Genomic DNA, 47,927 nt, shown 5'->3' with positions numbered 1-47,927 from the left:
GCGGGAGAAGGTGCCCGCAGGGCGGATGAGGGGGCTGCGTGCTCAGTCCTTGGCGTTGCCGGCCAGATCTACGACCCAGAAACGTTCACCTGGATGGCGGAGCCGTTTCGTCCGGATTCCAGTCTAGGCCGGACAACCGCTTCCTTCTCCCGCGCGCGGGAGAAGGTGCCCGCAGGGCGGATGAGGGGGCTGCGTGCTCAGTCCTTGGCGTTGCCGGCCAGATCTTCGACCCAGAAACGTCCTTCCGGATAGCTGAACTCCGCGATCGAGGACGCATGCATTTCCGCCGAGAAACCCGCTGCCTCCGGGGCCAGGTAGCGGCCGTGCCGGATGCGCACCGGGTCGAGGAAATGCTGGTGCAGGTGGTCGACGAATTCGATCGCACGGTCTTCCATCTTGCCGGTGATGGCGACGAAGTCGGCCATCGCCAGGTGTTGCACCAGTTCGCACAGGCCGACGCCGCCGGCGTGCGGGAACACGCGGATATTGAACTTGGCGGCCAGCAGCAGGATGGCGAGGTTTTCGTTGACCCCGCCCACGCGCGCGGCGTCGATCTGGATCAGGTCCACCGCGCCGGCCTGCAATAGCTGCTTGAACACCACCCGGTTCTGGGTGTGCTCGCCGGTGGACACCGGTACCGGCGTGATGCCCTGGCGGATCGCGGCGTGGCCGAGCACATCGTCCGGACTGGTGGGTTCCTCGATCCAGGCGATGTCGAATTCGGCCAGCTGGCGCATCCAGTCGATCGCCGGGCCCACGTCCCAGCGCTGGTTGGCGTCCACCGCCATCGCGATGTCCGGGCCGATCGCCTCGCGCGCCAGGCGGCAGCGGCGGATGTCGTCCTGCACGTTGGCGCCGACCTTGAGCTTGATGGTGCGGAAGCCGTCGGCCACCGCTTCCTTGGCCAAGCGCACCAGCTTCTCGTCCGAGTAGCCGAGCCAGCCGGGCGAGGTGGTGTAGGCCGGATAGCCCTGTTCGATCAGCGTGGCGATGCGTTGCGCGCGCTGCGGTTGCGCCGCGCGCAGGATCGCCAGCGCTTCGTCGCGGGTGAGTGCGTCGGTGAGGTAGCGGAAGTCGATGGTGTCGACCAGCTGCTCGGGCGTGAGTTCGGCGATGTAGCGCCACAGCGGTTTTTTCGCCGCGCGCGCGGCCAGATCCCAGGCGGCGTTGATCACCGCGCCGATCGCCATGTGCATCACGCCCTTTTCCGGGCCCAGCCAGCGCAGCTGCGAGTCGTTGGTGAGCCGGCGCGCGAACGCACCCAGATCGGCGATGACCTCGTCCACCGACAGGCCGACCACGTGCTCGGCCAGTGCGGCCACCGCGGCGGTCTGCACATCGTTGCCGCGGCCGATGGTGAACACCAGGCCGTAGCCGGCCAGGTCATCCGGCGCATCGGTGCGCAGCACGACATAGGCGGCCGAGTAATCCGGATCCGGATTCATCGCATCCGACCCATCGAGCTCGCGCGAGGTGGGAAAGCGGACGTCGTGGGTGTCGAGGGCGATGATGGTGCGCATGAAAGTCCTGGGCGATGGAAGCGAAAATTAGAAACGCGCGGAGTAAGACGGAAACGGAGCAGGACGCCAGAGCCTCTCTCCCGCCGGGAGAGGGGCTTCGGGCTGCATCGTGCCGGATGTATTACGACTTGCCTTGGCCGCTATCTCTTTCCAATGCGGAAAAAGGTGCTGAGGAAAGAGGCCTCAAGCCGCATCGCGCGGATGCGCCACCACCGGCTGGCGCTGGCGACCCAGCCCTTCGATCTCCAGCTCCATCACGTCGCCCGGCTTCAGGTACACCGGCGGCTTCTGGCCCAGGCCCACGCCCGGCGGGGTGCCGGTGCTGATCACATCGCCCGGCATCAGTGTCATGTAGCGGCTGATGTGGCTGACCAGTTCGGCCACGCCGAACACCATCGTGCGGGTGCTGCCGTTCTGGTAGCGGTGGCCGTTGACCTCCAGCCACATCGACAGGTTCTGCGGGTCGGCGATTTCATCGCGGGTGACCAGCCACGGGCCGATCGGGCCGAAGGTGTCGGCGCTCTTGCCCTTGACCCATTGGCCGCCGTGTTCGAGCTGGAATTCGCGCTCGGACAGGTCGTTGATCACCGCGTAGCCGGCGACATGGTTCAGCGCCTCGTCCACCGTGACATCGCGCGCCACATCGCCGATCACCACGCCCAGTTCCACTTCCCAATCGCTCTTGACCGAGCCGCGCGGGATGATCACGGTGTCGTTCGGCCCGGTCACCGCGGTGGTGGCCTTCATGAACAGGATCGGCATCTTGGGCACGTCCATGCCCGATTCGGCGGCGTGGTCGGCGTAGTTCAAGCCCACGCAGATGAACTTGCCGATCTGCCCCACGGCGGCGCCATAGCGCAGCTCGCCTTCGAGCAGCGGCAGCGTGGCCACATCCAGCGCACGCAGTTTGTCCAGGCCGGCATTGGTGATGTGCTCGCCGGCCACATCGTCGATCACACCGCTCAGATCGCGGATGCGGCCTTGGTCATCGATCAGGCCGGGACGTTCCTGGCCGGGGGCGCCAACGCGTACGAGTTTCATGCAGTCTTCCTTTGCAGGTGAGGAATGGAGCGGCCAGCAACGCTGGCGCGCATGCATCGGGTGGGTAAGGGCGGCGGGCGCAAACCGAGGCGGACGAGCGGGACGCATCGCATCTGGCAGTGGTGCGCGGCGCCGCGATCCATCGTCGTACTCAGTTCGACCAGCCGCCATCGATGATATGGGTCTGGCCGGTGGTGAACGACGATTCGTCCGAGGCCAGGTACACCACCAGCTGCGCGATTTCGCGCGGGTCGCCCAGGCGGCCCATCGGCTGGCGGTCGGTGAAGCTCTTCCACACCGCCTGTTCGTCGCCGCCCAGCGCCTTGACGCGCTGGCCCAGCGACGGCGTTTTGATGGTGCCGGGGCAGATTGCGTTGCAGCGCACGCCCTGGGCCACGTAATCGGCGGCAATGGCCTTGCTCAGGCCGATCACTGCGGCCTTGGTGACGCCGTAGACGAAGCGGTTCGGCACGCCCTTGATGCTGGAGGCCACCGAGGACATGTTGATGATGCTGCCGCGGCCGCGCTCGAGCATGCCCGGCAGCACCGCCTTGCAGGTGTAGTACATCGCATCGACGTTGATCGAGAACGAGCGGCGCCAGGCCGGCTCGTCGCAATCGAGGATGCTGCCCTGGTGCACGAAGCCGGCACAGTTGAACAACACATCGAACGGGCCGTGCGCGGCGACCAGGTCGGCAACCGCCGATGCATCGGTGACATCCAGCAGCTGGGTGGTGATGGCATCGGATTCGGCTGCCAGCGCCTGCAAGGCTGCGGCGTCGATATCGGTGGCGATCACCTGCGCACCGGCACGCGCGCAGGCCAGCGCGCTTTCGCGGCCGATGCCGGCGCCGGCGGCGGTGATCAGGCAGCGCTTGCCATGCAGGCGGTCGTTGGGAGTTGCAGGGATCGAGACAGTCATACCGAAGAGGTTCCGTGGGTGGGGGCCGCCGGCCGTGGCAGACGATAGAACGTGCGTGCGTTGTCGCCGAACACCGCTTTGGCATGGCCGTTTGCGTGTGTGGCAACCAGGTGCTGTGCGATCTCAAGCCACTGCGCATACTCGGCGCGCTGGGTCAGCACCGGCCAGTCGCTGCCCCACAGCATGCGCTGCGGGCCGAAGCGTGCGAACAGATGCGCGACATACGGCTCCAGCGCCTCCACGCCGGCGCCGCGCGTTGCTTCGGTGAGCAGGCCGGAGAGCTTGCAGTGCACGGTGGGATGCTGCGCCAGCGCGGCCATGCCGGCCGCCCAGGCGACGAATTCGCCCGCGGCGATCTGCGGCTTGCCGCCGTGATCGACGACCACGCGCAACTGCGAATGGCGCTTCAGGCGCGCCTGCAGTGCCGGCACATGCACGCTGCGGATCAGGGCGTCGAAGGCCAGGTCGTGCGCGAGCAGGGCGTCGAAGGCGGCATCCAGCGCGGGACTGGCCAGCCACTGCGCATCGGCGATGTCCTGCACCATCGGGCGCAGGCCCTTGAGCACACCGTCGCCGGCCTGCACCAGCGCATCGATGCGCGCGGCGGCATCGGGCGCGGCGAAATCGACCCAGCCCACCACGCCGGCAATGCGTGCATCGGCGCGCGCCAGCTCGAACAGGTAGCGCGTTTCGGCCTCGGTCGCGGCGGCCTGCACCACCACCACGCCATCGATATCGGCAGCGTCCAGCGCCTGGCCGATATCGGCGGGGCCGAAGTCGCGATACAGCGGCGCCAGTTCGGGCGTCAGCCAGTGGTAATCGCCACGGGCCAGCTGCCAGAAATGCAGATGCGCGTCGATGCGGCTCATGGCGTGGGCAGGTCCGCGTCGAGCAGGCCGTCATCGCGCAGGCGCTGCCACAGCGCAGGCGGAATCGCCGCCTGCAACCGCGTGGCGGCCGAGTGCACCTCGGCCACCGTCCGCATGCCGGCCACCACCGTGGTCACCGCCGGATGCGCCAGCGGGAACTGCAACGCGGCCGCGCCGATATCCACCCCGAACGCCGCGCAGGCTGCATACAGGCGCTGCGCATGCTGCAGGGTGGCGGTGTCGACCGGGGCATAGTTGTAGGTCGCGCCGGGGCCATGTGCGTCGCTGAGCAGGCCGGAGCTGTACGGGCCGGCCGACAGGATCGCCACGTTGCGCTGCTGCGCCTGCTGGAGCAGCGCGCGGGCACCGTGCTGCTCCAGCAGCGTGTAGCGGCCGGCTAGCATCACGCAGTCGAGCGGAAAGCGTGGCAGCACCTCCAGCGCCACGTCCTGCTCGTTGACCCCCAGCCCGATCGCCCCGCAGGCACCGGCCGCCTTCAGCTCCGCCATCGCCGGCAAGGCCTCCTCCAAGGCCTGGCGCAGGACGTTGGCGTGGTTGTCGCCGTGGGTCAGCGCACCGATGTCGTGCAGCAGCAGCACGTCGATGTAGTCGGTGCCCAGGCGCTCCAGGCTGGAGGCAAACGCGCGCCGCACGCCGTCGGCGCTGTAGTCGAACTCGGCGCGCCGGCCCGCCACGGCAAAGCCGTCGCGCCCGGCGGTGGCCTGCGCGTCGTCGTGGATGCAGCGGCCGACCTTGGTCGACAGCGTGTAGGCGCTGCGCGGCACGCCGGCCAAACCACGGCCCAGGCGCGTCTCGCTCAGCCCGTAGCCGTAGTACGGCGCGGTGTCGAAGTGCCGGATGCCGGCCTGGTACGCAGCCGCCACCGCGGCCAGCGCCTGGCCGTCATCGACCTCGGTATACAGATTGCCGATCGGCGCGGCGCCAAACCCCAGTGCCGACAGCTGCACATCGGTGCCGCCCAGACGCTGCCGCGCAACGCTCACGCCGCACACTCCGCGCGCAGGGCGGTCGCGGGGCAGGTGCACACGGAATCTGGGAAGCAGGAGCTGGGCATCGCGACATCCACCAGCCGGCCGATGCCGGTCTGTTCGCATATGAATATCGCAATCATGAGTGAACAGATCACGCTGCAGTGCAGCATCGCGGGCCACAAGGCCGATACGTGCGCCGTGCAGCGCCACGGTAGGCCGTCAGCCCGCCCCGCTCGCCAGCGTCGCACGACGTAGGACCCGGTCTGTATCGAAATCCTTGCCGCATGGCCTCGTGCGACGGGCGCAAGACAGGCACCAACGCTGCGCAAGCCACGTGCGGTTCAACCACAAGGCCTTCGTCGGCATCGGCGTTACGCCCGATACCATCAAGACCTACGAATACTCCGAAGAACTGGTGTGGGCACGCGCGCCCAATACGCACCGACGCATCCGCCTGCGTCTGAGCAACGATGCGCATGTGGTGACCTTCGACTATTGCTTCGACGATGGCCGGCAGTGGATTCGCCACCCCACGCGCATGGAAATGTCAGGCTTTCACCACAACGTGTTCGGCGGCTTCCTGAGCCTGCAGCTCGGCATCTACGCTGCGCAGCAAGGCGCAGTGGTGTTGCGTGATTTCAGTTACCGCGCGCTGCGCTGAGCGCGGTCTGCAGCATCCAGCGATGCGGCTAAACGGCGGGGTCCGGGGGGACCCCGCCGTCAGACCTGGCGTGGCTAACAAGACGTAGCTGCACAGGCGTTTCGCTCGCCGCTCCTAGCCGCAGCAGTAGCAGACGTTGCCTTGCCCCAGGTCGCCGCCAAACTCCGGACACTCGGCTTTGCAGGCCCACGCACTACACGATTCGGTTTTCGGCTGTGCGTTATCCACCGCCATGACCTGGAACGCACCGAAACCGGTACTGGCCAGGAACGTGGCCGCCATCAACGCCGTCCGCAAAGTACCCCAACGCTTCTTCATGCATCACTCCTTCACCGTTGCCAAAGCCGCTGGCGCATCCGTGCGGCGCAACGCGGCGACCAGGTCCTGCACCTGCTCCGTGGTATCGAAGACGCCAAGACGGGAATGGCGCACGCGCCCCTGCCCATCGATGGCCATCAGCAGTGGCACGTTGCGCGCGCGAAACAGCATCAATGCGCGACGATCGGTCAACGTGACCACCGGAAAATCGAAGCCATGCACATGCGCATAGCGCGCAGCCTGCGCCGCATCGCACTGGCATACGCCGAGCAATTGCGGACGGCCGGGCAGATTGGCCTGCAACTGCCTTGCCGCACGCAGCACGGTGGGTGCCGAGCGCTGGCAATACGGGCAGGTGGTGGTGAAGAAGAACAGCACCTGCGCCTGTCCCTGCGGCACGCCGAGCAGATGGCGTTGGCCCTGGGTATCGGTGACCGCGATGCGCGGCACGTACATGCCGTCATACGGAGCGCTGATGCGGGTCTGCAACATCTGCTGCTGCGCGCGCAGCTGCTTGTTCTGCCATGCGAGCACCGCGATCAATGCACAGGCAACCAGCAGCCCGATCCAGAGCCAGGGAAAACGTCGCGCCATGCCAGCTCCAGTAGCGTCATCAAGCCCGAGCCTTGCCCAGGCATGAGCTGATGGTCAATGGTGATATCGACAACTGCGATGTCGCGCGGTGCGGGGTTGTGGAGGCGGTCACGCCGCTGCGCTCGGGCTTGCCAGTCTCGCAGCGGTTGGCAGGGGTCGATTGCGCAACTGTGGTGTGTCGATCAACAGCAGTGCGCCGTGTCTGCGTGGCGCGCAGCACCATCCGAAAGATCGATGAAACAGTGCCTGCAATGACTGCGCGTGTTCCTGCGATCAGTGGCTGCGAGCGTTGCCGCCGTCATCTGATCCTTGCCGCTGGCACCGACCATTGCCGACCGATGACGCGGCGCCCTGTCGCCAGGCGAACACAAGCGGTTGCGCGATCAATCAGCGCTGATCTGCAGCGCGTCTGCAACGCGCTGGCAGCAGGCAGACGCGCGTTCGGCCAGCGGGTGCTGGCCCCGCCGGTCACTCGATGCCGCGCACGAATAGCAGCTCCAGATCGCGCATCGGCACGAAGTCGGCCTGCCTGAACTGGAAGGTCAGCGGATCGATCTTCTTCAGTGCGCCGTCGAAGCACAGGCTGAGGATGTCGCTGGCGTTCTGCTTGCGGATGGTCAGCTGGAAGTCCTTGATCGGGCCGTTCCAGTTCTTGCCGGTGGTCAGCACATAACGCAGGTTGGCCCAGCCCATGCCGTGCGCACCCTCGCGCCGCTGCATGCTGGCCTTGGTGGCTGGTTCGATGCAGGTGCGCTTTGCATACGACTCCAGCAGGAACGCGCTGCCCTGCGGCACGCCGGTGGACAGGCTGGGCGCGTAGGCATGCCGGATCTGCACGCTGCCCCGTGCCGGGAAGACCTGTTGCCAGACGAAGTACTCGCTGAGCGTGAAGCGCGGTTGCTGGTCCCGGTCGATCCAGCGCGCCGGCAACGGCGTGCGCCCGGTCGGCACGTTGCCCGATTCGGCGAACGCGGCGATATCGTCGGTGCTCCAGCCGGTGGCGGCGAATGCCTTGGAGATGTCGCTGCCATCGTCCAGCAACACCACCAGCTTGCGCGTGGTGGTCACCGGTTTGCCGTCCACCCACAGGTTGAAATCGGTCAGTTCGCTGTGATCGGCCATGCCGAAATACATCGGCGGCATCGGGAAGGCGATCGGCACGCTCAATGCGCGCGCGCTGTGGTTGGTGAACACGTAGTCCACTTGCACGCGCTCCTCGCTGAGCAGCAGCGCTTCCTTGTCCATGCTGATATCGGGCTGATGCAACAGCCGGATGGTGCCGTTGTCGTCGCCGAAGCTGCTGTCGTTGGCCTGCGCACTGCCGCAGCCGAGTGCGGCCAGCGCAAGGAGCAGCCCGAGCGGGCCGCGCGGAAAAGAGAGTGGCTGCATGGATCCCCTGGCACCGGCACGCACCGACGCGCCGCAGGCGCACAGCATGCCACGCACCTGCCGATGCCGCAGCGCGGGCATGCATGGCATCAACTGCGCATGGCGTACAGTCGCACGCCCTGCGCACTCCAACCCCACGCTCCGATGCCTTCCTACGTTTCCCTGCTGGCTGTCGCCGCCTGCCTGTTGCTGTCACTGCAAGACAGCCTCGCTGCTGCGCCCGATCGCAGCCAGCCCGCTGCCGTGGTCTCAAGCTGTACCGCCGATGCGTACAGCAGCTGCCCGTCCTGGATGCCGTCGCAGCGTGAGATGCGCACGGTGCTTGCCGATTACTTCTGCGAGGCCGCCGATCGCGGGCTGGTCCGGCCGCGCGTGACGCGCGTGGTGCGTGCGGAGACCTCGCAGGTCACCTGCGCTGCGCTGGGGCCGGAAACCAATTCCAATATCGCCTGTGGAGGCGATATGCAGTTCATTGGCCCGGACGGACGCACCGATTTCCTCACCTTCAGCCCGACCATGCATCGTCAGGACGATGGGCGCTATGCGATCTATGAAGGCGAGGACGAAAACGGCAACGCGGTGTGGCACGCGCCCTCGCCGCAACGCGCGTCGAAGGTCTGCACGGGCCAGCCACTGCGCTGACGAGCGTACCGGAGCTGCCACCGGCAGCGTTTCCTGCGGCGGCGATCGGTCTGCGCTGACGGTGCGCGCAGCCGGTCGCTGCAGCGTGCTCAGTCGTCTTCGGGCGGCGGCAGTACGATGCCGTCGGCATCGATGGCGAGCTTGCCGGCCATCAGCACCGCCTGGGTGCGGTTGGTGACGCCGAGCTTGCGCAGGATCGCGGTGACATGCGCCTTGATGGTGGCCTCGGACACGCCCAGATCGTAGGCGATCTGCTTGTTGAGCCGCCCGGCGCCGAGCATCTGCAGCACGCGGAACTGTTGCGGGGTGAGATCGCGCAGGCGCTGGCCCACTTCGCGTTCTTCGCTGTCGGTCGGCGGCAGGTTCTGCGCCTCTGCCGGGATCCAGCGCTCGCCATCGAGCACCGTCGCCAGGGCGCGGCCGATGGTGTCCGAATCGGCGGACTTGGGAATGAACCCGAACGCGCCATGGTCGATCGCACGCCGCATCACCGTCGGCTCCTCGCGCGCCGACACCACCACCACCGGCAGCTGCGGATGCAGCGAGCGCATGTGCACCAACGCGCTGAATCCCTGCGCACCCGGCATGTTGAGATCCATCAACAACAGATCGGCATCCGGTTGCGCATCGGCCAGGGTGTACAGCGCATCCACCGTGTCGGCCTCGAACAACTGCACGCCCGGCATCACGCGCTGCACAGCCCCGCGCAAGGCCTCACGGAACAGGGGATGGTCGTCGGCGATCAGCAGGGTGGTCATTGAGGGGCCGGGATTGGGGATTGGGGATTCGGGATTCGCAAAAGCATGGGATGTCGGGACTGGGGAGTCGGGATTCGTGGACGCAGGGAGGCCGGAATTCGTGCACCGGAGTTCGCAACAGCCGGTCTGAGCACGCCATCCGCTTCCCGAATGCCGCTTGATGCTGGATCGAGGAGGGGAATGGCGAAGGAGTGGGAACCCGCTTCTGCGAATGCCCGCTCTCCAATCCCCAATCCGCGCCCCTCATCCACCAATCCCCAATCCCGAATGCCCAATCCCCGCCTCTCAGCGCGCCAACCGCTCATTGACCAACGAATCGACCACCGACGGGTCGGCCAAGGTCGAGGTGTCGCCGAGTTGGTCGGGGGCGTTTTCGGCGATCTTGCGCAGGATGCGGCGCATGATCTTGCCCGAGCGGGTCTTGGGCAGGCCCGGTGCCCACTGCAGATGATCGGGCGAGGCGATCGGGCCGATTTCCTTGCGCACCCAGGTCACCAGTTCCTTGTGCAGTTCCTCGCTCGGGGTTTCGCCGGCGATCAAGGTCACGTAGGCATAGATGCCCTGGCCCTTGACGTCGTGCGGGAAGCCGACCACCGCCGCTTCGGCGACCTTCGGGTGCGAGACCAGCGCGCTTTCCACTTCGGCGGTGCCGATGCGGTGGCCGGACACGTTGATCACGTCGTCCACGCGGCCGGTGATCCAGTAATAGCCATCGGCATCGCGGCGGCAACCGTCGCCGGTGAAGTAGCTGCCCGGATAGGTGCGGAAGTAGGTGTCGATGAAGCGCTGGTGGTCGCCGTACACCGAGCGCATCTGGCCCGGCCACGAATCCAGCAGCACCAGGTTGCCTTCGGTGGCGCCTTCCAGGACCTTGCCTTCGGCATCCACCAGTGCCGGCTGCACGCCGAAGAACGGCAGGGTGGCCGAGCCGGGCTTGAGATCGACCGCGCCGGCCAGCGGCGAGATCAGGATGCCGCCGGTTTCGGTCTGCCACCAGGTGTCCACGATCGGGCAGCGGCTGTCGCCGACCACCTCGTAGTACCAGCGCCAGGCTTCCGGATTGATCGGCTCGCCGACGCTGCCGAGCAGGCGCAGGCTCTTGCGCGAGGTCTTCTTGACCGGCTCCTCGCCATCGCGCATCAGCGCGCGGATCGCGGTGGGTGCGGTGTAGAAGATGCTGACCTTGTGCTTGTCGATCACTTCCCAGAAGCGCGACACGGTCGGATAGTTCGGCACGCCTTCGAACATCACCGCGGTGGCGCCGTTGGCGAGCGGACCGTAGACGATGTAGCTGTGGCCGGTGACCCAGCCCACGTCGGCGGTGCACCAGTAGATGTCGTCCTCGCGCAGGTCGAACACCACTTCGTGCGTGTAGCTGGCAAACAGCAGGTAGCCGGCGGTGGTGTGCAGCACGCCCTTGGGCTTGCCGGTGGACCCGGAGGTGTAGAGGATGAACAACGGATCTTCCGCGTTCATGCGCTCGGGTTCGCACGCGGCCGGCTGGCCGTCGACCACATCGTGGAACCAGCGATCGCGCGGTGCCTGCATCTCGACCGCACCACCGGTGTGACGCACGACGAGCACCGTTTCCACGGTGTTGGTGCCGGGCAGTTTCAGCGCTGCATCGACGTTGGCCTTGAGCGGAATCTTCTTGCCGCCGCGCAGGCCTTCGTCGGCGGTGATGATCAGCTTGCTCTGGCAATCGATCACGCGGTCGGCGATCGAATTGGCCGCAAACCCGCCGAACACCACCGAGTGCACCGCACCGATGCGCGCACAGGCGAGCATGGCCACGGCGGCATCGACGATCATCGGCAGGTAGATGGTGACCCGGTCGCCCTTCTTGACGCCCAGGTTGCGCAGCGCATTGCCGAGCTTGCAGACGCGCTCGTACAGCTCGCGATAGGTGACCGGATAGGACTGCGCATCCGGGCTGTCGGGCTCGAACAACAGCGCGGTCTTGTCGCCGCGCGTGGCCAGCTGGCGGTCCAGGCAGTTGACGCTGGCATTGAGCTCGCCATCGCCGAACCAGCGGATGTGGAAATCCTCCAGCGCGTAGCTGACGTCCTTCACCTGGGTGGGTTGCTTGAACCATTCCAGCCGCTGTGCGGCCTTGCCCCAGAATTGCTCGGGGTGTTCGATCGATTCGCGATACAGCGTTGCGTACTGCTCGCGCGTAATGCGCGCATTGGCGGCGAACGCGGGATCGACGGGATAAACCTCAGCCATGGCACCCTCACTTGCGATGAACTTGTCGGAAGAGGACGTTGCGGCTGCCCTCGGTAGACAATCAGTGTGCCGTATCCATTCTGTCCCGGCGTTCAACCGGGCCTTAGACCTTGGTCTTACCTGCCGCAGCCGGTGATCCGCAATCCGTTGCCGGCCCTGGTGCGACGATCGGTCACCTTGTGGAATGCTGCGCTGCAGCTACGACCAAAGGCGAATAGGCTGCAAAGCGCGGACTGCCTCACGCTCCGCACAGCATCGCCATCAAGCGCGAGGCCATATCGGGGAGAGGGGTCCATGACACACCGTACTGCACCGTTAGTGCGCCATCCGCTGGCGGCTGCCTTGTTGGTGGCCACCATCCTGCCGGGCGTGGCGTTCGCGCAGACCGCCAAGGAAAAGGCGCTGGAAGCGCGCATCGCCGAGCTCGAGCGTCAGGTCCAGCTGCTGGTGTCTGCGCAACAACAGCAGCAGGGCCAGATCACGCAGACGCAGACCCAGGTGACCGAGGTGCGTGCCGCACAGGCGCAGGCACCTGCCGCGCCGGCGGTGCCGGCCGGCAAGCGGCCGATCCAGCTGACCAGCATCACACCCAATGCAGCTGCGGGGACGACGTTCCGCTACGGTGGCTTCATCAAGGCCGACTTCATGACCACCCGCACCTCCGACGGCGCATTGCCCGAAGGCGCGGTGGGGCGCTACCTGTACATCCCGACCCAGACGCCGGTCGGTGGCCAGGCCTCGAGCACCGACACCGACTTCCACGCCAAGTTCTCGCGCTTCAACCTGGGCGTGGACACGGTCACCGAAAACGGCGACAAGATCACCGGCTTCATCGAGCTGGATTTCTTCGGCAACGCGCTGGCCAACCAGGTCAACAATCTGTACGGCGGCACCCTGCGCCACGCCTACGTGAGCTGGAACAACTGGCTGGCCGGCCAGACCTGGTCCAACTTCATCGATTCCACGATCCTGCCCGAGGCGGCCGACATCGTCGGGCCGACCGACGGCGCGCTGTTCAGCCGCCAGACCCAGATCCGCTACACCCGCGGCGCCTTCAGCGTGTCGGCGGAAAATCCCGAGACACTGACCACGCCCTACCAGGGCGGCAACACCATCCTGGCCTCGGACCATGGCGCGATGCCGGACCTGACCGCGCGCTACAACTGGAAGGGCACCTGGGGCACGTTCGGCCTGTCGGCGATCGCGCGCCAGTACCGCACGCGTAGCGCGCTCACCAACGACACCGACTTCGGCGGCGCGATCGCCGGCGGCGGCCGCTGGATCATCAACGCCAACAACGATCTGCGTTACCAGCTCAGCTACGGCGAGGGCCTGGGGCGCTACCTGGGCCTGGGCAACGGCTCGGATGTGGAGATCGACATCGACGGCAACATCCAGACCGTCAGCACGATCGCCGGCTGGGTGGCCTGGCGCCACGACTACAACGCCAAGCTGCGCAGCACCATCATGTATTCGCGCGTGAACTACGACCACGACATCGCCAACACCGGCGCGCTCGCGAGCAAGTCGCAGCAGAGCATCCGCGCCAACGTGTTCTATTCGCCGCTGCCCAAGGTCGATGTGGGCGCGGAGCTGATGTACGGCCGCCGCGAAGCCGAGAACGGCGACAGCGGCGACATTTCGCGCCTGCAATTCACCACCAAGTACAGCTTCTAGTTTTTGCCATTGGCGGCCCGCTCCACTGCGGTGGAGCGGGCAAGGCCACCGTCGTTTTACCAGCGCTCTACCAGGAGACAGACAATGACCGTCTCGAATGACGCACTGATCGCCAAGATCGATGCCAATCCGAAGTACCACGCACTCAAGCGCCAGCGCAACACGCTGGGCTGGACCCTCACCGTGCTGATGTTGCTGGCCTATTACGGCTACATCGGCCTGATCGCCTTCGACAAGGAATTCCTCGCCAAGCCGATGGGTGAAGGCGTGACCTCGATCGGGATTCCGATCGCGATCGGGGTGATGGTGTTCACCATCGCCATCACCGCCATCTACGTGCGCCGCGCCAACAACACCTACGACCAGCTGACCGCGCAGATCCTCGAGGACGCCCGCAAATGAGCAAGTATTCGCGTCTTCTCCTGATCCTGGCCGGGCTGCTGCCGGCCGGCATCGCGCTGGCCGCCGGCGGCGACATGGGCCAGGTCGACAAGCAGCCCACCAACTGGGTGGCGATCGGCATGTTCGCCTTCTTCGTGCTGGGCACCTTGTGGATCACCAAGTGGGCGGCGGCCAAGACCAAGTCGGCCTCCGACTTCTACACCGCCGGCGGCGGCATCACCGGCTTCCAGAACGGCCTGGCGATCGCCGGCGACTTCATGTCGGCGGCCTCGTTCCTGGGTATCACCGCCGCGGTGATGGCCAATGGCTACGACGGCCTGATCTATGCGATCGGCTTTCTGGTCGGCTGGCCGATCCTGACCTTCCTGATGGCCGAACGGCTGCGCAACCTCGGCAAGTACACCTTCGCCGACGTGGCCGGCTATCGCTTCGCGCCGACTGCCATCCGCAGCTTTGCCGCGTCGGGCACGCTGGTGGTGGTGCTGTTCTACCTGATCGCACAGATGGTCGGCGCCGGCGCGTTGATCAAGCTGCTGTTCGGGCTGGACTACTGGGTGGCGGTGACCCTGGTCGGCGTGCTGATGATGGTCTACGTGCTGTTCGGCGGCATGACCGCCACCACCTGGGTGCAGATCATCAAGGCGGTGCTGCTGCTGACCGGCGTGACCTTCATGGCCGTGGCGATCATGTGGCACTTCAACTTCAGCTTCGAGGCGCTGTTTGCCGAGGGCGTGCGGGTGAAGACGGCGATCGCGGCCAACGGCGGTGCATCGCCCGAGGACGCGGCCAAGGCGGGCCTGTCGATCATGGGGCCGGGCGGTTTCGTGAAGGATCCGATCTCGGCGATCTCCTTCGGCATGGCGCTGATGTTCGGCACCGCCGGCCTGCCGCATATCCTGATGCGCTTCTTCACCGTTCCCGATGCCAAGCAGGCGCGCAAGTCGGTGCTGTGGGCCACCACCTGGATCGGCTACTTCTACATCCTGATCTTCATCATCGGCTTCGGTGCGATCGCCCTGGTGCTGACCAACCCGCAGTTCGCCGATGTCACCACCGGCACCATCCACGGCGGCAAGGGCGCGGCCAACATGGCGGCGGTGCTGGTCGGCAACGCGGTCGGCGGCAACGTGTTCATGGGCTTCATCTCGGCGGTGGCCTTCGCCACCATCCTGGCGGTGGTCGCAGGCCTGACCCTGTCCGGTGCCTCGGCGGTGTCGCATGACCTGTATGCCACGGTGATCAAGAAGGGCAACCCGGCGCCGGGTTCGGAGCTGAAGGTCTCGCGCGCCACCACCCTGGTGCTGGGCGTGATCGCGGTGCTGCTGGGCATCGTGTTCGAGAAGCAGAACGTGGCCTTCATGGTGTCGCTGGCATTCGCCATCGCCGCCTCGGCCAACTTCCCGGTGCTGATCCTGTCGTTGTTGTGGAAGAACTGCACCACCCGCGGTGCGGTGGTCGGTGGCTTTTTGGGCCTGATCTCCTCGCTGGTGCTGACGGTGCTGTCGCCGTCGGTGTGGGTGGACACGCTGGGCAATGCAGCCGGCTCGGCGCCGTTCCCGTACACCTCGCCGGCACTGTTCTCGATGACCATTGGCTTTGTCGGCATCTGGCTGTTCTCGATCCTGGATCACAGCCCGCAGGCCGCCAACGAACGTGCCGCGTTCAAGGCGCAGCAGATCCGTGCCGAAACCGGTCTGGGTGCCAGCGGCGCGTCGGGTCACTGACGTACAGTCACTGAGCAGTCGCAGAACGCCGGCCTAGTGCCGGCGTTTTGCGTTTTGGCCAAGGCTGGCAGCGGGCAGCGCCTGTGTTGCCACGTCCCTACGATCGTCTTCTGACGCGAAGGGCGGGGGTTATCGGTCGACCGCGCGCACCGCGCCGGTGCCGGCAGCGATCCAGCATCGTGACGACCCGTGCGCACGCCCCATCAGACCTCGGTGCGCTGGCGTCCGACGCGCTGCGCGCGCATGCACGACAGCGCTGCGTCCTCGCGTGGCATCGATGCGATCGCATCGTCCGCTTCGTTTTGCACGCAATGCCTGCGCGATCGCGAACAACCGCAACACCAGCGAAGAAATTAAGTCATCTAGGGTGACTAAATTGGCGCACAAGCCGAACGCTGATCACGCACGGCTTGGCCTCACCCCCGGTATCGACCGGCTGGCGAGTGCGCTGCAAGCGAGTCCGCCGATTGCGTCGACCTGTCGGCTCTCGTCCATCCCTTGCCCTTGCTGCACCTACGAACCGGGACACAGAGACCATGCCGACCACCCTCGTTCCACATCCCCTGGCCCGTGCCTGCCGCCTGCTCGGCGCGCTGGCCGTGCTGGCGGCCATGCCGCAACTTGCTGCGGCATCCTGTGGCAATACTGCCAACAAGATGGCGGAGATCCTCAACGACAAGTTCACCGCCGATACCCTGGTGCTGGCCCACCGCGGCCTGTGGGGCAAATACTCGGGCGATCCAGCGATTCCGGAAAACTCCAGCCGCGCCGTGCTCAATGCCGACGTGCAGTGCATGGACGGCGTCGAGCTGGACGTCAAGGTGACCCAGGACGGCATGCCGGTGCTGAGCCACGACTTCAACCTTGGGCGCACCACCGACGTGTACACCGTCGTCGGGGGTGCCAAGTACAACCCGAGAACCAACCAGGGCGCCAACCCGCTGGTCAGCAGCCTGTCGTTGGCCAACATCAAGCGACTGCACCTGCTCACGCCGGACCGTGGCACCGTCACCGGGTGGGAGATGTACAGCCTGGACGAGTTGTTTGCGTACTGGAAGCGCAACAACATGCAGCTGCCGCTGATCTTCGACGTCAAGTCGGCCGATGGCGTTCGCGCGGTACACACCGCTGCCCTGAAGGCGTTTCCCGATCATCCCGAGCAGGTCGTGGCGATGAAGGTCAACGCCACCTTGTTCCCGCACCCGGCCGCCTTTGTCGGCAACTCCCGGTATGTGCATGCCATCCCGGTCTACACCACCAACATGCTGGCGAAGATCGATGTGCCGGCCAGTCGCGTCGAATGGCAGCGTTATGCCCACACGCTGGAAATCAACGTCAAGCAGGACGATGGCCTGTTGCAGGGCCAGAAGAACGCAGCGCGTGCCGAGGGCAAGCGCATTGCCATCTTTCAGGCCATTCCCGATGGCCCGGGTGCCGGCGAGTTCATCAGCAACAACGGTTCGTGCTGCTACCGATTGTCGCAACTGTATTCCTCGTACCAGGGCAAATCCGATACCGCAGACCACCGCGGCGACATCGGTTTCCTGATGTCGCAGCGGTTCGGGCTGATTACCACCGACGACCCGAAGTCGACCATGCGCACGCTGAAGATCAACGGGCGGCGCATTTCGCATTACGCCCCGTAACGCCTTGACGGCATCCGGTGCGGCCGAGGTTGCCGCACCGGATGGCTGGCAAGCGTCAATCGCCGCTGTTTCGGAGGGAGATGTCATGTCCAGGTCATTCAACGTTTCTGTGGGTCCTGCACGCGCGAGGCGCTGCGTCTTGCTGCTGCTCGCTGCCTGCATGATCACGCAGGCTGCCATTGCGTCGCCGGCAGACGCAGATGCGGGCAAAGAGGCTGCGCCAGCGGAACAGGCACGCCGCGACAATGCGGACAGCGCCGCTGCGTCCATCGAACGCGCGGTCCTGGCCGAACACGCAAGGCGCCAAGGCCTTGCCGATGATCCGCAAACCGCGGCCCTGCTGCGCGAGGCTGCCGACACCGTGCTTGCGCAGGCCGAGCGCGACCACCTGTTGCAGAGCGTGACGGTGTCGCAGGCCGCTATCGCAAGGCGTTTTGCCGAACGGCCGGGCGACTTCGACGAATTCCGGCTCAGCCATGTCTTCATCGCCGAACAGCCCGAGTCGGCGCCGCGGCGCAGTCATCCATTGAGTCAGGCGCAGGCCCTGGAGCGTGCGCAGATGCTGCGCCGTCGTATCGCGCGTGGAGGCGATTTCGCCCGACTGGCCGCCGAGGAATCCGACGATGGTGCCACTGCCGCCGACGGGGGACAGTTGTCGTCGATGTTCGGCCTGTACCTGGACACCCCTTTCGCGGCGCCGGTGCGTGCGCTGGCGGTGGGCGAAGTGTCCGGCCCCGTGCGCGGCCCCGGCGGGTATCACCTGATCCGCCTGGAGGAAAAGCACACCGCCACCCTCGACACCGTGGGCGGGATGATCGAAGCCCAGCTGCGCGAAGAACTGCGCGATCGCGCCATCGCCCAGCTGGTGCGGGACCGCTCTGCGCAGGCGGCGGGTCTGGCGTCCTCGGAGCAGGGCCAGCGCAGCGCCGAGGCGGATGCACCGCGGATCCGGCAATGAGCGGGAATGGCGCGCCGTTCCGATGGCTGCTCCTCGTGCCGCAGGCGCTGGCCTTGTCAGCCTGTGGTACCGGAGCGCGGCAGGACTTCCAGGCTGAAGCGACGCTGCAGGCCAGCGCTGCAGGAACGGGGCGCAGCAGCGCCGCTGCCGCGCCGGGCGCGCTTGCCGCGGCGTCGTATGCGCGCGCGCAGGCCTATCGCCACTGCGCCATGCTTGCCGAAGCGCCGCCGGCGCCGTTCGTTGGCGATGCGGACCCGGCGGAGCCTGGCGCGCGCGCGGCGGTGTCGCAACGCGCACGCGACCATGCTGCCCAGCTGAAGGCGTGCCAGCACGTGGGCGAAGGCGAGTACGCGCAGGTGGACCAACTGCTGCGTCAGGCTGCCGCCGGCGGCAATACCGACGCGCAGCTGGAATTGCTGCGTCGACGCGCCGGCCTGCTGCTGGAGCGCCAACCCGCCATCGCCGAAGACGGCAGGCCGCAACCGCTCTCCCGGTCCGATCGTGCCGAGGCCGAGCAGGTGCTGGCCGACCTGGAGACGATGGCGATGCAGGGCAACCGGGCGGCGATGCCGGTGCTGGATCAGTTCGTGTCCTCGCCGCTGCTGGCGAGCGCCGAGCCGCTGTACGGCGATGCCTGGCGACTGGTGGCCCAGCAGCCGTTCGGACATCCGCTGCCACCTGCCGCCCCGCTGCGCGGCGAGGAGATGTTCGAGGAGATGGATGCCGCCACCGAGCAGCAGGTGGTGATGCTTGCACGGGAGCTGCATGCCAGCTGCTGCGCGCGCTGACGCAGCCTCCGCGCCGGGCAGGCTGCCGTAGCGCCAGCGGCAGGGCGAAGACGCATGGCGTGCACGGCAGGCGGCGTCGCTGCCGGCGCGCGCACTAACGGAAGTAGCGCGCCTTCAGCGGCAGCGTGGCTGCCCCGATCGCGCAGGCGTCGGCCGGTGCCTCGGCCGGCAGCAGCACTGGCATCGGCCTGGCCTGGCCGCGGCGCGGCAGGTTGTCGATCTGCACGGCGGCGATCAGGCGCCGGGCCAGGTCGGCCGGCAGGCGGCCGCCGAACACGATCGCTTCCGGGTCGCACACCGCAGTGATCGCCGAGACGATCAACGACACCCCCGGCGCACTGCGCGCGATCCAGCGTTCGATCGCCGGCCAGCGCGGGTCGTAGGCGGCCAGCAGGCTGCGTACATCGGCAAACACCACGCCGTCGGCGGCCAGCAGTTCGCGCAGCAATTCCAGCGTGGCGCGTTCGAGCTTCTGCGCCGGCAGCATGCCGGCGAATTCACCCGCATTGCCGCGCGCACCGCGCATGACCTGGCCGTCGATGACCAGGCCACCACCGAACCCGTAGCTGAGATAGAGATAGGCAAAATCGCGGTGGCGACGGCCCACGCCCAGCATCGCTTCGCCGGCGGCGGCCACGCTGCCGTCGTTGTCCATCCACACCGGCTGCGCGCAGGCCTGCGCCAGCCAGGGCGCCAACGCGAACTCGCCAAGCGCACGCAGCGGTTCGGGCGGATTGATGCGCCCGTCCTCCCCGGTGAAAAACCCGCTCATCGCCAGCCCGATGCCCAGCCGCGGCCCCGCCGCGTGCTCCAGGCCTGCCAGCAGCGCCGCATCGCCGGCCTGCAGCTGCAGCAACACCGCATCCGCACTGCGTGCGTCCAGCGGCAGCTCGCTGACCGCCAGCACCTGGCCGGTGAAATCCACCAGCGCCAGGGTCAGCGCATCGGTGGCGATGGACACGCCCAGGGTGTGGCCGTGCGCCGGATTCAACGACACCGCCACCCCCGGCTTGCCGCGCCCGGCACGTGCCACGCCGCTGCCCATGTGGACCATGCCGCGCGCCTGCAGGCCTTCGATCAGGCGCACCGCCGTCTGCACGGTCAGCCCGGTGCCGCGGCTGAGGTCGGCGCGGGTGAGCACGCCGGCCAGGCGCAGGCGGTCGAGCATGTCGCGCTCATTGCGGCTCAGGACGGGGAAATGCGGCGAATGCGGCGGCAATGCGACAGCAGCAGTGGACGGCATGGCGAGCGGTGGCACGGGGGACGCGCCAGTCTACCCGCTTCGGCTGAAATAATTAATTCACAGTAAGTTATTAAATTGGCGGCCTCTGCCATCTGCGGTCATCCCATGTCACGTTTGCGTACCCGCCCATGTCCCCGCCTCGGCCTGCTGGCCCTGTGCGTGAACGCCAGCCTGGGCGCCCATGCCGCCGCGCCGGCCAGCGACACCACCCCGGTGCAGCTGGACGCGGTGCAGGTCTCCGGCCAGCACCTGTCGATCCGCCAGGCGATCGGCGCCAAGCGCGAGGCCGCCGTGGTGTCCGACGGCGTGGCCGCCGACGATATCGGCTCGATCCCCGACTTCGGCCTGGGCGAGGCCCTGCAGCGGGTGCCGGGCGTGTCGATGGTGGTCAACAACGGCCGCGGCGAGGCGCAGTTCATGAGCCTGCGCGGCTTCAACCCCGACTACAACAACGTGCTGATCGACGGGGTGGCGCTGCCGTCCACCGAAACCAGCCGGCGCGTGCAATCGCTGGACGTGATCCCCGCCTCGCTGGCGCAGCAGGTGGACATCTACAAGAGCTTCAACGCCGACATGGACAGCAATGCCATCGGCGGCATCGCCGCGCTGCGCACGCGCAGCGCCTTCGATCACGACGGCCGCTTTGCCACCGTGCGCGCCAACCTGGCCGACTGGGAAAACCGCCGGCAGCTGCAGGGCAGCACCCCATCGGGCCAGGTGCAGGGCAGTTTCAGCGACACCTTCGGGCCGGACCAGCGCTTCGGCGTGGTGCTGTCTGCCGATTACTTCCGGCGCGATTCGGCGTCGTTGAATACCGCCATCGACAGCTACAGCTATTACTCCAACGGTGTGCGACAGACCCTCACGCCCGGTCTGGATCCGGACGGCCTGGCGATCGCACCGGACCGCTTTCGCCCGCTCAGCTACGACAACCTGCGCCAGCGCCGCAGCGTGTTCGGCAAGCTCGAATACGACGACGGCCAGGACGTGAGGCTGGCCTTCAGCGCCGGCACCTTCGAGCACGGCAACGACGAGCAGCGGCGCTCGCAGTGGATCAACCGCGTCGGCAATGCCACGATCACCGACGCCCGCAACGGCCGCTACGCGCAGGGCAGCGCGCAGGTGGATGCCAACCATTTCGACCAGACCCGCACACTGCGCTATGCGCAACTGGGCGGCAGCTTCCGGCTCAATCCGGAAGGGCATGTAGACGCATTGCTCAACCGCGCCACCGGCAAGTACCGGCAGGACACCCGCGAGGACGTGTTCAGCGCCGCCGCTTCCCCGCGGCTGGGCTTTGCGTATGCGCTCGGCGACGACACGCGCCCGCGCATCGCCCCGGTCGACCCGGGGTACTACGGCAACGCGGCCAGCTACACCCAGCAGTATTTCTTGACCCGCGTGGAAAAGAGCAGCACCGACACGACGACGTTCAAGCTGGACTACAGCCAGAACGCCGATGCCGATGCGCGCGGCTGGGGCTTTCGTGGCGGCCTGCAGTACCGCGACCTGCAGCAGCGCTACAACCTGGATGAAGCCCGCCGCAATCCGGCCGGCCGCGTGAGCCTGGCGACGATCGGCACCGACGATGCGCGCATCTGCCCCTACGCCGAAGTGGGCTGCCTGTTGTTGATCGATCCGGCAAGGGTCGCCGCGTTCGCTGCCGCCTCGCCAGGCGCCTACGTGCCGGCCAGCACCAATGCCCGCAACAGCGCGATCAGCGATTTCGGCATCGACGAGCGCAGTGGCGCCGCCTATGTCATGGGCACCTGGCATGGCGAGCGCACGCTGGCCACGGTCGGCCTGCGCAACGAATACCTGCAGCGCGCCGTACGCAGCGCGCTGCCGCAGCCCTTGAACAGCACCAGCAACTACGTGCAGCAATCGGCCGACAGCGACCGCCGCTTCCTGCTGCCTTCGGCGAACCTGGCCTGGGACATCACCCCGGCAGTGAAACTGCGCGTGGCCGGCAGCCGCACCATCGGTCTGCCCACCTATGCCGACATCGGCCAGAACAGCAGCCCGGTGGTCGATGCCACCGGCTTGACCATCAATCGCAGCATCGCCAACCCGCTGCTAAGCCCCCGTCGCGCCGACAACCTGGACCTGTCGCTGGAATGGTACCCGGACCGCGATTCACAGCTGTCGCTGGCACTGTTCCACAAGCGCATCGGCGATGAAATCGTGCGCCTGACCAGCACCGACACCCAGCGCGACCCCGGCGGCCTGGTCGGCAGCTATCAGGTCACCACCACCCAGGCGATCAATACCGGCGATGCGCAGGTGCAGGGCATCGAATTGACCGCCATCGACACACGCTTCGATTTCCTGCCCGGCGCCTGGTCCAACCTGGGCGCGATGTTCAACGCGACCCTGCTCGACCCGCGTACCGCCGATGTGCAGATGGCCGACGGCACGCGCCGCGCGCTGCCCGGTCTGATGGAATCGCCCAGGCGCAGCGCCAATGCCTCGCTGCTGTACGACATCGGCCGGTTCAGTGCGCGCGTCAGCGCCAACTACACCGGCCAGCAGCTGCTTTCGGCCGCCACCGACAACCGCGTCAACGACCGCTATTACGACGCGATCACTAGTTACGACGCGCAGCTGGCCTGGAACTTCAGCAAGCAACTGCGCCTGACCGTGCAGGGCCGCAATCTCGCCAACGCGCGGCTGACGCGGGTGATCGGTGCCGACCGACAACTGATGCGCGAGCAGCTCGACAACGGCCGCGCCTATTACCTGGGAGTGGACTATGCGTTCTGATCGCCGCGGCGCATCGGCGCCATTGCTGGCAGTGCTGGCAGTGCTGGCAACACTGGCTGGCAGCGCCAGTGCCGACGATGCCGCAACTCCATCGGCAGCCACGCCCTTCGTGCCGATGGAGACCCTCGTCAGCGGCGACTGCTGGGGCCAATGGCCGGACGATGTGCTGGCGGCGGCGAGCCGCTGCAAACCGGCCGAACACAATCGCATCGCCTTGCAGGTACCAGACGATGCCGATGGCCCGGCACGCGTCGGCATCGATGCCAGTGCCTGCCGCGGCGCGCGCTGCGCCGGCCTGGCGCAGGTGCTGCAGGCCGCGCCCACCCAACGGCTGCTGCTGCGCACGCCACCTGCACGCATCGACGCGGTGCTGGCCGCCTTGGATCAGGCCCATGCACGCGAACGCGTCAGCATCGAACCGCTGGTGCAGCCAGTGCCGGCGCCTGGCGCGCCGATCACGCTGGCGCCGGGCATCCGCTACTGGCGGCAGGCAATGCGCGCACCGCAACCGGTGATGTTGCATATCGCCGAGATCGATCTTGCCACCCCCGGGCTGCAACTGGTCGGCACCCCTGGCGAGCGCAGCGGGGGCGGCGAGTTTCAGGCCAAGCCGACCACCGCGTTCGTGCGCGACCACGGCCTGGCGCTGGCGATCAATGCCGATTACTTCCTGCCGTTCGAGGGCGGGCAGTTGTTCGACAAGGCGTTCGTGCCGGCGGCAGGGCAGGGCGTCACTGCCGAGGGCCTGGCGATCGACGCGGGGCATCTGGATTCGGCCGCCGCCACCAGCGATGCACGCGTCAATGCGGCGTTGTGCGTGAGCGCGCGCAATGCGGTCAGCATCGTGCATGGCAGCTGCCCGCCGGGCACCCGCCTGGGGGTGGGGGCCGGCCCGCTGCTGCTGCGCGCCGGCAAGCGCCAGCGGCGCGAGGCCAGCCGCGCCGAGTATTACGACGGCCCCGAGCCGCGCAGCGCGCTGGGACTGGATCGCGCGCGCAGGACGCTGTGGATGGTGGTCGCCGACGGCCGCCAGCCGGGCTATAGCGCCGGCATCACCCTGGACGCGCTGACCACGGTGCTGCAGCAGCTTGGCGCCACGTCCGCCATCAACCTGGACGGCGGCGGCTCCAGCACACTGGCCGCGCGGGTGGACGGGCGCGTGCGCGCACTCAATCGCCCCATCCACACCGGCATCCCGGGGCGCGAACGCCCGGTCGCCAACCAGCTCGGGGTACGCATCGCGCCATGGCCCTGAGCGCACGCGGGCGGCGCGGTACCATTGGCGGTTTGAACCACGGTCCGCGCCATGAAGATTGCCTCCTGGAACGTCAACTCGCTCAACGTGCGCCTGCCGCACCTGCAACAGTGGCTGGCGGACTTCGCGCCGGACGTCGTGGGCATCCAGGAAACCAAGCTGGAAGACCACAAATTCCCGGATGCGGCCCTGGCCGCGCTGGGCTACCGCAGCGTGTTCTGCGGGCAGAAGACCTACAACGGCGTGGCGATCCTGTCGCGCTCGCCGGCACTGGAGGTGCAGATGGGCATCCCCGGCTTCGATGACGTGCAGCAGCGTGTGATCGCCGCCACCGTCGATGGCGTGCGCATCATCAATCTGTATGTGGTCAACGGCCAGGACGTGGGCACCGACAAGTACGCCTACAAACTGCGCTGGCTTGAGGCGGTGCACGACTGGATCGCGCAGGAACTGCAACGCCACCCGCAGCTGGTGGTGCTGGGCGACTTCAACATCGCCCCGGATGCGCGCGACGTCTACGCGCCGGAAGTGTGGAGCGACAACCACATCCTCACCTCCACCGCCGAGCGCGGCGCCCTCAACAAGCTGCTGGCGCTGGGCCTGCACGATGCGTTTCGCCAGCATCACGACGATGCCGGCCATTTCAGCTGGTGGGATTACCGCCAGGCCGCCTACCGCCGCAACCTGGGGCTGCGCATCGACCTGACCCTGGTGTCGGATGCGTTGCGCGCCCGCGCGGTGGAAGCGGGCATCGATCGCGAACCACGCACCTGGGAGCGCCCCAGCGACCACGCGCCGGCCTGGGTGCGGCTTGCCGAGGCCAGCGCATGAGCGAGCGGCATCTGCGGCGTAGCACGCACAAGGTTGGCGAGGTCACGCTCGGGGCGGTGCACCGGCTGAGCTGTCACTGCGGCGCGGTGCAGATCGATCTGGACCTGCCGCACGGGCTGCTCGATCCGCGCCGTTGCGATTGTTCGATGTGCCGCCGCCGCGGCGCCATCGTCGCCTCGGTCACGCTCGATGGCCTGCATGTGTTGCAGGGCGAAGACGTGCTGCGGCTGTATCAGTTCAACACGCATACCGCGGCGCATTATTTCTGCGGCGTGTGCGGGATCTATACGCATCACCGGCGGCGCTCCAACCCCAACGAATACGGCTATAACGTCGGTTGCCTGGAAGGCGTCAATCCGTATGCGCTGAACATCACCGTGCCGGTGGAAGACGGGGTTCACCATCCGGCCGATCGGGTTGCGGTCGATGGCTGAAACGGCAACGCCCGGGCAAGCCCGGGCGTTGGTTTCTGCAGCGTTGCGTGTACGTCGTTTAACGCACGCGGCCACGTGTAAACAGGTTGACGATTGCCAGCAGGATTACCGCACCCACCAGCGACCACACGAAGGTCCACAGGGTGATGGCCTGATTGATGCCGCCACCGAACAGGAAACCGGCAATCAGCGCGCCGACGATGCCGACCACGATATTGAGGATGATGCCTTGCTGCGCATCGCGACGCATGATGATGCTGGCCAGCCAACCCACGATGCCGCCGACGATCAACCAGATGATGATGCCCATGTTGCCGAACTCCTCATTCGATTGCACCGGAAGTAGTGCATGGGCGCCATTCAACGCAGACAGGCGTGAAGTGACTGTCGAGCGCGATCACACGCCGCCGCGGGCGTTGTGTTTGGTGCATGCAGCGTGACAGCGTACGCGAGCTGGCACATCGGACCGGTGCAACTGTGGCTGCGTCCGCACCGGCATGGCGAGCGCGGCGAGCCACAGGCGCGCGAGTTGCTGGGCCAGGCGCTGGCGTTGGAACCTGCCCGGGTACCGCTGCTGCGTGACGCGCGCGGGCGCCCGTCGCTGCAACCGGCCTTGCCCGATTGGGACGCCGGCTGGAGCCATAGTGGCGATTATCTGTTGGTCGGCCTGGGCAACCGCGTGCGGCTGGGCGTGGACCTGGAACGCATCCGCGCGCGCCCGCGGCTGCTGGAGATCGCGCAGCGATTCTTCCATGCCGATGAAATCGCACTGCTGGCCGGGCTGGAGCCGGACGCGCAACAGGCGCTGTTTTTCCGCCTGTGGTGCGCCAAGGAAGCGCTGCTCAAGGCGTACGGGCATGGTCTGTCGTTCGGCCTGCATCGGCTCGCCTACGCGGTGGCACCCGACGGCGCATTGCAGTTGCAATGGTGCGACCCGGCGCTGGGCCAGGCCGCACACTGGCGGTTGCACGAGTGGTGGGCGGCGCCGGACTGCCGCGCCGCACTGGCGTTCCATCCATTGCCGGCCGACTAGGCGCGGCGATCAACGCACTGCATCTCTGCACCGCAGCGCCAGCGCGTTGTCTTGATCGGGCTGCAGCACGTGCAGACCGTGGATCTGTGCCGTGGCGGCCCGACCACTGTCTCAGGCAGGTTCCGGCCACGCCGCGGCATGCGGCAGGATCGGCTGACGGAACTGCGCCACCCCGTCCAGATCGCGCAAGGTCACCGTCAGCACGCCGGTGCGTGCATCGATCTCCACTTCGCCAAAGAATTGAAATCCTGCCAGCGGCGACAGGTTCGGCGCCGGCGGGGCTTTCTGGAAGATCACTGTCGGCCCGAACGTGGCATCGAGGGCATTGGGGCCGAAGCTGCCGGCATTGAGCGGGCCGGCCACGAATTCCCAGAACGGCTCGAACTGCTGGAACGCCGCGCGGTCCGGGTGGTAGTAATGCGCCGCGCAATAATGCACATCGGCGGTCAGCCACAGCGTGTTGCGAATGCGCGCTGTGCTGATGAAACGCAGCAGCGTGGCGATCTCCTGTTCGCGCCCACGCGGCACGCCCGGATCGCCGTTGGCGACCGCCTCCCAGCGCGCGCGGCCCGCTGCGTCCTGCCCATCGGGGACCTGCAGGCCGATCGGCATGTCGGCGGCGATCACCTTCCATTGCGCGCGTGAACCGGCCAGTTCGCGCTGCAGCCAGGTCAGTTGCTGCGTGCCGAGAAATGCCGCGTCCGCGCCCGGCTGCGGTTGCAGGTTGTCGCTGTTGGCGCCGCGATAGCTGCGCATGTCCAGCACGAACACATCCAGTAGCGGGCCGTAACTGATCTTGCGGTAGATGCGACCGTCGCCATCGGCACGCACGCCGCGCATCGGTGCGTATTCCAGGAATGCCTGGCGCGCACGATCGGCCAGCATCCGGATATCGCGCACCTGATAGCGCGCGTCCAGCTGCTTGCCGGGCGACCAGTTGTTGGTGGTTTCGTGATCGTCCCATTGCCAGAGTTGTGCGACCTCGGCATTGAAGCGGCGCACATGCTCATCGAGCAGGTTGTAGCGGTAATTGCCGCGGAATTCGTCCAGCGTTTCGGCCACCTTGCTCTTGGCCGCGGTGGTGAGGTTGCGCCAGCGCCTGCCTTCTTCGACGACCAGCTCGGCCGGGACGGGGCCGTCGGCATAGATGGTGTCGCCGCTGTGCAGGAAGAAGTCCGGGTTGCGCTCGCGCATCGCGCTGTAGATGCGCATGCCGCCGATGTCCGGATTGATGCCGAAGCCCTGGCCGACGGTGTCGCCGCTCCAGACAAAGCGCACATCGCCACGCGCCTGCGGCGCACTGCGCAGATGGCCATGCACCGGCGCGCTCAAGGCGCCGTTGTCGGCATCTTCGAAACGCACCCGGTAGAAGATGTCCTGATCGCGCGGCAACGCGCACAGATCCACCCGCGCAGTGAAATCGTGCGCCGGCAAGGCCACCGGCCCATCCACGCGACGCGCCTGCCGCAGGCTCGGGCGCGTATCCCATTCCACCCGTAGCCGCGCCGGCCGGTCGCAGCGGCTCCACAGCATGGCCCGGCCATCCACGACATCGCCGCTCTGCACTCCATCGGTGATCAGCGGCCGCCCGGACGGCGCAGCCAGGCTGCGCGTGGACCAAGCGGCAGTGGCCGGCAGCAACAAACCGGCACCCAAACCTTGCAACACGCGGCGGCGGGCGGGATCGGCGGTGGGCATGGCATCCTCGATGCGTCTGGCAGCGGGCATCCAGATATAGCGCCGCTGTCTTACCGGGGCGTGTCCATGGCGCTGCATGACGCAGCAGGCCAGGCGACGATGGAGGCCGTCACCTCGTTGCGCAGCACGCAGGTGATGGGGTGCGTGACAAGGGCGCGGAATGGCGGTTCACGCGTGCTGCCGCTGTCGTGGAAGCTCGGCGCAGGGCTGCCGTGGCGGATGGGTGGCGCATGCCGTTGCCATGCTCCGCAGCACACCGCAGGCTCATGCCTCCACTGCGCCGGCCTTGCCGTCTTCGACCACGAAGCGTTTCAACGTCGAGACCGTTGCATCGCGGTCGCGGCGGTCGGAGATGCCTTGCAGGCGGGTTTCCATCCGCCCTGGCGTCAGCGTCACCGAGACATAGCCGCGGGTTTCGCCTTCGGCGTAGTGCACATGCGGATTGAGCGCCATGGTGGCGTGCAGTTCGGCGTTGCTCTGGCCGTCGGAGGTGATCGAGGTGCCGACGAATTCGGTGGCCAGCGTCGCCGAGTCCGGGTCGGCCGGATCTTTCTTCAGATCGTTCACCCAGTACGAGTGGATGTCGCCGCCCCAGAACACCGGATTGCGCAACCGCATGGTGGCGATCGCCTCGAGCATGCGGGTGCGCGTGGCCGGGTAGCCGTCCCAGCCGTCGGTCCAGTGGCCGAATACGCCGTCGCGGCCATGCTGGTTCAGGGGTGCCACCAGCAGATCCTGCGCGATCACGTTCCAGCGCGCCGGCGATCGTGCGAAGGCGCCATGCAGCCAGCGCTCCTGTTCCCAGCCGAGCATGCTGCGGCGTGGGTCGGTGCGTTCGCGGCAGCTGGCGTCCACCACGTGGCCGCCGCGCCAGCCGTTGGCCTGCGGGCAGGGTTGTTCGCTGCGGTACTGGCGCCCATCGAGCACGTAGAAGCGCGCCAGCTGGCCGTAGTCCAGCGCCCGGTAGATGCGCATGTTGGCGCCATGCGGGCGGCTGGCTGCGCGCAGCGGGAAGTGTTCGTAAAAGGCGCGGTAGGCGGCCGCGCGCCGGGCCAGGAAGCTGTCGACCGCAATCGAAGGGTCCTGCGACCAGCGATTGGCGTAATCGTTCTGCACCTCGTGGTCGTCCCAGGTCGCCACGCAGGCGCTGCCGGCGTGCAGCGCCTGCAGGTCGGGGTCGGTGCGGTACAACGCGTAGCGGTTGCGGTAGCCGGCCAGATCCAGGCACTCGCCGCTGCCGTGCGGGCGCACGATCTTCTTCGCCGCCTCGCCGCGGTTGCTGTATTCGTAGATGTAATCGCCGAGGAAGAACACCAGGTCCGGCTGTTCGGCGGCCAGGTGGCGGTAGGCGCTGAAATAGCCCTGCTCCCAGTGCGAACACGACACAAAGCCCAGTCGCGCCGCATCCGGCAACTGGTGCGGCGCCGGCAAGGTGCGCGCGCTGCCGACGGGGCTACGCGCGCCCAGCGCCTGGAAGCAGTACCAGTACGGGCGATCGGCGGCCAGGCCGGCCAGCTCCACATGCACCGCATGGCCCCAGGCCGGGCTGGCCACGGTCTGCCCCTGGCGCACGATGCGGCGCATGCCCGGGTCGCTGGCCACCTGCCAGCGCACCTGCACCGGGGCGCTCAATCCACCGCGTCCATCCGGCTCCAGCGGGCGCGGCGCCAGCCGGGTCCAGATGACGAAGCCGTCGGCCAGCGGGTCGCCGGCGGCCACGCCCAGGGTGAACGGGTCCGGGCTGCCGCCGGCACGCGCGAACGGGCTGAGCAGTCCGGCGGCCGCCAGCCCGGCGCCAGCGATGAGAATACGGCGCCGGCTGTGATCCACGGCGGCAGGGGCGTCGTCGGGGCCGGGCAGGGGCGATGCGGAGGATGGGGCGATCAAGGACATGGACACAACACGCAATCAGGCGGACGCGACCATGGTGCGACGGGCGGATGTCCGTTCGATGGCAGCGGCACTGCGGTGGCTGCCGGCGCAGGCTCGCACGCACCATCGACCATCGACCATCGACCATCTACCGATGGCAGATGGCAGATGGCAGATGGCAGATGGCAGACGGCAGATGACGGACACGGGGCGTGCCACCGCGGCGGTTGATCCTGCCCACAGGGATGCGCATGCGCCGGTGCAGCCGCCTCTGGCGTGGCTGCAGGCCCCGCGGCATCGCCAGACCTGGAGATGTGTGCTGGGCAGGTTCAAGTACGCCAGCTTCCTGCCCACGCGCCGCGTATCGCCACCATGCGCGGTACGCGTGCACCTGCACGCCGGCCAGCTGCGATAATCGCGGCATGAACGATGCCGCACTTGCCCCCGATGTAGCCGCCGCACTGGCGCATGGCCTGCAGGCCCAATCCCTGGATGCGGACTTTGCCGCGCCGTTGTTGCGCTATCTGACGCTGCTGGTGCGTTGGAACAAGACCTACAACCTCACCGCCGTGCGCGACCCGCGCGAGATGGTCACCCGCCATCTGCTCGATTCGCTGGCCATGCAGCCCTACATCGCCAGCGGCACCTTGGCCGACCTGGGCACTGGCCCCGGCCTGCCCGGCATCCCGCTGGCGATCACCCGCCCGCAGCTGCAGGTCACCCTGGTGGAAAGCAACGGCAAGAAGGCGCGCTTCATGCGCGAGGCGCTGCGCCAGCTGGCGCTGGGCAACGCACGCGTGGCCGAGTCGCGCGCCGAAGCGCTGGACGAACCGGCCGCCTACGACCACCTCACCGCGCGGGCGCTGGATACGCTGGCCGGCATCATTGAGGTCGGCGGTCACCTGCTGCGCCCCGGCGGCAGCCTGCTGGCGATGAAGGGCATCTATCCGCACGACGAGATCGCCGCGCTGCCCCCCGGCTGGACGCTGGCCGAGGTGCATCCGCTGCAGGTGCCCGGCCTGGAGGGCGAGCGGCATCTGGTGGTGGTGCGCAAGGCAGGCTGAAACGGCCGGCCCGTCCGGCCGCGCGCATTCGTCCCCCAATCCCCGCGCTGGGACTTCCGGCCCATGGCAGCTGCCGCCCGGGCTGCCATGATCGAACGTTCGATCCGAACGCAGGCCGCCCGCACGTGACATCTCCTCTCGCCGCCGCACTTTCGCTCGCCCTGCTGGGCGCAAGCTTCGCCGCCACCTCGGCGCAGGCCGCCGCACCGGCACCAGTGGCGCCTGCCATGCTGACCGCCGAGCGCCCCGCCGATGCGCGTTTCCGCGCCATCTACGAAAAAGAATGGAGCTGGCGCCAGGCCGAGACCGGCCAGGCCGACGAAGACAGCGACACTACCGGCGACAATACCCATCTGCCTGATGTCGGCCCGGCCGCGCAGCAGGCGCGCCTGGCGGTATGGGACGGCGTGCTCAAGCAGCTCGACGGCATCGACCCGAAACAGCTCTCGCCCGCCAACCAGGTCAACTACGCCATCTACCGCCCGCAGGTGGAAAACCTTGCCGCCGAGGTGCGCCTGCGCCTGTACGAGATGCCGTTCAATTCGGACAGCTCGTTCTGGTCCAATCTCGGCTTCATGGCGCAGCGGCCGATGAAGACCGCTGCCGAGTACCGCGCCTATATCGCGCGCCTCAACGACGTGCCGCGCTACTTCGACCAGCAGACCGCCAACATGCGCGCCGGCCTGGCGCGCGGGTTCAGCGTGCCGCGCGCGGTGCTGGATGGCCGCGACGTTTCCATCGCCACCGTGGCCGATGTCAAGGATCCCACCGCATCCAGCTTCTACGCCCCGTTTAAGCAGCTGCCGGCGCAGATCCCCGCCGCCGAACAGGCGCAGTTGCGCGAGCAGGCCAAGGCCGCGCTCAGCACGGCGGTACTGCCGGCCTACGCCAAGCTGCTGGGCTTTTTCCGCAACGAGTACATGCCCAAGGCGCGCACCACGCTGGCGGCCGAAGCGCTGCCCGACGGCAAGGCGTTCTATCGCCAGCAGATCCGCGAATACACCACGCTGGAACTGACCCCGGAGCAGATCCACCAGATCGGCCTGGACGAGGTGGCGCGCATCCAGGCGCAGATGGACGCGATCATCCGGCAGGTTGGCTTCAAGGGCAGCTTTGCGCAGTTCCTGAGCTTCCTGCGCACCGACCCGCAGTTCTACGCCAAGACCCCGCAGGAGCTGCTCGATCGCGCCGCGTGGATCTCCAAGCGCGTGGACGGGCAGGTCGGCAGGTTCATCGGCACGCTGCCGCGCGGGCGCTTCACCATCAAGCCGGTGCCGGACGATATCGCCCCGTTCTGGACCGCCGGCCGCGGTGGTGCCACCACTTACTGGGTCAACACCTACAACCTGCCGTCGCGGCCGTTGTACAACCTGCCGGCGCTGACCCTGCACGAATCCTCGCCTGGGCATTCGCTGCAGGGCTCGCTGGCGCTGGAGCAGGGCGACCAGCCGGCGTTCCGCCGCGAAAACTACATCTCCGCCTATGGCGAAGGCTGGGCGCTGTACACCGAGAAGCTCGGCCAGGAAATGGGCATCTACGAGACCCCGTACGAGGAATTCGGCCGGCTCACCTACGAGATGTGGCGCGCCTGCCGGCTGGTGATCGACACCGGCGTGCACCACGACGGCTGGAGCCGTGAGCAGGCGCTGGCCTACCTGCGCGACCGCACTGCGCTGAGCGAGCACGAGGTCACCACCGAGGTGGACCGCTACATCTCCTGGCCCGGCCAGGCGCTGAGCTACAAGCTGGGCGAGATCACCATCGTCAAGCTGCGTGCCGAGGCTGAGAAACAACTGGGCGACCGCTTCGACATCAAGGCCTTCCACGACGCGGTGCTGAAGCAGGGGTCGGTGACCTTGCCGGTGCTGGAACAGCAGGTGCGTGCGTTTATCGCCGAGAGCAAGTCACGCCCGGCCGACGCCAGGCCAAACGCCGCCGCCCCCTGATCCGGCACAACGGTCCGCTCCACGTAGGAGCGGACCCGGCCGCGACGCCCGTCCCGACCCTGGCACCGCCGCGGCCTGGAACATCCAGGTGACCGCTGCCGGCGACCGGCCATCCACACGCTGTGTGCGTGCAGCCGGCATCCCGGCGTGATGCCATTGGTCCGACCCCGACCCCGACCCCGACCCCGACCCCGACCCCGACCCCGACCCCGACCCGACCCGACCCGACCCGACCCGACCCGACCCGACCCGACCGCGTCGCGGCCAGGTCCGCTCCCACCACGCTGCCACGCCGGTGCGTGCCCGCCCGCCCATGCGATTGTGTAACTGCCCCGGCCCCGATACGCTGCGCCCATGCTGCTTCGCCGCGCCCGCCTGTTGCACCCCTTGCTGCGCCTGATGGCGTTGGCGGTGCTGGTCATGGGCGTGCTGGTGGCACCGGTGGCTTGCGCGCTGGGCGATGTGCATGCACTGGCGCACGACCAGATGCACCTGGAAGACACCGCGCCGCATGGCCATGACGGCGCCGACGAAGGCGATGCCGGCGAGCGCGACGGGGCCGGCCTGATGCACGCCCTGATGCATAGCGGCTACTGCCACGGCCAGAATCCGGCGGTATTGCCGGCGCTGGCCTGGCTGCCGCTGTCCACGCACGCGCAGGCCCAACCCGTGGCCGTGGTCGCGTACTACCGCTCGCACCTGAGCGAGACCGGATTGCGTCCCCCGATCGCGGCCTGATGCATCGCCGGCAACTGCCGGCCTGTCCATCGATCCCGATTCCGGAGACACCCTCATGTGGTTGCGACTGACGGCACTGGCCGTCTTCGCGGTCGTGCCGTGCGCCATGGCGCAGGACGCACCGCCCAAACCCGTGCTGACCCTGGACGACGCCATCGCGCGCGTCGCCCGGCAGCACCCAGACCTGCGCCTGGCCGATGGCCAGCGCGCGGTCCTCACCGCCGAGGCCGAGCGCGACGCGCTGCGTCCGCCGTTGCGCATCGGCGCCGAACTGGAAAACGTGTTCGGCACCGGCCCGACCCGCGCGCTGGACCAGGCCGAACTCACCGTCACCCTGGCTGGCGTGCTGGAACGCGGCGGCAAGCTGGACGCACGCCGCACCCTGGCCCAGGCACGCATCGACGCACTGGCCCCGCAACGCGCGCTGGCGCGCCTGGATGTGCTGGCCGAAGTGGCGCGGCGCTATCTGGCCATCGGCATGGCCGCGCAGCGGCAGGCAGTTGCGCTGGAAGCGCTGGCGCAGCGGCAGCGCACCGTCAGTGCCGCGCGCCAGCGGCTGCAGGCCGGCGCCTCGCCCGAATCGGTGCTGCTGACCGCCCAGGCCCTGCAGGCGCGCGCGGAACTGGAGCGCGATCGCGCGCAGCAGGAGCTGCTGGCCGCGCGCCGCCAGCTGGCGGTGTTGTGGGGGCAGCGCACGCCGGACTTCGGCGAGGTCACCGGCGACCCGCTGCAGCTGCCGGCGATTCCCGATTTCGAGGTGCTGGCGCAGCTGCTCGATGCCACCCCCGAACTGGCGCGCTTGAACGGTGAGCAGCGCGTGCGCGAGGCGCGGGTGCGGCTGGCACGCAGCCAGGCGCGTCCGGATCTGGACTGGCAGGTGGGCGTGCGCCGGCTCCAGGCCAACGACGCCACCGCAGTGCTCGGCAGCGTTTCGCTGGCCCTGGGCAGCGAGACGCGCGCACAACCGGAGATCCGCGCTGCCGAGGCGGAGCTGTCGTTGCTGGAGATCGAACGCCAATCGCAGGCATTGACGCTCTACGCCACGCTGGCCGACGCGCATGGCCGCTACCGCGCCGCGCAGCTGGAAGTGGCGCGGATGCGCAGCGATGTGCTGCCCGCACTCGCGCGTGCCGATGCCGCGGCCGAGCGCGCCTACCGCGCCGGCGCCACCAGTTATCTGGACTGGGCGCAGTTGCAGGCGCAGCGCAGCGATGCACGCCAGCAGCAGCTAGCGGCGGCGCTGGACGCGCAGAGCGCATTGATCGAGATCCAGCGCCTGACCGGGCAGCCATTCGTGGTCGACAACGCTGCGCAGGTGCGGCCATGAGCGCGACGTCCGCTGTGCGTTTTCGCCCTGCCTGCCCGTGTGCGCCGGGATCTGCTGCGCCGGGATCGGTATCGACCTTCGCAATCGCGCCGGCAGCCACCAGTCGCCAGGTGATGCCCGCGCCCACCGCGCAGCCAAAGCGTCCGGCGTACCCCCTCTTCGTTCGTTCGCCCGGCGCAGCGCGTCGGTGCCCACCAGGATGTTCTTCGATGACACGTTTTCTGATCGCGCCGCTGTTGCTGGCGCTGCTGCTGGGCGGCTGCGGCCGCAACGGCGAAGAATCGCATGACCACGCAACGCCCGGTGCCGAGGGCGAGGCCGACGCACATGGCGAAGACGCCGAAAAAGGCGCGCACGGAGGGCGCCTGCTGCGCCAGGACGGCGACAGCGTGGAGCTGGCGATTGCCGAAGACGGCACGCCGCCGACCTATCGCGCCTGGCTGTACCGCGACGGCAAGCCCTTGCCGCCCGGCGCCGGCACTGTCGAAGTGCGCTTGACCCGGCTCGGCGGCGTCCACGAAGTGCATCGATTGCGCGCGCGCGACGACGGCAGCCTGCTGGCCGACAGCACGGTCGGCGAGCCGCATTCGTTCGACGTGGAAGTGCGCGCCACCGTGCAGGGCAGGCCGCGTCGCTGGGCCTATCCCAGCTATGAAGGCCGCACCACCATCGCGGCGAAGATCGCGCAGGACGTCGGCATCCGGGTCGCGCCGGTCGGTCCCGGCAGCATTGCCGACCAGCACGAGGTGCAGGGCCTGCTGACGCCGGCAGAAGGTGCGCAGGCGCAGGCCACCGCGCGCTTTCCCGGGCCGGTGCGCAGCCTGCGCGTCAACGTCGGCGACCAGGTGCGCGCCGGCCAGGTCCTGGCCACGGTGGAGAGCAATCTGAGCCTGACCACGTATCCGGTCAGTGCGCCGATCAGCGGCACCGTACTCGCCCGCAATGCCAGCCTGGGCAGCAACGCCAGCGAAGGCCAGGCGCTGTTCGAAATCGCCGACCTGTCGAGCCTGTGGGTGGATCTGCACATCTTCGGCGCCGATGCCGGGCACATCACTGCCGGCGCACCGGTGACGGTGACGCGCATCAGCGATGGCGTGGTGGTGCAGACCACGCTGGAGCGCGTGTTGCCGGGCACGGCCACGGCCAGTCAGAGCACGGTGGCGCGCGCGGTGCTGCGCAACAGCGATGGCCTGTGGCGGCCGGGTTCGGCGGTGAAGGCGCGGGTGACGGTGGCGCAGCAGCCGGCGGCGATGGTGGTGCCGGTGGGGGCCTTGCAGCAGTTCCGCGACTGGGAGGTGGTGTTCGTGCGGGTGGGCGATGTGTACGAGGTGCGGCCGGTGACACTGGGCGCGCGCGATGCGCAGAAGGTGCAGGTGGTGTCCGGTCTGGCGTTGGGGGATGCGGTGGTGGTGGAGCAGAGCTATCTGGTCAAGGCCGACATCGAAAAGTCGGGGGCCTCGCATGATCATTGATCGCTGCGTTTACGGCTTGCTTCTTCCTCGGCCGCACGCACGTGCGTGCGAACAGCCCTTCCATGCTTCAGTGACACGTGTTTTACGGCATCGACGCGGTCGCGGCGCGGGCGATCACACCAGCAACAGCGTCACAGTCTGCGCGGCAGAGGCCGGGGGCGATCGCGATATTGGCGGAGGTCGGGATCTTGGCTGCAGTGCCGCCGGCCGATGGCAGCCCGCTGCGATTGCACAGGCGCCGTGCGTGCGTACGCATGCACTGATCGGCGTGGCTGCGCACGCCGTTGCGCCGAGCGTGCGCGGAGGTGCGCGCCATGCTCACTGACATCATCCGGTTCGCGATCGCGCAGCGCTGGCTGATGCTGGCGTTGACGGGGGTGTTGATTGCGATCGGCGCGTGGAGTTTTTCGCGCTTGCCGATCGATGCCACGCCCGACATCACCAATGTGCAGGTGCAGGTCAATACGGCCGCGCCGGGGTATTCGCCGTTGGAGTCGGAGCAGCGGGTGACGTTCCCGCTGGAGACGGTGCTGGCGGGATTGCCGGGGCTGGAGTCCACGCGCTCGTTGTCGCGCTACGGCTTGTCGCAGGTGACGGCGGTCTTCGCCGATGGCACGGATCTGTACTTTGCGCGGCAGCAGGTGGCCGAGCGGCTGCAGCAGGTCAAGTCGCAACTGCCGGCCGACCTGGAGCCGCAGCTGGGGCCGATCGCCACCGGCCTGGGCGAGATCTTCATGTACACGGTGGAAGCCAAACCGAATGCGCGCAAACCCGATGGCAGTGCGTGGACGGCCACCGATCTACGCACCCTGCAGGATTGGGTGGTGCGCCCACAGTTGCGCAACGTGCCCGGCGTGACCGAGGTCAACACCATCGGCGGCTATGCGCGGCAGATCCATATCACCCCGGATCCGGCACGCCTGGTCGCACTGGGCTTTACGCTGGACGATGTGGCGCGCGCGGTGGACGCGAACAATCGCAATATCGGCGCCGGCTATATCGAACGCAACGGCCAGCAGTTCCTGGTGCGGGTGCCGGGGCAGGTGGATGACATCGCCCAGATCGGCGCGATCGTGCTGGATCGACGCGAGGGTGTGCCGATCCGGGTGCGCGATGTGGCGCAGGTCGGCGAGGGCCGCGAGTTGCGTACCGGTGCGGCCACCCAGGACGGCAGCGAAGTGGTGCTCGGCACGGTGTTCATGCTGGTCGGTGCCAATAGCCGCACCGTGGCGCAGGCCGCAGCGCAGCGGCTGGAAGTGGCCAATGCCAGTCTGCCGGCCGGCGTGCAGGCGGTGCCGGTCTACGATCGCACCGCACTGGTGGACCGCACCATCGTCACCGTCGCCAAGAACCTGATCGAAGGCGCGTTGCTGGTGATCGTGGTGCTGTTCCTGCTGCTGGGCAACGTGCGCGCGGCCCTGATCACCGCGGCGGTGATTCCGCTGGCGATGTTGTTCACCCTCACCGGCATGGTGCGCGGTGGCGTGTCCGGCAACCTGATGAGCCTGGGCGCGCTGGATTTCGGCTTGATCGTCGATGGCGCGGTGATCATCGTGGAGAACTGCCTGCGCCGCTTCGGCCAGGCGCAGCTGCGCCTGGGGCGGGTGCTCGAGCGCGATGAGCGTTTCGAGTTGACTGCCGAAGCCACTGCAGAGGTGATCCGTCCCAGCCTGTTCGGTCTGGGCATCATCACCGCGGTGTACCTGCCGGTGTTCGCGCTCACCGGTATCGAAGGCAAGATGTTCCACCCGATGGCGATCACCGTGGTGCTGGCGCTGACCGGCGCGATGCTGCTGTCGTTGACCTTCGTGCCGGCGGCGATCGCCTTGTTGCTCGGCGGCAAGGTGGCCGAGCACGAAAACCGCGCGATGCGCTGGGCGCGCGGCGTGTATGCGCCGTTGCTGGATCGCGCGCTGCGTCACGGCCGTTGGGTCGGTCTCGGTGCGTTGGCGGCGGTGGCGCTGTGCGCGGTCCTGGCCACGCGCCTGGGCAGCGAGTTCATCCCGAACCTGGACGAGGGCGATATCGCGCTGCACGCCTTGCGCATTCCCGGCACCAGCCTGGAACAGGCCATCACCATGCAATCCACGCTGGAAAAACGCATCAAGCAGTTTCCGGAAGTGGCGCATGTGTTCGGCAAGCTCGGCACCGCCGAAGTGGCCACCGATCCGATGCCGCCGTCGGTGGCCGATACGTTCCTGATCATGCATCCGCGCGAACGATGGCCGGATCCGCGCAAGCCCAAGGCGCAACTGGTGGCCGAGATCGAGCAGGCGGTGAAGCAGCTGCCCGGCAACAACTACGAGTTCACCCAGCCGATCCAGATGCGCATGAACGAGCTGATTTCCGGCGTGCGTGCGGACGTGGCGATCAAGGTCTACGGAGATGACCTGGACACGCTGGTCACCCTGGGGCAACGCGTACAGGAAGTCGCCAGCACGGTGCCGGGTGCGGCCGACGTGAGCCTGGAGCAGGCCACCGGCCTGCCGATGCTGGCAGTGGTGCCCGATCGCGCCGCGCTGGCCGGGTACGGGCTCAATCCCGGCGTGGTGCAGGACACGGTGGCGGCGGCGGTGGGTGGGCAGGCGGCCGGGCAGCTGTTCGAAGGCGACCGCCGTTTCGACATCGTGGTGCGCCTGCCGGAAGGCCTGCGGCAGGACCCGACGGCGTTGGCCGATCTGCCGATCCCGCTGCGCGGCGATGGCGAGCGCGCCGATGCCGACGAGTCCAGTCGCGCGGCCGGTTGGCGCAGTGGCGAACCGACCACGGTGCCGCTGCGCGAAGTCGCCAGGGTCGACACCGTGCTCGGGCCCAACCAGATCAACCGCGAGGACGGCAAGCGCCGCATCGTGATCACCGCCAACGTGCGCGACCGCGACCTGGGCGGATTCGTCGCCGAGGTGCAGCAGCGCGTGCGGGCCGAGGTGGTGCTGCCCACCGGCTACTGGATCGGCTACGGCGGTACCTTCGAGCAACTGATCTCCGCCGGCCAGCGCCTGGCCTGGGTGGTGCCGGGGACCTTGCTGCTGATCTTCGCGCTGCTGTACTGGTCGTTCGGCTCGCTGCGCGATGCGCTGGTGGTGTTCAGCGGCGTGCCGCTGGCGCTGACCGGCGGTGTGGTGGCCTTGGCGCTGCGCGGCCTGGCCTTGTCGATCTCCGCCGGCGTCGGCTTCATCGCGCTGTCGGGGGTGGCGGTGCTCAACGGCCTGGTGATGATCGCCTTCGTGCGCAGCCTGCGGGCCGAGGGCCTGTCGCTGGAGCAGGCACTGCGCGAAGGCGCCCTGAGCCGTCTGCGCCCGGTGCTGATGACCGCGCTGGTGGCCGCGCTGGGCTTCGTGCCGATGGCCTTCAACGTCGGCACCGGGGCCGAGGTGCAGCGCCCGCTGGCCACGGTGGTGATCGGTGGCATCGTCTCGTCCACCCTGCTGACCTTGCTGGTGCTGCCGGTGCTGTATCGCTGGCTGCACCGCGAGCGGCCGGGGCGGCTTGCACCGAAGGCGGTTGGTTGAGACGTGACACGATCCCGGCAGGCGCGTCTGCCGGGATCCGAATGGCCGCAGCCTCAGTCAGCGATGGATAGGCAAGGGGTGCCGGGCGCCAGGCGGCACACAACAGTGGTGCAGGCTAAGTGCTTGCGGCACAAGGACTTGCCGTGCATAATGCGCGGCTCGCTGTGCCCGGATCGCTCCGGATGGCGGCACCCAGCGCGATGGGGTTGCCGGCTTGTTCCCAGCGTAAGTTCTTGATTCCCAACGTTGCGTGGCAGCTTGATGCTGTCGGGGCCGCCGCTCCCCAGGCTATGGGTGGCAATTCATTTATCGAGGTGCGTAATGTCCCGCGTATGCCAAGTGTCCGGCAAGCGTGTGCAGACGGGTAACAACGTCTCCCACGCAAACAACAGAACCCGTCGTCGCTTCCTGCCCAACCTGCATGAGCGCCGCTTCTGGGTCGCCAGCGAGAACCGTTGGGTGAAGCTCCGTGTCTCCGCGCATGCATTGCGCACCATCGACAAGAACGGGATTGATGCCGTTCTGAAAGAGCTGCGTGCGCGCGGCGAAAAGGTCTGAGGAGTAAGCAGTCATGGCAAAAGGCAAGCGTGACAAGATTCGTATGATTTCCTCGGCCGCTACCGGCCACTTCTACACCACGGACAAGAACAAGAAGAACACTCCGGGGAAGATGGAAATGATGAAATACGACCCGGTCGTGCGTAAGCACGTGATGTACAAGGAAGGCAAGATCAAGTAATCCACCGATTACCGATCTGCATCCAAGCAAACACCCGCCGCAAGGCGGGTGTTTGCGTTTGTGGAAATCGATCGCGGTGTTCTTGACGGGTATCGATGATTTTTCCGATTACACGTCCCTTATCCAGCGTGCATACCCCTCTCCCTCCGGGAGAGGGGTTGGGGTGAGGGTACGACGGGGCGAAGCCACTCGCAGTGGTTTGAGTACCAGAGGCTTCGCACTACCCTCATCCGCCCCTGCGGGGCACCTTCTCCCGGTGGGAGAAGGGAGCGAGACGTCGTTTTTCCGATTGCACGCACCGTTAGTAGTTTGCAGTTCGAGGCGAAGCAGTCGGTGTTTTACTTCTGACGGCGCGTGGCGACGCGTTTGACGTCGCAGGCGGTGACTGCTCTCCGAGGCGCCCCTCATCCGCCCCTGCGGGCACCTTTTTTCCCGATGGGAGAAGGGAACACCGCTACAGCCCGCGTGCGCGCAACTGCGCATCCAGCCGCGGATACACCCGCCGCGCATTGCCTTCGAACACCTTGCGCCTGTCGGCGTCGGACATCGCCAAGGCATCGATATAGCGCTTGGTGTCGTCGAAATACTGGCCGGTCTGCGGGTCGATGCCGCGCACCGCGCCGACCATCTCCGAGCCGAACAGGATGTTGTCGATGTCGATGACCTCGAACAGCAGGTCGATGCCGGGCTGGTGATACACGCATGTATCGAAGAACACATTGCGCATCACATGCGTGGACAGCGGCGGCTTGCCGAGCATGTCGGCCAGGCCGCGGAAGCGGCCCCAGTGATACGGCACCGCGCCGCCGCCGTGCGGGATGATGAAGCGCAGGTCCGGGAAATCGGCGAACAGGTCGCCTTCGAGGAACTGCATGAACGCGGTGGTGTCGGCATTGAGATAATGCGCACCGGTGGCGTGGAAGTTGGCATTGCAGCTGCCCGACACATGCACCATCGCCGGCACGTCGAGCTCGACCATTTTCTCGAAGAACGGATACCAGGCGCGATCGGTCAATGGCATGCCGTTCCAGTGGCCGCCGGACGGGTCGGGATTGAGGTTGCAGCCGACAAACCCGAGTTCGGTGACGCAACGTTCCAGCTCGGCGATCGATTGGGCGATCGGCACGCCCGGCGACTGCGGCAGCTGGCACACGCCGATGAAGGTGTGCGGATACAGCTGCACCACCCGCGCGATCAGGTCGTTGCAGTGGCGCGTCCACACCTGGCTGACCGCTGCGTCGCCGATGTGGTGCGCCATGGTGCTGGCGCGTGGCGAGAAAATCGTCATGTCCGCACCACGCTCGCGCAGCAGGCGCAGCTGGTGCTGCTCGATGCTTTCGCGCAATGCGTCGTCGGAGATGGACGGATACACCGGCGCGGGCAGGGCCGGGTCGTCGTAGTGCGCGATCTGCGCCTTGCGGAAGGTGTCATGCGCCGCGGGCGCGGTGGTGTAGTGGCCGTGGCAGTCGATGATCATGGCAGGGGTCTTCTCGGGGCAGCGGGATCAGGGAGCAAACGACCACGTGCGCGGGAGGCTGACCCACACGGCGCGCGGAACCTGTAGGTGCCCACGCAGGTTGTGGCCCATGCATGGATGCTCAGCCGCAGGTCGTTGCCGCAGGTGGTGCCGGCCACGCTGCAAGGCAGGCGCAGGGAGCGGGCGTGGCATTGGCGATGGCCATCGATCCAGCCCGCTGGCGCATCCATCCGCTCAGCCATACAGCTGCCCATCGAACAGTTTGCGTGCGGTGCGCAGCACCGCGGCACGCACCACCTCGCCGTGCGTGTCTACGGTGATGACGCAGCTGCTCGCACCGCTGGGATGTTCGACCTCCAGCTGCTGCGTGCTGCCGCCGGGCAGCTGCGCCAGCGCATGGGCGGGCGAACCGGGCAGCAGGCAGGCGGTGGCCACGGTGACGGCGCCGAGGACGCCGATCGAGGCATGGCAGCGGTGCGGAATGAACGAGCGCACGCTGATCGCGCCGCCGTGGCGCGGGGCGGCGACCAGCATCATCTTCGGCACGGTGGCCTCGGCAACATCGCCCAGCCGCATCAACGGGCCGGCCTGTAGACGAAGCGATTGCAGGCGGCTTTTCAGCGCGTCGTCGGCATCGAGCGTGCTGCGGTCTTCGTAGCCACTGATGCCAAGATCGCTGGCGCGCAGCACCACGCAGGGCATGCCGTTGTCGATCAGCGTGACCTGCACGCCATCCAGGAGATCGGCACGGTTGCCGGTGGGCAGCAAGGCGCCGCACGAGGAGCCGGCGATGTCGGCAAATGCCAGCGCAATCGGTGCGGCGGTGCCGGGCACGCCGTCGATGCGGGCGTCGCCGTCGTAGCGCACCTGGCCGCCGGGCGTCTGCACGCTGGCGGTGGCCAGCGTGCCGGTGTTGCGCATGAAGATGCGCACCTCGGTCTCGCCATCGCGTGCCGGCAACAGGCCGCGTTCCAGTGCGAACGGCGCAACCCCGGCCAGCATGTTGCCGCAGTTCTGCGCGTCGCTGACCTGTGCCTGTTCCACCGACACCTGCAGGAACAGATAGTCCACGTCGGCATCGGCGCGCGCCGAGCGCGACACCACCGCCACCTTGGAGGTCAGCTGGTCGGCGCCGCCCATGCCGTCGATCTGGCGGACATCCGGCGAGCCATAGGCGCGCAGCAGGAAGGCATCGCGCGCGGCGCGCTCGCCCGGCAGCTCATCGGCCAGGAAAAAGCCGCCCTTGGAGGTGCCGCCGCGCATCCACATCGCGCGGACGTGCTCAGACATAGCGCAGGCCCTTGGCCGCCAGGCGTTCGCGCATGGCGTAGATGTCCAGGCCCAGTTCGCCGCGTGCCAGGCGCTCGCGTTTGAGCAGCTCGCGCGCTTCGCGCGCCTGCGCTTCGGCCAGCACGGCGGCAGCGGTGGCGCGTGGCACCACGCAGACGCCATCGTCGTCGGCCACCACCACATCGCCCGGTTGCACCAGCGCGTCGGCGCAGACCAGCGGCACGTTGACCGAACCCAGCGTCTCCTTGATGGTGCCCTGCGCGCAGATCGCGCGGCTCCAGGCGGGAAACTGCATCGCCGTGAGGTCGCGTACATCGCGGACCCCGGCATCGATGACCAGCCCGCGGCAGCCGCGCGCCTGCGCCGAGGTGGCCAGCAGATCGCCGAAGTAGCCGTCGCAACAGGCGCTGGTTGGCGCGACCACCAGCACATCGCCAGGCTGCAGCTGCTCGATGGCCACATGCATCATCCAGTTGTCGCCGGGCGGGATCGACACGGTGACGGCGGTGCCGGCGATGCGGCAGCCGGTGTAGATCGGGCGCAGCCGATGATGCAGCAGGCCGCTGCGCCCCTGCGCCTCGTGCACGGTGGCCACGCCGGCCTGCGCAAGCCCGTCGACGATGGCCAGCGGGGTGCGCGCGATCCGGGTGACGACCTGGCTCATCCATCCATCCTCGTTAGGAGTGCGCCGAGTCTGTGCAGCGATCGCCTGCTGGCTCAAGATTCATTTGAGGTATGCATATTGGTTTTGCTTATAGTTAGAGCATGCCGCCGACTCCCGAGCCGAACCTTCGCCATCTGTACGCCCTGGCCGTGGTGCATCGGCTGGGCAGCATCAGCGCGGCCGCGCCGCAGGTGAACCTGTCGCAGCCGGCATTGACGCAGGCGGTGGCGCGGCTGGAACAGCAGCTCGGTGCGCGCCTGTTCGAGCGGCATCCGGGCGGCATGGTCGCCACCGAGGCCACGCAGCTGCTGGTGCCGCGCATCGAGCGGGCGTTGGCGCAACTGGGGCGCGGCATCCGGGTGGCACGGCGGGCGCTGCGGCTGCCGGCGCGCCCCGGCCTGGAGCGACGGGTTTCGCTGGGGCAGCTGCAGGCGTTGGTCGCGGTGGACCTGGCGGGGAGCTATTCGCTGGCCGCGGCGCGCGCCGGGGTCTCGCAGCCGGCGATCTACCGCGCGGTGCAGTCGCTGGCCGATGTGGTCGAGGTACCGCTGACGGTGCGTCGCGGCAAGACCGTGCAAGCCACGCCGGTGGCCACGCGGCTGTTGCGGCAGGTGCGCCTGGCGCTGGCCGAATTGCGCGCCGGCCTGGACGACGTTGCCGGGCTGCGCTCGCAGCATGCCGGCCGGATCGCGCTGGGGGTGATGCCGTTGGCGCGGGCGATCCTGCTGCCGCAGGTCCTGGCGCGGTTTGCGCGCGCGCATCCCGGTGCCAGCGTCAACGTGGTCGAAGGCCCGTATGCCGAATTGCTGGCGCATCTGCGCGAGGGCGGGCTGGATCTGCTGATCGGTGCGCTGCGCGAGCCGTTGCCGCTGCGCGATGTGCTGCAGGAGCCATTGTTCGACGACGAGCCGGTGATCGTGGCGCGTAGCGGGCACCCGCTGGCCGGGCGCACCTATGCGTTTGCGCAGCTGCTGGACTATCCCTGGGTGATCGCCACCACCGGCACGCCGGTGCGCGCGCGCTGGGAGCGCATGTTTCGTGATCAGCAGATCGAGCCACCGGCACTGCGCATCGAATGCGGCGCGGAACTGACCATCCGCGGGCTGCTGCTGGAAGGCGACTGGCTCACGCTGATGTCGCGCGACCAGTTCCTGTTCGAGCGCCGCGCCGGGTTGCTGTGCGAGATCGGCCGCGCCGGGCCGCAACTGCGCCGCCAGATCGGCATGACGCTTCGCAGCGACTGGCATCCCACCCGCGCGCAGTCGGCATTCGTGCAGACGCTGCGGCAGGTCTGCGCCGAGCGCGTGCAGCCGGCCGATGCACAGGGCGGGCCGTTTCGCTATTGCGTGCCGATCGACGCGCCCGCCCCGTTGCGTTCACACACCGGGCGGTCAGAATTGGAACCTTCTTGAGAACGGATTGCTGATGCTGCCTGACTGGTTGCAAGGGACCTGGCTGCTGGCGCTGGACTGGGTGATTCGCCTGGCCGCACTGTTGTGGATTCCGGCCCGCACCACGCCCGGTGCAGCGCGTAGCTGGTTGCTGCTGATCGGCTTCGTGCCGGTGGTCGGCCTGCCGCTGTATCTGCTGTTCGGGCATCCGTGGCTATCGCGGGTGCGGGTGGAACGCCAGGCCACCGCCTCGCAGGTGATCCGCGAGCAGCAACTGCCCCTGCACGCCTTGCGCTGGACCCCGCAGGCGGATACCAGCAGCGCCGAGGTGGTGCCGCTGATCGAACGCCAGGGCGATTTCATGCCCACCCTGGGCAATGCGGTGGAGTTGCTGGACGACTACGCGCAATCGCTGCAGGCCCTGGTCACGGCGATCGACACGGCGCAAAAGCGCGTGCACCTGCTGTATTACCTGATGTTCGACGATGCGGTGGGCGATGCAGTGGTCGCTGCGCTGCAACGCGCCAGTGCGCGCGGCGTGCGTTGCCGCGTGCTGCTGGATGCGGTGGGCGCCAAGCGCGGTCTGCGCCATTACCGCAAGCGGCTGCAGGATGCTGGCGTGGACGTGCTGGCGGTATTGCCCGGCGGCCTGCGCTGGCGCCGCAGCGGGCGCATGGATCTGCGCAACCATCGCAAGATTGCGGTGATCGACAACCAGGTGGGTTTCGTCGGCTCGCAGAATCTGGCCGAGGCCGGCTTCATCGATGGCGTGCCCAATCGCGAGCTGGTGGCGCGCGTGCGCGGGCCGGTGGTCAATCATCTGGAAGCGGTATTCGCCAGCGACTGGTTCACCGAAACCGGGCAGCGCCTTGACGTGTGGCCGGACGCACCGGTCTGCGAGGCCAACATCGCCACGCAGTTGCTGCCCAGCGGGCCGGCGTATCCGTTCGAGAATGCACGCGATGCGATCAACGCGGTGATCCATCTGGCGCGCCGCAAGGTGGTGCTGGTGACGCCGTACTTCGTTCCCGACGAAGCCTTGCTCAGCGCCTTGCGCATCGCTGCGGTGTCCGGCGTGGATGTGCAGCTGATCCTGTCGGAGAGCAACAACCAGGTCCTGGCGGCCTGGGCGCAGGAGGCGTATTTCGAGGAGCTGCTGCGCTGCGGGGTCAAGATCGCGCTGTACCGCCCGCACTTCCTGCATGCCAAGCACCTGAGCATGGATGAGGACATCGCACTGGTCGGCTCGATCAACCTGGACATCCGCTCGTTCGCGCTCAACGCCGAGATCGGCATGCTCTGCTACGACCGGGGCGTGGTGCAGCGGTTGCGTGTGATTGAGCAGGATTACCTGGCCAACGCCCGCCAGCTGGACCTGGAGCAGTGGCGCACGCGCCCGGCCTGGCGCCGCAGCCGCGAGGGCATTGCACGCCTGGCCGATGCGTTGATGTAGACCTTGCGTGTGTTGCCCGGTTCACGCGGTGCAGTGCCCGTTGGAGCGTGGGTGGTGCCTGCGATGGCAGGCGTCATGCTGGGTGCAGGCGTGGGCCAGCAAGGTCTTACCGGGTGCGGGCGTGCCCGCGCTCGAACGGACGCGTCGGGCGATCGCTCTGGCGGGTGGGCGCGTCAGGTGACCGGCATGCCTGCGCGGCGTTGCGCTACCCCGGCCATTGCGGCTGGCATGGCCACTGTCATCGGTGCGACGCGACGCATCGCCTACAATTGCCGGATGAATGAACTGCGTGATCCCGGCGATGCAGTGATCGCCATCGTTGGCGGTGGCGCATCCGGTGTGCTGGTGGCGCTGCAGCTGCTACGTCAGGCCGTGGCGCCGCTGCAGATCGTGCTGATCGAGCCGCACGCGGTGCTGGGCGAGGGCGTGGCCTACTCCACCACGCGGCCGGAACATCTGCTCAACGTGCCCGCCGCGCGGATGAGTGCGTTGGTGGAGGCGCCACAGGATTTCGTCGATTACCTGCGTGCGCACAGCTGCTGCCCGGAGCTGGAGGACGCGCAGCTGCCGCAGCACTTCGTCGGGCGTCGGCACTACG

42 protein-coding genes and 1 pseudogene (1 of these 43 only partly in view) are annotated in these 47,927 nt (G+C 67.7%); 24 read left to right on the top strand and 19 right to left on the bottom strand.

Annotation, left to right across the window (positions count from 1 at the left end):
* Positions 1-197: 197 nt before the first annotated feature.
* The 6 genes from CPBF1521_RS20500 to CPBF1521_RS21905 all read right to left on the bottom strand — a co-directional run bounded on the left by CPBF1521_RS20500 (position 198) and on the right by CPBF1521_RS21905 (position 5,592).
* Positions 198-1,520, bottom strand: a complete 1,323-nt coding sequence (locus CPBF1521_RS20500) for an L-fuconate dehydratase (RefSeq protein WP_115678112.1) — start codon at positions 1,518-1,520, stop codon at positions 198-200.
* A 183-nt stretch (positions 1,521-1,703) separates the two neighbouring features.
* Entirely contained in the window at positions 1,704-2,561 is an 858-nt protein-coding gene (locus CPBF1521_RS20495) for a fumarylacetoacetate hydrolase family protein (RefSeq protein WP_115678111.1), read from the bottom strand.
* A 151-nt stretch (positions 2,562-2,712) separates the two neighbouring features.
* Entirely contained in the window at positions 2,713-3,483 is a 771-nt protein-coding gene (locus tag CPBF1521_RS20490) for an SDR family oxidoreductase (protein WP_104649882.1), read from the bottom strand.
* The gene (locus CPBF1521_RS20485) at positions 3,480-4,352 is read right to left on the bottom strand and encodes an amidohydrolase family protein (protein ID WP_115678110.1); all 873 of its coding nucleotides are present in this window, start codon (positions 4,350-4,352) and stop codon (positions 3,480-3,482) included. The genes CPBF1521_RS20490 and CPBF1521_RS20485 overlap by 4 nt, the downstream gene beginning before the upstream one ends.
* A complete protein-coding gene (locus CPBF1521_RS20480) occupies positions 4,349-5,467 on the bottom strand; it encodes an aldo/keto reductase (protein WP_370659392.1) in 1,119 nt (372 codons plus the stop codon). The genes CPBF1521_RS20485 and CPBF1521_RS20480 overlap by 4 nt, the downstream gene beginning before the upstream one ends.
* Positions 5,353-5,592 carry a hypothetical protein gene (locus CPBF1521_RS21905; RefSeq protein WP_370659391.1) on the bottom strand — a complete coding sequence of 80 codons (240 nt, stop codon included), beginning with the start codon at positions 5,590-5,592 and terminating at the stop codon, positions 5,353-5,355. The genes CPBF1521_RS20480 and CPBF1521_RS21905 overlap by 115 nt, the downstream gene beginning before the upstream one ends.
* Positions 5,593-5,684: 92 nt before the next feature.
* On the opposite strand from CPBF1521_RS21905, the pseudogene CPBF1521_RS20475 reads away from it, so the two are divergent.
* Positions 5,685-6,005, top strand: a pseudogene (locus tag CPBF1521_RS20475) (family 43 glycosylhydrolase); the annotation flags it as partial.
* Positions 6,006-6,119: 114 nt separating this feature from the next.
* Here CPBF1521_RS20475 and CPBF1521_RS20470 read toward each other — a convergent pair.
* The 3 genes from CPBF1521_RS20470 to CPBF1521_RS20455 all read right to left on the bottom strand — a co-directional run bounded on the left by CPBF1521_RS20470 (position 6,120) and on the right by CPBF1521_RS20455 (position 8,306).
* Positions 6,120-6,323: a hypothetical protein gene (locus CPBF1521_RS20470; RefSeq protein ID WP_016901788.1), complete on the bottom strand. Its 204-nt coding sequence runs from the start codon at positions 6,321-6,323 to the stop codon at positions 6,120-6,122.
* 3 nt (positions 6,324-6,326) lie between these two features.
* Complete coding sequence (locus CPBF1521_RS20465; RefSeq protein ID WP_180708177.1) at positions 6,327-6,890, bottom strand: peroxiredoxin family protein; 564 nt, start codon at positions 6,888-6,890, stop codon at positions 6,327-6,329.
* 495 nt (positions 6,891-7,385) lie between these two features.
* Positions 7,386-8,306, bottom strand: coding sequence for a DUF4424 family protein (locus tag CPBF1521_RS20455; RefSeq protein ID WP_115678223.1), 921 nt, complete (start codon positions 8,304-8,306; stop codon positions 7,386-7,388).
* Between the two features lie 144 nt (positions 8,307-8,450).
* Here CPBF1521_RS20455 and CPBF1521_RS20450 point away from each other — a divergent pair, with 144 nt between their 5' ends.
* Positions 8,451-8,948, top strand: coding sequence for a hypothetical protein (locus CPBF1521_RS20450; RefSeq protein ID WP_115678222.1), 498 nt, complete (start codon positions 8,451-8,453; stop codon positions 8,946-8,948).
* 89 nt (positions 8,949-9,037) lie between these two features.
* On the opposite strand, the gene CPBF1521_RS20445 is transcribed toward CPBF1521_RS20450, so the two are convergent.
* Both CPBF1521_RS20445 and acs read right to left on the bottom strand, forming a co-directional pair.
* Positions 9,038-9,706, bottom strand: a complete 669-nt coding sequence (locus tag CPBF1521_RS20445) for a response regulator transcription factor (RefSeq protein ID WP_010374372.1) — start codon at positions 9,704-9,706, stop codon at positions 9,038-9,040.
* Between the two features lie 285 nt (positions 9,707-9,991).
* On the bottom strand, positions 9,992-11,935 hold the full coding sequence (gene acs / locus CPBF1521_RS20440) for an acetate--CoA ligase (RefSeq protein ID WP_115678106.1): 1,944 nt from the start codon (positions 11,933-11,935) through the stop codon (positions 9,992-9,994).
* A 294-nt stretch (positions 11,936-12,229) separates the two neighbouring features.
* Between acs and CPBF1521_RS20435 the strand changes: the two genes are divergently transcribed.
* The 6 genes from CPBF1521_RS20435 to CPBF1521_RS20410 all read left to right on the top strand — a co-directional run bounded on the left by CPBF1521_RS20435 (position 12,230) and on the right by CPBF1521_RS20410 (position 19,130).
* A complete protein-coding gene (locus CPBF1521_RS20435; RefSeq protein WP_164739709.1) occupies positions 12,230-13,612 on the top strand; it encodes a DcaP family trimeric outer membrane transporter in 1,383 nt (460 codons plus the stop codon).
* Positions 13,613-13,696: 84 nt separating this feature from the next.
* Positions 13,697-14,014 (top strand): DUF485 domain-containing protein, encoded by a 318-nt coding sequence (locus CPBF1521_RS20430; protein WP_104585619.1) that lies wholly within the window; start codon positions 13,697-13,699, stop codon positions 14,012-14,014.
* A complete protein-coding gene (locus tag CPBF1521_RS20425; RefSeq protein ID WP_104585622.1) occupies positions 14,011-15,738 on the top strand; it encodes a cation acetate symporter in 1,728 nt (575 codons plus the stop codon). Before CPBF1521_RS20430 ends, CPBF1521_RS20425 begins: the two co-directional genes overlap by 4 nt.
* A gap of 611 nt (positions 15,739-16,349) precedes the next feature.
* Complete coding sequence (locus tag CPBF1521_RS20420; RefSeq protein ID WP_232087986.1) at positions 16,350-17,384, top strand: glycerophosphodiester phosphodiesterase family protein; 1,035 nt, start codon at positions 16,350-16,352, stop codon at positions 17,382-17,384.
* 160 nt (positions 17,385-17,544) lie between these two features.
* Complete coding sequence (locus tag CPBF1521_RS20415) at positions 17,545-18,342, top strand: peptidylprolyl isomerase (protein WP_164740279.1); 798 nt, start codon at positions 17,545-17,547, stop codon at positions 18,340-18,342.
* The gene (locus CPBF1521_RS20410) at positions 18,339-19,130 is read left to right on the top strand and encodes a hypothetical protein (RefSeq protein ID WP_115678104.1); all 792 of its coding nucleotides are present in this window, start codon (positions 18,339-18,341) and stop codon (positions 19,128-19,130) included. The genes CPBF1521_RS20415 and CPBF1521_RS20410 overlap by 4 nt, the downstream gene beginning before the upstream one ends.
* 94 nt (positions 19,131-19,224) lie before the next feature.
* Here the strand turns inward: CPBF1521_RS20410 and CPBF1521_RS20405 are convergent, their stop codons facing one another.
* Complete coding sequence (locus tag CPBF1521_RS20405; RefSeq protein WP_115678103.1) at positions 19,225-20,373, bottom strand: ROK family protein; 1,149 nt, start codon at positions 20,371-20,373, stop codon at positions 19,225-19,227.
* Between the two features lie 105 nt (positions 20,374-20,478).
* Here CPBF1521_RS20405 and CPBF1521_RS20400 point away from each other — a divergent pair, with 105 nt between their 5' ends.
* From CPBF1521_RS20400 to CPBF1521_RS20385, 4 genes are read left to right on the top strand one after another with little or no spacing between them, the layout of a single operon-like run.
* Positions 20,479-23,136, top strand: coding sequence for a TonB-dependent receptor (locus CPBF1521_RS20400; protein WP_181901313.1), 2,658 nt, complete (start codon positions 20,479-20,481; stop codon positions 23,134-23,136).
* Positions 23,126-24,391 (top strand): phosphodiester glycosidase family protein, encoded by a 1,266-nt coding sequence (locus CPBF1521_RS20395; RefSeq protein ID WP_115678101.1) that lies wholly within the window; start codon positions 23,126-23,128, stop codon positions 24,389-24,391. The genes CPBF1521_RS20400 and CPBF1521_RS20395 overlap by 11 nt, the downstream gene beginning before the upstream one ends.
* A gap of 51 nt (positions 24,392-24,442) precedes the next feature.
* Positions 24,443-25,222 carry an exodeoxyribonuclease III gene (gene xth, locus CPBF1521_RS20390; protein ID WP_104585636.1) on the top strand — a complete coding sequence of 260 codons (780 nt, stop codon included), beginning with the start codon at positions 24,443-24,445 and terminating at the stop codon, positions 25,220-25,222.
* Positions 25,219-25,656, top strand: a complete 438-nt coding sequence (locus CPBF1521_RS20385; RefSeq protein ID WP_115678100.1) for a GFA family protein — start codon at positions 25,219-25,221, stop codon at positions 25,654-25,656. The genes xth and CPBF1521_RS20385 overlap by 4 nt, the downstream gene beginning before the upstream one ends.
* 58 nt (positions 25,657-25,714) lie before the next feature.
* Here CPBF1521_RS20385 and CPBF1521_RS20380 read toward each other — a convergent pair whose 3' ends face one another.
* Positions 25,715-25,966, bottom strand: coding sequence for a GlsB/YeaQ/YmgE family stress response membrane protein (locus CPBF1521_RS20380; protein WP_016901812.1), 252 nt, complete (start codon positions 25,964-25,966; stop codon positions 25,715-25,717).
* A 126-nt stretch (positions 25,967-26,092) separates the two neighbouring features.
* Between CPBF1521_RS20380 and CPBF1521_RS20375 the strand changes: the two genes are divergently transcribed.
* The gene (locus CPBF1521_RS20375; protein WP_115678099.1) at positions 26,093-26,689 is read left to right on the top strand and encodes a 4'-phosphopantetheinyl transferase family protein; all 597 of its coding nucleotides are present in this window, start codon (positions 26,093-26,095) and stop codon (positions 26,687-26,689) included.
* Between the two features lie 111 nt (positions 26,690-26,800).
* On the opposite strand, the gene CPBF1521_RS20370 is transcribed toward CPBF1521_RS20375, so the two are convergent.
* Complete coding sequence (locus CPBF1521_RS20370) at positions 26,801-28,387, bottom strand: alkaline phosphatase D family protein (protein ID WP_115678098.1); 1,587 nt, start codon at positions 28,385-28,387, stop codon at positions 26,801-26,803.
* A 264-nt stretch (positions 28,388-28,651) separates the two neighbouring features.
* Positions 28,652-30,280 (bottom strand): alkaline phosphatase D family protein, encoded by a 1,629-nt coding sequence (locus CPBF1521_RS20365; RefSeq protein WP_115678097.1) that lies wholly within the window; start codon positions 30,278-30,280, stop codon positions 28,652-28,654.
* Positions 30,281-30,681: 401 nt separating this feature from the next.
* On the opposite strand from CPBF1521_RS20365, the gene rsmG reads away from it, so the two are divergent.
* From rsmG to CPBF1521_RS20340, 5 genes are all read left to right on the top strand, one after another.
* Entirely contained in the window at positions 30,682-31,323 is a 642-nt protein-coding gene (rsmG, locus tag CPBF1521_RS20360) for a 16S rRNA (guanine(527)-N(7))-methyltransferase RsmG (RefSeq protein ID WP_104585644.1), read from the top strand.
* A gap of 125 nt (positions 31,324-31,448) precedes the next feature.
* Positions 31,449-33,269: a DUF885 domain-containing protein gene (locus tag CPBF1521_RS20355; RefSeq protein ID WP_115678095.1), complete on the top strand. Its 1,821-nt coding sequence runs from the start codon at positions 31,449-31,451 to the stop codon at positions 33,267-33,269.
* A gap of 354 nt (positions 33,270-33,623) precedes the next feature.
* Complete coding sequence (locus CPBF1521_RS20350) at positions 33,624-34,007, top strand: hypothetical protein (RefSeq protein ID WP_180707956.1); 384 nt, start codon at positions 33,624-33,626, stop codon at positions 34,005-34,007.
* Between the two features lie 55 nt (positions 34,008-34,062).
* A complete protein-coding gene (locus CPBF1521_RS20345) occupies positions 34,063-35,334 on the top strand; it encodes a TolC family protein (RefSeq protein ID WP_115678094.1) in 1,272 nt (423 codons plus the stop codon).
* A gap of 209 nt (positions 35,335-35,543) precedes the next feature.
* The gene (locus tag CPBF1521_RS20340; RefSeq protein ID WP_115678093.1) at positions 35,544-36,806 is read left to right on the top strand and encodes an efflux RND transporter periplasmic adaptor subunit; all 1,263 of its coding nucleotides are present in this window, start codon (positions 35,544-35,546) and stop codon (positions 36,804-36,806) included.
* 82 nt (positions 36,807-36,888) lie between these two features.
* Here CPBF1521_RS20340 and CPBF1521_RS20335 read toward each other — a convergent pair whose 3' ends face one another.
* Positions 36,889-37,236 carry a hypothetical protein gene (locus CPBF1521_RS20335; protein WP_181901338.1) on the bottom strand — a complete coding sequence of 116 codons (348 nt, stop codon included), beginning with the start codon at positions 37,234-37,236 and terminating at the stop codon, positions 36,889-36,891.
* On the opposite strand from CPBF1521_RS20335, the gene CPBF1521_RS20330 reads away from it, so the two are divergent.
* The 3 genes from CPBF1521_RS20330 (at position 37,121) to rpmG (ending at position 41,054) form a co-directional block, all read left to right on the top strand.
* The gene (locus CPBF1521_RS20330) at positions 37,121-40,315 is read left to right on the top strand and encodes an efflux RND transporter permease subunit (RefSeq protein WP_115678221.1); all 3,195 of its coding nucleotides are present in this window, start codon (positions 37,121-37,123) and stop codon (positions 40,313-40,315) included. The genes CPBF1521_RS20335 and CPBF1521_RS20330 overlap by 116 nt on opposite strands.
* 321 nt (positions 40,316-40,636) lie before the next feature.
* Complete coding sequence (gene rpmB, locus CPBF1521_RS20325; RefSeq protein WP_002809459.1) at positions 40,637-40,873, top strand: 50S ribosomal protein L28; 237 nt, start codon at positions 40,637-40,639, stop codon at positions 40,871-40,873.
* Between the two features lie 13 nt (positions 40,874-40,886).
* Positions 40,887-41,054: a 50S ribosomal protein L33 gene (gene rpmG / locus CPBF1521_RS20320; RefSeq protein ID WP_002809462.1), complete on the top strand. Its 168-nt coding sequence runs from the start codon at positions 40,887-40,889 to the stop codon at positions 41,052-41,054.
* Positions 41,055-41,508: 454 nt separating this feature from the next.
* Here rpmG and CPBF1521_RS20315 read toward each other — a convergent pair whose 3' ends face one another.
* The 3 genes from CPBF1521_RS20315 to CPBF1521_RS20305 all read right to left on the bottom strand — a co-directional run bounded on the left by CPBF1521_RS20315 (position 41,509) and on the right by CPBF1521_RS20305 (position 44,485).
* Entirely contained in the window at positions 41,509-42,531 is a 1,023-nt protein-coding gene (locus tag CPBF1521_RS20315; protein WP_104585154.1) for an amidohydrolase family protein, read from the bottom strand.
* A 234-nt stretch (positions 42,532-42,765) separates the two neighbouring features.
* Complete coding sequence (locus CPBF1521_RS20310) at positions 42,766-43,821, bottom strand: 4-oxalomesaconate tautomerase (protein ID WP_115678091.1); 1,056 nt, start codon at positions 43,819-43,821, stop codon at positions 42,766-42,768.
* On the bottom strand, positions 43,814-44,485 hold the full coding sequence (locus CPBF1521_RS20305; protein ID WP_104585158.1) for a 4-carboxy-4-hydroxy-2-oxoadipate aldolase/oxaloacetate decarboxylase: 672 nt from the start codon (positions 44,483-44,485) through the stop codon (positions 43,814-43,816). The genes CPBF1521_RS20310 and CPBF1521_RS20305 overlap by 8 nt, the downstream gene beginning before the upstream one ends.
* Before the next feature lie 101 nt (positions 44,486-44,586).
* Between CPBF1521_RS20305 and CPBF1521_RS20300 the strand changes: the two genes are divergently transcribed.
* From CPBF1521_RS20300 to CPBF1521_RS20290, 3 genes are all read left to right on the top strand, one after another.
* Positions 44,587-45,897: a LysR family transcriptional regulator gene (locus CPBF1521_RS20300; RefSeq protein ID WP_115678090.1), complete on the top strand. Its 1,311-nt coding sequence runs from the start codon at positions 44,587-44,589 to the stop codon at positions 45,895-45,897.
* A 13-nt stretch (positions 45,898-45,910) separates the two neighbouring features.
* The gene (gene cls / locus CPBF1521_RS20295; protein WP_115678089.1) at positions 45,911-47,329 is read left to right on the top strand and encodes a cardiolipin synthase; all 1,419 of its coding nucleotides are present in this window, start codon (positions 45,911-45,913) and stop codon (positions 47,327-47,329) included.
* A 276-nt stretch (positions 47,330-47,605) separates the two neighbouring features.
* Positions 47,606-47,927, top strand: partial view of an FAD/NAD(P)-binding protein gene (locus tag CPBF1521_RS20290; RefSeq protein ID WP_115678220.1) — the beginning only. It continues 1,070 nt past the right edge of the window; 322 of the gene's 1,392 nt are visible here — the first part of the coding sequence; it begins with the start codon at positions 47,606-47,608; the stop codon falls past the right edge of the window.

The organism is Xanthomonas euroxanthea (assembly GCF_900476395.1).
Taxonomy (GTDB): Bacteria; Pseudomonadota; Gammaproteobacteria; order Xanthomonadales; family Xanthomonadaceae; genus Xanthomonas; species Xanthomonas euroxanthea.
Note: the sequence above shows the minus strand (reverse complement) of the source record. Positions and strands in the feature narration are given on the sequence as shown.

What these genes read in the sequence shown, in the direction of transcription:
- CPBF1521_RS20500 (WP_115678112.1), bottom strand. Translation starts at nt 1,520, where the DNA reads ATGCGCACCATCATCGCCCTCGACACCCACGACGTCCGCTTTCCCACC.
- CPBF1521_RS20495 (WP_115678111.1), bottom strand. Translation starts at nt 2,561, where the DNA reads ATGAAACTCGTACGCGTTGGCGCCCCCGGCCAGGAACGTCCCGGCCTG.
- CPBF1521_RS20490 (WP_104649882.1), bottom strand. Translation starts at nt 3,483, where the DNA reads ATGACTGTCTCGATCCCTGCAACTCCCAACGACCGCCTGCATGGCAAG.
- CPBF1521_RS20485 (WP_115678110.1), bottom strand. Translation starts at nt 4,352, where the DNA reads ATGAGCCGCATCGACGCGCATCTGCATTTCTGGCAGCTGGCCCGTGGC.
- CPBF1521_RS20480 (WP_370659392.1), bottom strand. Translation starts at nt 5,467, where the DNA reads ATGCGAACAGACCGGCATCGGCCGGCTGGTGGATGTCGCGATGCCCAG.
- CPBF1521_RS20470 (WP_016901788.1), bottom strand. Translation starts at nt 6,323, where the DNA reads ATGAAGAAGCGTTGGGGTACTTTGCGGACGGCGTTGATGGCGGCCACG.
- CPBF1521_RS20455 (WP_115678223.1), bottom strand. Translation starts at nt 8,306, where the DNA reads ATGCAGCCACTCTCTTTTCCGCGCGGCCCGCTCGGGCTGCTCCTTGCG.
- CPBF1521_RS20450 (WP_115678222.1), top strand. Translation starts at nt 8,451, where the DNA reads ATGCCTTCCTACGTTTCCCTGCTGGCTGTCGCCGCCTGCCTGTTGCTG.
- CPBF1521_RS20445 (WP_010374372.1), bottom strand. Translation starts at nt 9,706, where the DNA reads ATGACCACCCTGCTGATCGCCGACGACCATCCCCTGTTCCGTGAGGCC.
- acs (WP_115678106.1), bottom strand. Translation starts at nt 11,935, where the DNA reads ATGGCTGAGGTTTATCCCGTCGATCCCGCGTTCGCCGCCAATGCGCGC.
- CPBF1521_RS20435 (WP_164739709.1), top strand. Translation starts at nt 12,230, where the DNA reads ATGACACACCGTACTGCACCGTTAGTGCGCCATCCGCTGGCGGCTGCC.
- CPBF1521_RS20430 (WP_104585619.1), top strand. Translation starts at nt 13,697, where the DNA reads ATGACCGTCTCGAATGACGCACTGATCGCCAAGATCGATGCCAATCCG.
- CPBF1521_RS20425 (WP_104585622.1), top strand. Translation starts at nt 14,011, where the DNA reads ATGAGCAAGTATTCGCGTCTTCTCCTGATCCTGGCCGGGCTGCTGCCG.
- CPBF1521_RS20420 (WP_232087986.1), top strand. Translation starts at nt 16,350, where the DNA reads ATGCCGCAACTTGCTGCGGCATCCTGTGGCAATACTGCCAACAAGATG.
- CPBF1521_RS20415 (WP_164740279.1), top strand. Translation starts at nt 17,545, where the DNA reads ATGATCACGCAGGCTGCCATTGCGTCGCCGGCAGACGCAGATGCGGGC.
- CPBF1521_RS20410 (WP_115678104.1), top strand. Translation starts at nt 18,339, where the DNA reads ATGAGCGGGAATGGCGCGCCGTTCCGATGGCTGCTCCTCGTGCCGCAG.
- CPBF1521_RS20405 (WP_115678103.1), bottom strand. Translation starts at nt 20,373, where the DNA reads ATGCCGTCCACTGCTGCTGTCGCATTGCCGCCGCATTCGCCGCATTTC.
- CPBF1521_RS20400 (WP_181901313.1), top strand. Translation starts at nt 20,479, where the DNA reads ATGTCACGTTTGCGTACCCGCCCATGTCCCCGCCTCGGCCTGCTGGCC.
- CPBF1521_RS20395 (WP_115678101.1), top strand. Translation starts at nt 23,126, where the DNA reads ATGCGTTCTGATCGCCGCGGCGCATCGGCGCCATTGCTGGCAGTGCTG.
- xth (WP_104585636.1), top strand. Translation starts at nt 24,443, where the DNA reads ATGAAGATTGCCTCCTGGAACGTCAACTCGCTCAACGTGCGCCTGCCG.
- CPBF1521_RS20385 (WP_115678100.1), top strand. Translation starts at nt 25,219, where the DNA reads ATGAGCGAGCGGCATCTGCGGCGTAGCACGCACAAGGTTGGCGAGGTC.
- CPBF1521_RS20380 (WP_016901812.1), bottom strand. Translation starts at nt 25,966, where the DNA reads ATGGGCATCATCATCTGGTTGATCGTCGGCGGCATCGTGGGTTGGCTG.
- CPBF1521_RS20370 (WP_115678098.1), bottom strand. Translation starts at nt 28,387, where the DNA reads ATGCCCACCGCCGATCCCGCCCGCCGCCGCGTGTTGCAAGGTTTGGGT.
- CPBF1521_RS20365 (WP_115678097.1), bottom strand. Translation starts at nt 30,280, where the DNA reads ATGTCCTTGATCGCCCCATCCTCCGCATCGCCCCTGCCCGGCCCCGAC.
- rsmG (WP_104585644.1), top strand. Translation starts at nt 30,682, where the DNA reads ATGAACGATGCCGCACTTGCCCCCGATGTAGCCGCCGCACTGGCGCAT.
- CPBF1521_RS20350 (WP_180707956.1), top strand. Translation starts at nt 33,624, where the DNA reads ATGCTGCTTCGCCGCGCCCGCCTGTTGCACCCCTTGCTGCGCCTGATG.
- CPBF1521_RS20345 (WP_115678094.1), top strand. Translation starts at nt 34,063, where the DNA reads ATGTGGTTGCGACTGACGGCACTGGCCGTCTTCGCGGTCGTGCCGTGC.
- CPBF1521_RS20340 (WP_115678093.1), top strand. Translation starts at nt 35,544, where the DNA reads ATGACACGTTTTCTGATCGCGCCGCTGTTGCTGGCGCTGCTGCTGGGC.
- CPBF1521_RS20330 (WP_115678221.1), top strand. Translation starts at nt 37,121, where the DNA reads ATGCTCACTGACATCATCCGGTTCGCGATCGCGCAGCGCTGGCTGATG.
- rpmB (WP_002809459.1), top strand. Translation starts at nt 40,637, where the DNA reads ATGTCCCGCGTATGCCAAGTGTCCGGCAAGCGTGTGCAGACGGGTAAC.
- rpmG (WP_002809462.1), top strand. Translation starts at nt 40,887, where the DNA reads ATGGCAAAAGGCAAGCGTGACAAGATTCGTATGATTTCCTCGGCCGCT.
- CPBF1521_RS20315 (WP_104585154.1), bottom strand. Translation starts at nt 42,531, where the DNA reads ATGATCATCGACTGCCACGGCCACTACACCACCGCGCCCGCGGCGCAT.
- CPBF1521_RS20310 (WP_115678091.1), bottom strand. Translation starts at nt 43,821, where the DNA reads ATGTCTGAGCACGTCCGCGCGATGTGGATGCGCGGCGGCACCTCCAAG.
- CPBF1521_RS20305 (WP_104585158.1), bottom strand. Translation starts at nt 44,485, where the DNA reads ATGAGCCAGGTCGTCACCCGGATCGCGCGCACCCCGCTGGCCATCGTC.
- CPBF1521_RS20300 (WP_115678090.1), top strand. Translation starts at nt 44,587, where the DNA reads ATGCCGCCGACTCCCGAGCCGAACCTTCGCCATCTGTACGCCCTGGCC.
- cls (WP_115678089.1), top strand. Translation starts at nt 45,911, where the DNA reads ATGCTGCCTGACTGGTTGCAAGGGACCTGGCTGCTGGCGCTGGACTGG.